Consider the following 57,671-nt stretch of genomic DNA (forward strand, 5'->3'; position numbering starts at 1 on the left):
GTGGTTGGGATGAGTCGCTTTATGATCCGGATCCGGGTGCGCGGGGGAAGAGTTATGCGCGTGAGGGTGGGTTTTTGTATGATGTGGCGGATTTTGATGCGGAGTTGTTTGGGGTTTCGCCGCGTGAGGCGGTGGCGATGGATCCGCAGCAGCGGTTGTTGTTGGAGGCGTCGTGGGAGGCGTTTGAGCGGGCGGGTATTTCGGTGGATGGGGTGCGTGGTTCGCGGACGGGTGTGTTTACGGGGTCGATGTATCACGATTATGCGAGTCGTTTGAGTCGGGTGCCTGAGGATGTTGAGGGGTATGTGGGGACGGGGACTTCGGGGAGTGTGGTGTCTGGGCGGTTGGCTTATACGTTTGGTTTTGAGGGTCCTGCGGTGACGGTGGATACGGCGTGTTCTTCGTCTTTGGTGGCTTTGCATTTGGCAGCGCAGGCGTTGCGTAATGGTGAATGTGAGATGGCGTTGGCTGGTGGTGTAACGGTGATGTCGACGCCGGTGACGTTTATTGATTTTAGTCGGCAGCGTGGGTTGGCGGCGGATGGTCGGTGTAAGTCGTTTGCTTCGGCGGCGGATGGTACGGGGTGGTCTGAGGGTGTGGGTGTGTTGGTGTTGGAGCGGTTGTCTGATGCTCGGCGTAATGGGCATCGGGTGTTGGCGGTGGTGCGGGGTTCGGCGGTGAATCAGGATGGTGCGTCGAATGGGTTGACGGCGCCTAATGGTCCGTCTCAGCAGCGGGTTATTCGGCAGGCGTTGCGGAGTGGTGGGTTGTCGACGGGTGATGTGGATGTGGTGGAGGCGCATGGGACGGGTACGAGGTTGGGTGATCCGATTGAGGCGCAGGCGCTTCTTGCGACGTATGGGCAGGGGCGGGCGGATGATCGGCCGTTGTGGTTGGGGTCGGTGAAGTCGAATATTGGTCATGCGCAGGCGGCTGCTGGTGTGGCGGGTGTGATCAAGATGGTGATGGCGTTGCGGGAGGGGGTGTTGCCGCGGAGTTTGCATATTGATGAGCCCTCGGAGCATGTGGATTGGGATGCTGGGGCTGTTGAGTTGTTGGTGGATGAGCAGTTGTGGCCGGAGACCGGGCGTCCGCGTCGTGCGGGTATCTCGTCCTTTGGCGCCTCGGGAACGAATGCGCATGTGATCGTCGAGCAGGCTCCGGAGGACGCCGAGCCGGCGGCCGTGGTGCTGCCGGGGGCACCGGTTCCGGTGTTGCCGTGGGTGCTTTCCGCGCGGAGCGGGGAGGCGTTGGCGGCGCAGGCGGAGCGGTTGGCTTCGGTGGCGGGCGATCTCGATATCGCCGATGTGGGTTGGTCGTTGGACACCGGCCGGGCGGAGTTGACCACCCGCGCGGTGGTGTGGGGTCGGTCCGCCGGTGAACTGGTTGCCGGGCTGGGGTCGTTGGCCGCTGAGTCGGTGGTCGAGGGCCGGTTGGCGGTGTTGTTCACGGGTCAGGGTGCGCAGCGGGCGCGGATGGGTGCCGAACTGGCGGCCGTCTTCCCGGTGTTCGCCGATGCCTTGGCCGAGGTGTGTGCGGGGTTCGATGGGTTGTTGCCGCGTCCGTTGGCCGAGGTGCTTGCGGACGAGACCAGCGCCGATCTGGATCGGACGGTGTTCACTCAGGCGGGGTTGTTCGCTGTTGAGGTGGCGTTGTGGCGGTTGGTGGAGTCGTTTGGGGTGCGGCCCGACTTTGTGGCCGGGCATTCGATCGGTGAGATCGCGGCGGCTCATGTCGCCGGGGTCTTTGACCTCGCTGATGCCTGCCGACTGGTCGCCGCCCGTGGGTCGTTGATGCAGGCGCTGCCGTCCGGCGGGGCGATGCTCTCCGTCCAGGCATCGGAGGAGACGGTTCGCGAGCGCACGGATCTGGATATCGCCGCCGTCAACGGACCGCAGTCCGTCGTTGTCGCCGGCGGTGAGGCCGCCATCGAGGCACTGCGCGCTCAGTTCGCCGAAGCGGGCGTGAAGACCCGGAAGTTGACCGTCTCGCACGCGTTCCACTCCCGGTTGATGGAGCCGATGCTGGACGAGTTCGAGGAAGTCGCCCAGTCCGTCACCTACCGCGCCCCCGCCCTGCCGGTGATCTCCAATGTCACCGGCGAGGAGGCCGGCATCGAGATCGCCACCGCCGGATACTGGGTGGGGCATGTGCGGGCCACCGTCCGGTTCGCCGATGGGATCACCACGCTGCGTGCGGCCGGGGTGGCGACGTTCCTTGAGTTGGGTCCGGATGCCACGTTGACCGCGATGGGTGCGGAGTGCCTGGCCGAGGACGACGCCACGACCGCGTTCGTTCCCACCACCCGTCGGGAGCATGACGAGGTGGCGATGTTCACCGCCGGCCTCTCCCGGGTGTGGGCGCGCGGAACGTCCGTCGACTGGCGGGCGGCGTTCGCCGGCCGGGCCGTCCGGCAGGTGGAGCTGCCGACCTACGCCTTCCAGCGTCGCCGCTACTGGCTGGAGGGCGACACCAGCGGGGATCTGGTCGGTCTGGGGCAGAGTGCCGCCGGTCACCCGCTGCTGGGTGCGGCCGTCAGCCTGGCCGGCGAGGGCGGCGTCATGCTGACCGGTCGGTTGTCGTTGCGTGGTCAGTCCTGGCTTGGCGATCACGCGGTCGGCGGCACGGTGCTCTTCCCCGGCACCGGCTTTGTCGAACTGGCCGTCCGCGCCGGTGACGAGGTCGGTTGCGGGCAGGTGCGGGAGCTGACGCTCCAGGCGCCGCTCGCGCTCCCCGAGCGTGGTGGCGTTCAGGTCCAGGTCGTGGTCGGTGGTCCAGACGACGCCGGCCAGCGCGAGGTGCGGATCTACTCCCGCCCCGAGCACCCCGAGCGCCCGGAGAACTCCGAGGGCGAACAGCTCTGGGTGATGCATGCGGAAGGCATGCTGGCACCGGAGCAACTGGACGCGGGCGAAACGGAGTTGGCGGCCTGGCCGCCGGCCGGTGCCGAGCGGGTCGATGTCTCGGACTTCTATGCGGAGGCTGCGGCTGCCGGCTACGGCTATGGGCCGGTGTTCCAGGGGTTGCGGGCGGCTTGGCGGCGTGGTGAGGAGATCTTCGCCGAGGTGTCGTTGCCGGACGAGGAGCATTCCGCCGCTGCTCGCTACGGTCTGCACCCCGCGCTGTTGGACGCCGTGCTGCACGCCGGCCGGCTGGCCGTGGCGGATGACGGCGAGCTTCGGTTGCCGTTCGCGTGGTCGGGTGTCTCGTTGGTGGCGTCGGGTGCGGTGTCGGTGCGGGTGCGGTTGGTGCCGGCCGGTGCGGATGCGTTCTCGTTGGTGGTGGCGGATGGTTCGGGCGGGTTGGTGGCCCGGGTGGAGTCGTTGGCGCTGCGGCCGGTGTCGGCCGACCAGTTGACGGCCGCCGTCGCTGGCGCGTCTGAGGCGGATGCCCTCTTCCGCGTCGAGTGGACCCCGGCCGCGACCGGAGTCGGTGGCGGCGGGAGCGCCGCCGTGGACTGGGTGGTGCTGGGCGAGGACGCGTTGGGCGTCGAGGCGGTGCGTTTCGCGGATCTGGCGGAGCTGCTGAGCGAGCTGGGCGATGACGCGGCGCCTTCGACGGTGGTGCTGCCGCTCGCCGGCGCCGCGGACGGCGGAGCGGTCGGAGTCACCGGTGAAGTCCTGCAACTGATACAGGAGTTCGTGGCCGATGAGCGGTTGGCGGGTTCGCGTCTGGTTGTGGTGACGCGTGGCGCGGTGGCTGCGGGGGTTGGTGAGGATGTCACCGATCTGGCCCATGCCCCGGTGTGGGGGCTGGTGCGCTCGGCTCAGTCCGAACTGCCCGGCCGCCTGGTGCTGGTGGACGTGGAGCCCGGCGCCGAGGGGCAGCTGTCGGTTGCCGTCGACACCGCGCTCGCTGGGGTTGAGGGGCAGGTGGTGGTGCGGGGTGGTGTGGTGTTGGTGCCTCGTTTGGTGCGGGTGTCGGGTGTGGGTGGTGGGTTGGTGCCGCCGGTGGGTGAGTTGGCGTGGTCGGTGCAGTCGGTTGGTGGGGGGACGTTGGAGTCGTTGGCGTTGGTGGGGGAGCCGGGTGCGTTGGGTGTGTTGGGTGTGGGTGAGGTGCGGGTTGCGGTGCGGGCTGGTGGGTTGAATTTCCGGGATGTGTTGATGGGGTTGGGGATGTATCCGGGTGAGGCGGTGTTGGGTGGCGAGGCTGCTGGTGTGGTGGTTGAGGTGGGTGCTGGGGTTGAGCATGTGGGGGTGGGGGATCGGGTGTTTGGTTTGATTCAGCGTGGGTTTGGGCCGTTGGCGAGGGTGGATGGTCGGTTGGTGGCGCGGATGCCGGAGGGGTGGTCGTTTGAGGAGGCGGCTTCGGTTCCGGTGGTGTTCTTGACCGCGTATTACGGGTTGGTGGATTTGGCGGGCTTGCGTTCTGGTGAGTCGGTGCTGATTCATGCCGCCGCTGGTGGTGTGGGTATGGCTGCTGTGCAGTTGGCGGAGCATTTCGGGGCGACGGTTTATGCCACGGCCAGCGATGCCAAGCAGTCGGCCGTTCGCGCATTGGGTGTGCCTCAGGAGCGGATCGCTTCGTCGCGTGATCTGGACTTCCGGGATGTGTTCCTGGCGGCGACCGATGGTGCGGGCGTGGATGTTGTTCTTGACTCCCTGGCGCGGGAGTTCGTCGACGCGTCTCTTGAGTTGTTGCCGCGTGGTGGGCGGTTCTTGGAGATGGGGAAGACGGATATTCGTGATCCGGAGCGGGTTGCTCGGGAGCATGCTGGGGTGTGGTATGCGGCCTTTGATATGCAGGATGCGGGTCCTGATCGTATTGGTGAGATGTTGGCTGAGTTGTTGGGTTTGTTTGAGCGGGGTGTGTTGCGTCCGTTGCCGGTGCGGTCGTGGGATGTGCGGCGGGCGCGGGATGCTTTCCGGTTTATGAGTCAGGCCAGGCACATTGGGAAGATTGTGCTGACGGTGCCGGCTGGCTTGGATCCGAATGGCACGGTGTTGATCACCGGTGGTACCGGGACGCTTGGTTCGTTGTTGGCTCGGCATTTGGTGGTCGTGCGTGGTGTTAGGTCTCTTGTGTTGACGAGTCGGGCCGGGTTGGAGGCGCCGGGTGCTGTCGAGTTGGCGGCTGAGCTGGCGGGGTTGGGTGCGCAGGTGGAGATCGCCGCGTGTGATGCGGCTGATCGGGATCAGTTGTCGACGGTGCTTTCGGCGATTCCGGCGGGGCATCCGTTGACGGGTGTGGTGCATGCGGCGGGGGTGGTGGATGACGGGGTGGTGGGGTCGTTGTCGGTTGATCAGGTGCGGCGGGTGATGCGGCCGAAGGTGGAGGCTGCGTGGAATTTGCATGAGCTGACTCGTGATGCCGGGTTGGCGATGTTTGTGTTGTATTCCTCGGCGGCTGGTGTGTTCGGTAATCCGGGGCAGGCCAACTATGCGGCGGCTAATAGCTACTTGGATGCGTTGGCCGCTCATCGCCGGGCCAACGGCCTGCCCGCCACCTCCCTCGCCTGGGGCCTGTGGGACGAGTCCAGCGGTATGACCGGACATCTGACCAGCGTCGAGCTGGGGCGGATGGCCAGCAGTGGCCTTCAGCCGCTGTCCACCTCCGACGGGCTCGCCGCGTTCGACCGGGCGCACCAGATCGACGAGGGCTTGCTGGTCGCGGCGCGGCTGGACGTCGCGGGGCTGCGGGGCCGCGCGGAACGAGGCGCCACCGTGCCGCCGCTGCTGCGCGGCCTGGTGCGGGTCTCCGGCCGGCGGTCCGTGGAGGCCGTCTCCGGTGCGGCCGGCGGTGGCGCGCTCGCCAGTGCGCTCGCCGGACTTGAGACCGCCGGTGAGCGGGAACGTCATGTGGTGGACCTGGTGCGCGGTCATGTGGCGTCCGTGCTGGGGCACGGCTCGGCGCAGGCCGTCGCGGCCGAGCGTTCCTTCAAGGAGCTGGGCTTTGACTCCCTGACGGCCGTGGAGCTGCGCAACCGGCTGAACGCCGCCACTGGCGTCCGACTGCCGGCGGGTGTGGTGTTCGACTACCCGACGCCGACCGCGCTGGGCGCGTTTGTGCTGAGCCAGGTGTGGCAGGGCGCGGACGACTTCGACGCGGCATCGGGTAAGGCGTCGCGTGCGAAGGTCGCGGTCGATGAGCCGATCGCGATCGTGGGGATGGCGTGCCGGTTCCCGGGTGGGGTGTCCTCGCCGGAGGAGCTGTGGCGGCTGGTCGAGGAAGGCGTGGACGCGATCGGTGCGTTCCCGACCGACCGGGGCTGGGACCTCGACAGCCTGTACGACCCGGACCCGGACCACTCCGGCACCACCTACGCCTGCGAGGGCGGATTCCTCTACGACGCTGCGGAGTTCGACCCGCGGCTGTTCGGGATCAGCCCCCGTGAGGCGCTGGCCATGGACCCGCAGCAGCGGCTGCTTCTCGAAGCTTCCTGGGAGGCCCTGGAGCGCGCCGGACTGCCGCCCACCTCACTGCGCGGCAGCCAGACCGGGGTCTTCGCCGGCATGGTGTCCGCCGACTACGCCTCCCGGCTCCCGGAGATCCCGGAGAGCGTCGAGGGTTTCCTCGGCCTGGGCAACGCGGCGAGCGTTGCCTCCGGCCGCCTCGCCTACACCTTCGGCCTTGAGGGGCCGGCCGTCACGGTCGACACCGCGTGCTCGTCGGCGCTGGTCGCGCTGCACCTCGCCACCCAGGCGCTGCGTCAGGACGAATGCGATCTGGCCCTGGTCGGCGGTGTCGCGGTGATGCCGTCGCCGACGATGTTCATCCAGTTCAGCCGGCAGCGCGGGCTTGCCCCCGACAGCCGTTGCAAGACGTTCTCCGCGCAGGCGGACGGCACCGCGTGGGCCGAGGGCGTGGGCGTCCTCGTCGTCGAGCGGCTTTCCGACGCGCGTCGCCGGGGCCACCAGGTGCTGGCCGTGGTGCGTGGCTCCGGGATCAACCAGGACGGCGCCAGCAACGGGCTGACCGCGCCGAACGGCCCCTCGCAGCAGCGCGTCATCCGGCAGGCTCTCAGCAACGCCGGGCTCACCCCCGCCGATGTCGACGCCGTCGAGGCGCATGGCACCGGGACCTCGCTGGGCGACCTCATCGAGGCCCAGGCGCTGCTCGCCACCTACGGCCAGGGCCGGGACGAGCAACAGCCGCTGTGGCTGGGCTCGTTGAAGTCCAACATCGGCCACACCCAGGCGGCCTCCGGTATCGCCGGCGTCATCAAGATGGTGATGGCGATGCGCGAAGGTGTGCTGCCGCGCACCCTGCATGTCGACGAACCGTCCCCGCAGGTCGACTGGGAGGCCAGTGGCGTGGCGCTGCTCGCCGAGGCCCAGCCGTGGCGGGAACAGGGGCATCCGCGTCGGGCCGGCGTCTCCTCGTTCGGCATCAGCGGCACCAACGCGCATGTCATCCTCGAACAGGTGCCGGCGAGCGAGCCGGCCGAGGCCGAGCCGTCGGCGGCGCCCACCACGCCGGCACTGCTGCCGCTGCCGCTGTCCGGCCGCACCGAGCCGGCGCTGCGCGCCCAGGCCGCCCGACTGACGGCCCACACCGCCGACACCGACCGACCGCTGGTCGACATCGGCTACTCGCTGGCATCGACCCGCGCCGCGCTTGAGCACCGCGCGGTGGTCGTCGCCGCCGACCAGGACGCCGCCCGGCGTGCCCTGGAGACGCTGGCCTCCGGCGGCAGCGCGCCGGAGCTGGTGCGGGGCACCACGGACGCCGTCGACGGCTCCGTCGCGTTCCTCTTCACCGGTCAGGGCAGTCAACGCCTCGGCATGGGACGGGCGTTGGCCGACGCCGACCCGACGTTCGCGGCCGATCTGGACGCGATCCTCGCCGGATTCGACGCACACCTCGAACGGCCGTTGCGCGACGTGGTGTTCGCCGCGCCCGGCAGCGCGCAGGCGGAACTGCTCGACCAGACCGCCTACACCCAGCCGGCGCTGTTCGCCATCGAGGTCGCGCTCTTCCGGCTCGTCGAACGCCGGGGCGTGCGCCCCGACTTCGTCGCCGGGCACTCGATCGGCGAGCTGGCCGCCGCGCACGTCGCCGGGGTGCTCTCGCTCGCCGACGCGACCGCGCTGGTCGCCGCCCGTGGCCGGCTGATGCAGGCGCTGCCCACCGGCGGTGCGATGGCCGCGATCCAGGCCACCGAGAACGAGGTCGCCGAGACCCTGACCGGGCGGGAGACGAGCGTCAGCCTGGCCGCGATCAACGGGCCCGACTCCGTGGTCATCGCCGGAGACGCGGACGCGGTGGCCGAGATCGTCGAGGAGTGGCGGACGCGGGGCCGCAGGACCAAGCGGCTGCGGGTCAGCCATGCCTTCCACTCGCCGCATATGGACGGCATGTTGGCGGAGTTCGCCGCCTTCGCGCGGACCCTCACCTTCCACGAGCCGCGCATCCCCGTGGTGTCCAACCTGCATGGCACGGCCGCCTCGGCGGCGGAGCTGACCTCGCCGGACTACTGGGTGCGGCATGTCAGGCAGCCCGTGCGGTTCCTCGACGGCATCCGCTGGCTGCGCGCCCAGGGCGTCGCCGCGTTCCTTGAGCTCGGCCCCGACGGCACGCTCACCGCCATGGTCGACGACTGCCTGTCCGCCGTCGCCGAAACAGCCACGGACGGCACGGACGGCACCGACGGCACCGACGGTGCGGGTGGTGTTGAGCCCGAGGCCGCGCCGCCGCTGCTGACCGCCGCGCTCCGAGGCGACCAGCCGGAGCCCGTCACCTTCCTGCACGCCCTCGCGGAACTCCATGTCCGCGGGGTGACGGTCGACTGGGCCGCCCACTACGCCGGTGCCGCCGCCACCACGGTGCCGCTGCCCACCTACCCGTTCCAGCGCGAGCGGTACTGGCTCCAGCTGCCGGCCGCCACCGCCGGGGACGAGCCCGCCGCCTCGGCGGCCACCGACCAGGTGGACGCCCGCTTCTGGGCGGCCGTGGAGAGCGGCGACCTGGCCGACCTCGCCGGCACCCTCGGCCTTGACCTGCCGCCCGGCACCGACCCGGCCACCGACCCCGGCGCCCTGCTGCCTGCGCTCGCCAACTGGCGCCGCGACCAGCAGGACCGCGCCACCATCAACACCTGGCGCTACCGCGTCAGTTGGCAGCCGGTGACCGAGCTGCCGAGCGCCCCGCTCGCCGGCACCTGGCTGGTCATCGAGCCCGCCGACCCGGACGGGGCGACGGACGCCGCCGACTGGATCACCGCCTCGCTCGGCGCCGTCGAGGCCCGGGGCACCCGCGTCCTGCGGCGCGCCGTCGACCCGGCCACCGTCGACCGGGAGGGCTTCGCCGCCCTCATCGCCGAGACGACCGCCGATGCCCCCGCCGATGCCCCCGTCGCCGGCGTCCTGTCCTATCTGGCGCTCGCCGACCAGCCGCTGCCGGACCACCCGGCGGTGACCGCCGGCCTCGGCGCGACGCTTGCCCTGATGCACGCCACCGTGGACGCCGGACTCGACGCCGCCCTGTGGTGCGTGACCCGACAGGCCGTCACCCCGACCCCCGCCGAACGCGCCGGGCACCCGGCCGCCGCCCAACTCTGGGGCCTGGGACGCACCTTCGCCCTGGAACACCCGCGCGGCTGGGGCGGCCTGGTCGACCTGCCGGCCGCCGTCGACACCGCGACCGCCGACCGGTACGCCGCCGTGCTGGGCAACAGCGCCGGCGAGGACGAATGCGCCGTCCGGGCATCGGGCGTCTTCCTGCGCCGCCTCGCCCACGCGCCGCTCGCCGACGACGCCCGTCCCGCGCGCGACTGGCGTCCGGCCGGCACCGCACTGGTCACCGGCGGCACCGGCGGGCTCGGCGCACAGGTCGCCCGCTGGCTCGCCCGCGGCGGCGCCCAGCACCTGGTGCTGACCAGCCGACGCGGCCCCGACGCCCCCGGCGCGGCCGAACTGGTCGCCGAACTCGCCGAACTGGGCGCCAGGACCACCGTCGTCGGCTGCGATATCGCCGACCGGGACGCCGTCGCCCGCCTGCTGGCCGACATCGACAACACCGCCGGCCGGCCCGCCCTGTCCACCGTCGTACACGCCGCCGGCGTCGGCCAGTTCACCGCCGTCGCCGACATGGACCGCGCCGAACTCGACCAGGTGCTGGCCGCCAAGGTCGCCGGCGCCAACCATCTCGACGAACTGCTAGGCGACCGCGCGCTCGACGCGTTCGTTCTCTTCTCGTCCATCGCCGGCATCTGGGGCAGCGGCAGCCAGGGCGGCTATGCCGCCGCCAACGCCCACCTCGACGCCCTCGCCGAACAGCGGCGGGCCCGTGGCCTGGCCGCCACCGCCGTCTCCTGGGGCGCCTGGGCCGACGGCGGCATGGTCACCGACGACAAGGTCGAGCACATGCTGCGGCTCGGCATCCGCCCGATGCGACCCGAGCTGGCCATCGCCGCCCTCCAACAGGCCCTCGACCACGGCGACTTCACCGTCACCGTCGCCGATGTCGACTGGGCGCGGTTCGTTCCCGCGTTCACCGTGACCCGGCCCAGCGCGCTCCTCGCCGACCTCCCGGCGGCGAGCCGCCACCTCGCGGCCACCGACCCGGAGGACCGGGCGCCCGCCCAGCGCGACTCCGATCTGATGCGGCGCCTGACCGGGGCGCCCGCCGCCGAACAGCGGCAGCTCGTGGCCGATATCGTCCTCACCGAGGCCGCCGCCGTCCTCGGCCACGCGTCCGGCGACCGGATCGAGACCACCCAGACGTTCAAGGACCTGGGCTTCAGCTCGCTCTCCGCCGTCGAACTGCGCAACCGGCTCAACGCCGCGACCGGCCTGTCGCTGCCCGCCACCATGGTCTTCGACTACCCGACGCCGCACGCCCTCGCCGACTTCCTGCGCGCCGAACTCCTCGGCACCGGACAGCAACACACCGTCGAAACCAGGCCGGCCACCGAGATCGGCACCCGCGAGCCGATCGCCATCGTCGGCATGGCCTGCCGCTTCCCCGGCGGCGTCGAATCGCCCGAGGACCTGTGGCGACTGATCGCCGACGGCACCGACGCCATCACCTCCTTCCCGACCGACCGGGGCTGGGACCTCGACACGCTCTATGACGCGCAGGCCGAACGCCCCGGCACCTCCTACGTTCGCGAGGGCGGCTTCCTGCACGACGCGGCCGAGTTCGACGCCGGTTTCTTCGGCATCTCGCCGCGCGAGGCCGTCGCGATGGACCCCCAGCAGCGACTGCTTCTGGAGACGTCCTGGCAGGCCCTGGAGCGCGCCGGCGTCGACCCGCACGCGCTGCGCGGCAGCGCGACCGGCGTCTTTGTCGGCTCCAACCTCCAGGACTACGGCACGCTGCTGAGCGAGGCCGCCGAACTCGTCGAGGGCTACCACGCCACCGGCGCCTCGGCCGCCGTCGTCTCCGGCCGGATCGCCTACGCCCTCGGCCTGGAAGGGCCGACCGTCACCGTCGACACCGCCTGCTCCTCGTCGCTGGTCGCCCTGCACCTCGCCGCCCAGGCGCTGCGCAACGGCGAATGCGAGATGGCACTGACCGGCGGCGTCACCGTGATGTCGACGCCCGGCGCGTTTATCGAGTTCAGCAAGCAGCGTGGCCTCGCCGCCGACGGCCGCTGCCGAGCCTTCGGCGACGGCGCCGAGGGCACCGGCTGGGGCGAGGGCGTCGGCATGCTGCTGCTGGAACGGCTCTCCGACGCCCGCCGCAACGGGCACCAGGTGCTCGCCGTGGTCTCCGGCTCCGCGATCAACCAGGACGGTGCGTCCAACGGCCTGACCGCGCCCAACGGTCCCTCCCAACAGCGGGTCATCCGGGCCGCGTTGGCCAACGCCGGGCTGACCACCGACGAGGTGGACGCCGTCGAGGCACATGGCACCGGAACCCCGCTGGGCGACCCCATCGAGGCCCAGGCGCTGCTCGCCACCTACGGCCAGGACCGGCCCGAGGACCGGCCGCTGTGGCTGGGCTCCGTCAAGTCCAACATCGGCCACACCCAGGCCGCCGGCGGCGTCGCCGGCGTCATCAAGATGGTGCTGGCGCTGCGCGCCGGTGTGCTGCCGCGCACCCTCCATGTGGCGGAGCCGACGCCGCACGTCGACTGGTCGTCCGGCGCCGTCCGGGTCCTGGACCGGGACCGGGAGTGGACGAGCCAGGACCGTCCGCGCCGGGCCGGTGTCTCCGCGTTCGGCATGTCCGGCACCAACGCCCATGTCATCGTCGAGCAGCCGCCGGCCGATATCGAGGCCACGGCCGACAGCCCGCTGCTGGTCTCCGGCGAACCCGCCCTCACCGACACCCCCGCGGTGCCCTGGCTGGTCTCCGCCCGCAGCCCGGAGGCGCTGACCGCGCAGCTGGAGCGGTTGACGGAGGCGACGGATGGGCTCGATCCGGTGGATGTGGGGTGGGCGTTGCTGTCCACCCGGGCGGAGTTGGAGCACCGTGCGGTGCGGTGGGGTGCCGAGCCCGGCGACCTGGTCCGTGGCACGGCGAACGCGAGCGGTGGCCCCGGCACGGTGTTTGTGTTCCCGGGTCAGGGTGCGCAGTGGATCGGCATGGGGCGTGGGTTGTTGGTCTCCTCGCCGGTGTTTGCGGCGCGGTTGGGTGAGTGTGAGGTGGCGTTGGCGCCGTTTGTGGAGTGGTCGTTGGTCGGGGTGTTGGAGGGGGAGGACGAGGGGTGGTTGGAGCAAGTCGATGTGGTGCAGCCGGTGTTGTGGGCGGTGATGGTGTCCCTTGCGGCTGTGTGGGAGTCGATCGGGGTTGCTCCGTCTGCTGTGGTGGGGCATTCGCAGGGTGAGATCGCGGCTGCTGTGGTGGCGGGTGGGTTGTCGTTGGAGGACGGTGCGCGGGTGGTGGCGTTGCGGTCGGCGGCGATCCGTGATCTTGCCGGGTCGGGTGGGATGGTGTCGGTCGCGGCTGGGCCGGAGCGGGTCGCCGAACTTCTCGGTTCTGTTGAGGGTGTGTCGGTCGCCGCGTTCAATGGGCCTTCGGCGACGGTGGTGGCCGGTGAGGTGGCCGGGCTTGAGACGCTGATGGTTGTGGCTGAGGCGGCGGGGGTGCGGGCGCGTCGGGTTCCGGTGGACTATGCGTCGCATTCCGCTCATGTGGCGGCGATCGAGGACCGGATTCTGACGGATCTTGCCCCGATCAGCCCGCGTTCGTCGGATGTCCCGTTGATCTCGGCCGTGACCGGGGAGCCGTTGGACACGTCCGGGATGGACGCGGCGTACTGGTATCGCAACCTTCGCCAGCCCGTCCGCTTCGCGGATGCGATGAACCACGCGGTCGGGCAGGGCTTCCGTCGGATCGTCGAGGTCTCCCCGCATCCGGTGCTCACGGTGCCGGTGCAGGAGATCCTGGAGACGGCCGACGCCGCCGGTGTGGTCGTGGGCACCCTGCGCCGCAACGAGGACGAGGCGGCTCGACTGATCGCCTCGGCCGGCGAGTTGTGGGTCAACGGCACCTCGGTCGACTGGACCGCGTTCTATGCCGGCCGCGCCGTGCGCCGCGTCGATCTGCCGACCTACGCCTTCCAGCGCCAGCGCTACTGGATCGAACGCGTCATCGACCCCGACGCCGACGCGGACGGTGGTGCCCAGCGCACCGACTCCGTCGAGGCGGCGTTCTGGCGGGCCGTGGAGCGTGAGGACCTGGACGCGCTCTCGTCGACCCTCGCGGTCGAGGGTGGCGAACGCGCATCCTGGCAGAGCGTCCTACCCGAGCTGGCCTCCTGGCGCCGTCAGCGCAACTCGCTCTCCACCGTTGACGGTTGGCGCTACCGCGTCGCCTGGACCCCGCTGCCGGACGCCAGCGCCGCGCCGCGACTGACCGGCACCTGGCTCGTCCTCACCCCGGCCGGCGCCGCCGCCGACGGCTGGGCCGAGGCCCTGACCGGCGCGCTCGGCGCCCACGGGGCCACCGTCGAGCAGCTGCCGCTGCCGGACGGCACCGCCGACCGCGAAACGCTCGCCGCATGGCTGGCCGAGGCCGCCGGGGACCGGCCGATCGCCGGCGTTCTCTCCACCCTCGCCCTCGCCGCCCCCGATCCCGCCGAAGGAACCCGGGCGGGCGAACACCAGCCGGCGTTCTCCGCCGCGCTGCCCGTCACCATGGCGCTGATCCAGGCCACGGTCGACGCCGGCGTCGCCGGACGCCTGTGGTGCCTCACCTCCGGCGCCGTCGCCACCGGCGGTGGCGAGGAGCCGCGCGACGAGACCCAGGCGATGGTGTGGGCCCTCGGACGGGTCGCCGCCCTCGAACACCCGGACCGCTGGGGCGGGATGATCGACCTGCCCGCCGCGCCCGAGGACCGCGCCCTCACCCGGCTCTGCGGGGTGCTGGCCGGCCGGGACGACGAGGACCAGGTCGCGGTGCGCGCCACCGGTCTCTTCGCCCGCCGCCTGCGCCGCTACCCGCTGGACGCCGCGCGGGACAGCCGGCCCGAGCCGGCGCGCGGCCCCGCGTTGATCACCGGCGGCACCGGTGCCGTCGGCGCACACCTCGCCCGGCATCTCGCCGCCCAGGGCGTCAACCGCATCGTGCTCACCAGCCGGCGCGGTATCGATGCCCCCGGCGCCGCCGAACTCGTCGCCGAGCTGGCCGAGTTGGGTGCCGAGGCGACCGTGGCCGCCTGTGACGCGGCGGACCGCGAGGCGCTTGCCCAGGTGGTGGCCGAGATGACGGCGGCCGGAACCCCGTTCCGTTCCGTCTTCCACGCCGCCGGCCTGGCCACGACCGTCGCCCTGGACGAGGCCGGGCCGGCCGAGCTGGTCGAGGCCGCGGCGGCGAAGGCCGCCGGCGCCGCGCATCTGGACGAACTCTTCGGCGCGGAAGCCGAGTTGGACGCCTTTGTGCTGTTCTCCTCCGGCGCAGCGATCTGGGGCGGACGCGCCCAGGGCCCCTACGCGGCCGCCAACGCCCGCCTCGACGCGCTCGCCCAGCGACGCCGCGCCCGTGGCCTGCCGGCGACCTCCGTCGCCTGGGGACTGTGGGACGAGGGCGGCATGGGCAGTGGCGAGGGCGGCGCCCAGCTGCGCCGCCGCGGCCTGTCCCCGATGGAGCCACGGCTGGCGCTGAAGGCCCTTGACCTCGCCATCCGCGACCAGCAGCCGGACCTGGTCGTGGCCGATATCGACTGGTCGCGGTTTGTCGTCGGCTTCACCGCCGCCCGGCCGAGTCCGCTGCTCTCCGACATCCCGGAGGCGCGCCGCGCCGCCGCCGAGTCCGAAACGCTCGCCGCCGGCGTGGACAGCGAACTCGCCGAACGCCTCGCCACCGCGACGGCCGTCGAACGCGGCGTGATCCTGCGCGATATCGTCCGCACCCAGGCCGCGTTGGTGCTCGGCCACGCCGGGCCGGAGGCCGTCGAACCCGACCGGGCGTTCCGCGAGTTGGGCTTCGACTCGCTGACCGCCGTGGAGCTGCGCAACAAGCTCGGCGCGGCCACCGGCCTCAAGCTGCCGGCCACCGTCGTCTTCGACCACCCGACACCGGAGGCGCTGGCCGAGTTCCTGCGCACCGCGCTGCTCGGCGACGATCCCGCCGAGCCGGCCGAGACGGAGACGGCGCCCCTCCCCGCCACCACCGAGGACGAGCCGATCGCCATTGTCGCCATGGCCTGCCGCTACCCCGGCGATGTCACAGGACCCGACGACCTGTGGCGCCTGGTCTCCACCGGCACCGACGCCATGACGGACTTCCCGACCGACCGCGACTGGGACCTGGAGGCGCTGTTCGCCACCGAGCCGGGGCGTCTCGGCACCAGCCGCACCCGGCAGGGCGGATTCGTCCATGACGCCGCCGAGTTCGACGCCGCGTTCTTCGGGCTCAGCCCGCGTGAGGCCCTGACCATGGATCCGCAGCAGCGCCTCGTGCTCGAAACCGCGTGGGAGGCGATCGAACGCGCCGGCATCGACCCGGACGCGTTGCGCGGCAGCAAGACCGCCGTCTTTGCCGGTGTGGTCGGCCACGACTACACCCAGCGGCTCCAGCAGGAGACCAAGGAGGTCGAGGGCTTCCGGGTGACCGGCAGTTCGGCGGCGGTCATCTCCGGGCGCGTCGCCTACACCCTCGGCCTTGAGGGTCCGGCCATCACCATCGACACCGCCTGCTCCTCCTCGCTGGTCGCCATCCATCTGGCCGCGCGTTCCCTGAACAACGGCGAGTGCTCCCTAGCCCTGGCCGGCGGCGCGACCGTGATGGCATCGCCCAGCGCGTTCATCGAGTTCTCCCGCCAGGGCGGGCTCTCCGCCAACGGCCGCTGCCACTCCTTCGCGGCCTCCGCCGACGGCACCGGCTGGGGCGAGGGGGCCGGCATGCTGCTGCTGGAACGGCTCTCCGACGCCCGCCGCAACGGACACCCCGTGCTCGCCGTCATCCGGGGCTCGGCCATCAACCAGGACGGTGCCTCCAACGGACTGACCGCGCCCAACGGCCCGTCCCAGGAACGCGTCATCCGCGAGGCCCTGGCCAGCGCCCGACTCACCACCGCCGATGTGGACGCCGTCGAGGCCCATGGCACCGCCACCACCCTTGGCGACCCGATCGAGGCACAGGCGCTGCTCGCCACCTACGGGCAGGGCCGTGACGAGCAACAGCCGCTGTGGCTCGGGTCGTTGAAGTCCAATATCGGTCACACCCAGGGCGCCGCCGGCGTCGGCGGCGTGATCAAGATGGTGCTGGCGCTGCGCGCCGGCGTGCTGCCGCCCACCCTGCATGTGGACGCGCCCACGCCGCACGTGGACTGGTCGGCCGGCGCCGTGCGCCTGCTCACCGAGTCGGTCGCCTGGCCCGAGACGGACCATCCGCGTCGCGCCGGCGTCTCCGCGTTCGGTGTCTCCGGCACCAACGCGCACATCATCCTGGAGCAGTCGCCCGCCGACGCCGAGCCGGGCGCCCTGCTGCTGCCCGGCGAGCCGCTGCCGGTGCTGCCGTGGCCGGTGTCCGCTCGGGACGCCGGGGCGTTGGCGGCGCAGGCGGAGCGGTTGGCTTCGGCGGCCGGTGATCTCGATATCGCCGATGTGGGTTGGTCCTTGGCCACCGGGCGTGCGGAGCTGTCGACGCGGGGTGTGGTGTGGGGTCGGTCCGCCGATGAACTGGTCGCCGGGCTGGGGTCGTTGGCCGCTGAGTCGGTGGTCGAGGGCCGGTTGGCGGTGTTGTTCACGGGTCAGGGTGCGCAGCGGGCTCGGATGGGTGCCGAACTGGCGGCTGCCTTCCCGGTGTTCGCCGAGGCGCTGAACGAGGTCTGTGGGGGGTTCGACGGGTTGTTGCCGCGTCCGTTGGGCGAGGTGCTTGCGGACGAGTCGAGCGCTGATCTTGACCAGACCGTGTTCACCCAGGCGGGGTTGTTCGCTGTTGAGGTGGCGTTGTGGCGGTTGGTGGAGTCGTTCGGGGTGCGGCCCGATTTTGTGGCCGGGCACTCCATTGGTGAGATCGCGGCCGCGCATGTGGCGGGGATCTTTGATCTTGCTGACGCCTGTCGTCTGGTGGCGGCGCGTGGGTCGTTGATGCAGGCGTTGCCGTCGGGTGGGGCGATGCTCTCCGTCCAGGCGTCGGAGGAGACGGTTCGTGAGCGCACGGATCTGGATATCGCCGCCGTCAACGGTCCCCAGTCCGTCGTTGTCGCCGGCGGTGAGGCCGAGGTTGAGGCGTTGCGCGCCGAGTTCGCCGAAGCGGGCGTGAAGACCCGGAAGTTGACGGTCTCGCATGCGTTCCACTCGCGGTTGATGGAGCCGATGCTGGGCGAGTTCGAGGAGGTCGCCGAATCGTTGACCTACCGCGCCCCCGCCGTCCCCGTGATCTCCAATGTCACCGGCGAGGAGGCCGGCATCGAGATCGCCACCGCCGGCTACTGGGTGCGGCATGTGCGGGCCACCGTCCGGTTCGCCGACGGCATCACCACGCTGCGGGCCGCCGGGGTGGCGACGTTCCTCGAACTGGGTCCGGATGCCACGTTGACCGCGATGGGTGCGGAGTGCCTGGCCGAGGACGACACGACGGCCGCGTTCGTTCCCACCACCCGCCGGCAGCGCGACGAGGTGGCCACGTTCACCGCCGCGCTCTCCCGGGTCTGGGCGCGCGGCGCCCGGCTGGACTGGCGGGCCGCGTTCGCCGGCCGTTCCGTGCGCCGGGCCGAGCTGCCGACCTACGCCTTCCAGCGGCAGCGCTACTGGCTGCGTCCCGTCACCACCAGCGGCGACCCGGCCGGACTCGGCCAACGCGCCGCCGGACACCCGCTGCTCGGCGCCGCCCTGCGGCTGGCCGCCGACGACGGCGCGATGCTGACCGGCCGGCTCTCGCTGCGGACCCACCCCTGGCTGGCCGACCACACCATCGGCGGCACGGTCCTCTTCCCCGGCACCGGCTTTGTCGAGCTGGCCGTCCGCGCCGGCGACGAGGTCGGCTGCGCCCACCTGCGGGAACTCACCCTCCAGGCGCCCCTCGCGCTCCCCGAACACGGCGGCGTCGCCCTCCAGGTGAGCGTCGGCGCCCCCGACGCGAGCGGCCAGCGGGAACTCCGCATCCACTCCCGGCCGGACAACGCCACCGACGCGCCGTGGACCTGCCACGCCGAGGGGCTGCTCGCCCCCGACGCGCCGGCACCCATCGGACCTGACCTGTTCGTCTGGCCCCCCACCGGCGCCGAGGAGATCGACGTCACCGACCTCTACCCACTCGCCGCCACCACCGGCTACGGCTACGGCCCCGTCTTCCAGGGGCTGCGCGCCGCCTGGCGGCGCGGCGACGAGATCTTCGCCGAAGTCGCCCTGCCCGAGGCGGAAGAGGGACAAGCCGGCCGCTACGGCATCCACCCCGGACTTCTCGACGCCGTGCTGCACGCCGGCCGCTATATCGAGACCGGCGGCAACGCCCTGCGGCTGCCGTTCGCCTGGAACGACGTCACCCTGCACGCCAGCGGCGCCAGCCGGGTGCGCGTCGCCCTCAGCGCGGCCGCCGCCGGAGCCGACGCGATGGCCGTCACCGTCACCGACCCCGTCGGCCAGCCGGTGCTGACCGCCTCCTCGCTGGCGTTCCGGGTCATCTCGCCCGAACAGCTCACCTCGCCCGCCCAGTCCGACCACCTGTACCGCCTCGACTGGACGCCGCTGCCGGCGCGGGAGAGCGAAGAGCAGCTGCCCTGGAACACCTGGGCCACGCTCGGCGCCGACCCGCTGGCCACCGGCGCCGCCCTCCAGTACGCCGACATGATGGTCAGCACCTACGACGATCTGGCGCATCTGGCCGCCACCCTCGACGCGGGCATCCCCGCACCCGAGATGATGCTGTTCACGCCCAGCTCGCCCAAGCACACCCCCGACGACCAGGTGTCCGCCGCGCACGCCGCCACCCAGGCCACGCTGGCCGTCGTCCACACCTGGCTCGCCGACCCCAGGCTCGCCGACACCCGACTGGTCGTCGTCACCGGCGGCGCCGTCGCCACCCACGCCGGCGAGGACGTCACCGATCTCGCCGGCGCCCCGAGCTGGGGCCTGCTGCGCAGCGCCCAGACGGAGAACCCCGGACGGTTCCTCCTCGTCGACATCGACCAGACGGGGGGCGCGGCCGACGAGTCCATCGTCGACGCCGTCGCCCGCGCCATCGCCCACGACGAGACCCAGATCGCGATCCGGGGCACCGAGATCCGCACCCCGCGCATCACCCCGCAGCCGGCGCCGGCACCTCGAACGAACACGGGCACGGACACGGGCACGGGCACGGGCACCGAGGCCGACGGCCGGCTCGCCGAAGGCACCGTTCTGGTCACCGGCGGCACCGGCGCGCTGGGCGCGCTGCTCGCCCACCACCTGGTGACCGAACACGGCGTGCGCCATCTGCTGCTCACCAGCCGACGCGGCCCGGCGGCGCCCGGAGCCGACGAACTCGTCGCGCGGCTGGGCGAGTTGGGTGCCCAGGCCGAGGTGGTCGCCTGCGATACGGCGGACCGTGACGCGCTCTCCGCACTGCTGGCCGGCCTGCCGGACGACCGTCCCCTCACCGGTGTCTTCCACACCGCCGGCGTGGTGGACGACGGCTTGGCCGCCACCCTCACCCCGGAGCAACTGGCCACCGTGCTGCGCCCGAAGGTGGACGCCGCCCTGCACCTCGACGAACTCACCTCGGACACCGACCTGGCGGCGTTTGTCCTCTTCTCCTCCATCGCCGGCGTCCTCGGCGGCGCGGGACAGGGCAACTACGCGGCGGCCAACGCGTTCCTCGACGCGCTCGCCCACCGCCGCAGGGCCAACGGCCGGACCGCCACGTCCGTGGCCTGGGGTCTGTGGCAGCACACCGGCGGCATGACCGGCGCCCTCACCCGGGCCGAACTGGACAGGATCACCCAGTCCGGCATCCAGCCGCTGACCGCCGACACCGGCCTCGGCCTCTTGGACGCGGCGCGGCGCAGCGACCAACCGCTGCTGGTGGCCGCCGCCATCGCCACCGCCGCGCTGCGCGACAGGGCCCAGGCCGGACTCCTGCCCGCCGTGCTCCGCGACATCCTGCCGGCCGCCACCGCCACCACCGGCAGGACCGCGACCGCACGGACCGCCGGCGCCGCCGACCCCGCCGGCCCGTCCATGGCGCAGCGGCTCGCCGGCCTCACCGGCGAACAACGCGGCACGTTCCTCACCGACCTGGTCACCCACCATGTCGCCGCCGCCCTCGGCTACGGCGCCAACCAAACGGTCGACGCCCAGCGGGAGTTCGTCGATCTCGGCTTCGACTCGCTGACCGCCGTGGAACTCCGCAACGGACTCAGCGGCGCCACCGGCCTACGGCTGCCCGCCACCCTGGTCTTCGACTACCCCAGCCCGGCGGCGCTCGCCGCGCACCTCGACGAGCAGTTCCCGGCCGGGGACGGGGCCGAGGACCAGGACCAGCCGTCGGCCTTCGCCGAGTTCGAACGACTCCAGTCGACGCTCACCTCGGCGCCGCTCGACGACGCCCACCGCGCGCGCATGGTCAAGCAACTCCAGTCGCTGCTCTGGAAGCTCGACGGCGAGACGGCGCCCGACGCGGACGTCGAGGACGCGGACAGCGGCCCCGCATCCCTCGATGTCGCCACCGACGACGAGATGTTCGACCTGATCAACAAAGAACTCGGCCTCGGCTGAGTCGCCTTCTACTCCGTCACTCCCGTAGCACCACCACGACCGTCCCTGGAGACGAGGCACAATGTCCAGCAACGAAGCGAAGCTCCGCGAATACCTCAAGTTGGTGACGGCGGACCTGCGGGAGACCCGCCAGCGCCTGCAGCTCACCGAGGCGAGGAGCAACGAGCCGATCGCGATCGTCGGCATGGCCTGCCGCTTCCCCGGCGGGGTGAACACCCCCGAGGACCTGTGGCGACTCGTCGTCGAAGGCACCGACGCCATCGGTGACTTCCCGACCGACCGTGGCTGGAATCTGGACGAACTGTTCCACCCCGACCCGGACCACCCCCGCACCAGCTACGCCGACCAGGGCGGATTCCTTTACGACGCGGCCGAGTTCGACGCCGACTTCTTCGGCATCTCACCCCGCGAGGCGCTGGCCATGGACCCCCAGCAGCGTTTGCTGCTGGAAACTGCCTGGGAGGCGTTCGAACGGGCCGGTATCGCGCCCACCTCGCTCAAGGGCCACGGCACCGGCGTCTTCGTCGGCGGCGCGCACTTCGGCTATATCGACACCCTTCATGTGCCGGAGGCCGCCGAGGGCTTCTCCATGACGGGTGTCGCCACCAGCATCCTCTCCGGCCGCGTCGCCTACACCCTTGGCCTTGAGGGCCCGGCCGTCACGATCGACACGGCCTGCTCCTCGTCGCTTGTGGCGCTGCACCTGGCGGCTCAGGCGCTGCGCAACGGCGAATGCGAGATGGCGCTCGCCGGCGGCGTCACGGTGCTGCCCAGCCCCGGGGTCTTCGTCGAGTTCAGCCGGCAACGGGGCCTCGCCGCCGATGGCCGTTGCAAACCGTTCGCCTCGTCGGCGGACGGCACCGGCTGGGCCGAGGGCATCGGCCTGCTCCTGGTCGAACGCCTCTCCGACGCCCGTCGCAAGGGCCACCCCGTGCTCGCCGTGCTGCGCGGCTCGGCCGTCAACCAGGACGGTGCCTCCAACGGACTGACGGCGCCCAACGGCCCCTCCCAACAGCGCGTCATCCGCCAGGCGTTGGAGAGCGCCCGGCTCACCGCCGCCGATGTGGACGCCGTCGAGGCCCATGGCACCGGCACCTCGCTCGGGGACCCGATCGAGGCGCAGGCGCTGCTCGCCACCTACGGTCAGGAGCGGGACGGCGACCAGCCGCTGTGGCTGGGATCGGTCAAGTCCAACATCGGCCACACCCAGGCCGCGGCGGGCGCGGCCGGCGTGATCAAGATGGTCATGGCCCTGCGGGCGGGCGTGCTGCCCCCGACCCTCCATGTCGACACGCCATCGGAACATGTGGACTGGTCCGCCGGCGCCGTCGAGCTGCTGACCGAACGCCGCGACTGGCCCGAGACGGACCACCCACGCCGCGCCGGAGTCTCCGCGTTCGGTGTCTCCGGCACCAACGCGCACCTCATCCTGGAGCAGGCACCCGAGAACGCCTCGGCGGAGCCGGTGGTGGTGGCGGGTGATGCGTTGCCGGTGGTGCCGTGGGTGCTTTCGGCGCGGGGTGTGGATGCGGTGGTGGCGCAGGGGGCGCGGCTTGCGGGTGTGGTGGGTGAGTTGGATGCGGTGGATGTGGGTTGGTCGTTGGTTTCGGGGCGTGCTGAGTTGTCGTCGCGTGCGGTGGTGTGGGGTCGGGATGGTGGTGAACTGGCGGCTGGTTTGGGGTCGTTGGCGGTTGAGTCGCTGGTTGATGGTCGGTTGGCGGTGTTGTTCACGGGTCAGGGTGCGCAGCGGGCGCGGATGGGTGCCGAACTGGCGGCTGCCTTCCCGGTGTTCGCATCAGCATTGGCCGAGGTGTGTGCGGGGTTCGATGGGTTGTTGCCGCGTCCGTTGGGCGAGGTGCTTGCGGACGAGTCGAGTGCCGATCTGGATCGGACGGTGTTCACTCAGGCGGGGTTGTTCGCTGTTGAGGTGGCGTTGTGGCGGTTGGTGGAGTCGTTCGGGGTGCGGCCTGATTTTGTGGCCGGGCATTCGATCGGTGAGATCGCGGCCGCCCATGTCGCGGGGGTCTTTGATCTTGCTGATGCCTGCCGACTGGTCGCCGCCCGTGGGTCGTTGATGCAGGCGTTGCCGTCGGGTGGCGCGATGCTTTCCGTCCAGGCGTCGGAGGAGGCGGTTCGTGAGCGCACCGGTCTGGATATCGCCGCCGTCAACGGTCCACAGTCCGTGGTTGTCGCCGGTGACGAGGCCGCTATCGAGGCGTTGCGGGCCGAGTTCGCCGAAGCGGGCGTGAAGACCCGGCGGTTGACCGTTTCGCATGCGTTCCACTCGCGGTTGATGGAGCCGATGCTGGGCGAGTTCGAGGAGGTTGCCCAGTCCGTCACCTACCGCGCCCCCGCTCTGCCGGTGATCTCCAATGTCACCGGCGAGGAGGCGGGCGAGGAGATCGCCACCGCCGACTACTGGGTGGCGCATGTGCGGGCCACGGTGCGGTTCGCCGATGGGATCACCGCGTTGCGTGCCGCCGGGGTGGCGACGTTCCTTGAGTTGGGTCCGGATGCCACGTTGACCGCGATGGGTGCGGAGTGCCTGGCCGAGGACGACACGACGGCCGCGTTCGTTCCCACCACCCGCCGCGAGCATGACGAGGTGGCGACGTTCACCGCCGGCCTCTCCCGGGTGTGGGCGCGCGGAACGTCCGTCGACTGGCGGGCGGCGTTCGCCGGCCGGGCCGTCCGGCAGGTGGACCTGCCGACCTACGCCTTCCAGCGGGAACGCTACTGGCTGGAGCACGAGACCGGCGGCGACCCGGCCGGCGTTGGTCAACGCGCCGCCGGGCACCCGCTGTTGGGCGCCACCGTCTCCCTCGCCGCCGAGGGCGGAGTGATGCTGACCGGCAGGCTCGCCGTCAGCACCCACCCCTGGCTCGCCGACCACGCCATCGGCGGCAGCATCCTCTTCCCGGGCACCGGCTTTGTCGAACTCGCCGTCCGCGCCGGCGACGAGGCGGGCTGCCCACACCTGCACGAGCTGGCCCTTCAAGCGCCGCTGGTGCTGCCCGAGCGCGGCGCCGTCCAGGTGCAGGTGCTTGTGTCCGCACCGGACGGCGAGGGACGTCGTCCCGTGCGGATCTACTCCCGCCCGGAGAACGCCGAGGCCGACGAGGCGTGGACCTGCCACGCCGACGGCGTCCTCGACCAGGACGAACCAGCCACGAACGCGGGCGAGTTCGAGCTGTCAGCCTGGCCGCCCGCCGGGGCGAGGCCGGTGGACCTCGCCGACTTCTACTCGGCCGCCGCCGAGGCCGGCTACGGCTATGGCCCGGTGTTCCAGGGCCTGCGCGCCGCCTGGCGGCGCGGCGACGAGGTCTACGCCGAGGTCGCCCTCCCCGAGGACGCGCGCGCCCAGGCCGGCCGCTACGGCATCCACCCCGCGCTGCTCGACGCCGTACTGCATGCGGGCAGGCTGGCCGGTGGCGACGACAACGCGCTGCGGCTGCCGTTCGCCTGGTCCGGCGTCGCGCTGCGCGCCGTCGGCGCCGACGCGGTGCGCGTCCGCCTGGGACGCACCGGCACCGAGGGCATGTTCCTGCAGATCGCCGACGGCGAGGGACGCCCCGTCCTGGACGTCGCCTCGTTGGTGACGCGCCCCGTGTCGGCCGACCAGCTGGCCGTCGCCTCCGCCGCCACCCGCGACGCACTGTTCCGGCTGGACTGGCGGCCCGTCACCGCGAGCCGGCCCGTGGCGCCGGCGACCGAATGGGCCGTGCTCGGCGCCGACACCTTCGCTCTCGGCCTTCCCGCCCACCCCGATGTCGCCGCGCTGCTGGCCGCCGACGCCGCCCCGCCGTCCGTGGTCATCCACCCGGTGCAGGCCACCGGCGGCGACGGAATGGCGCGCTCCGCCGAGGAGTTGGTGCTGCGGACGCTCGACACCGTCCAGACCTGGCTGGCCGCCCCCGGCCTCGCCGGCTCGACGCTGGCCGTCGTCACCCAGGGCGCGGTCGCCACCGACCCCGCCGACCAGATCTCCGACCCGGCCGCCGCCGCCGTCTGGGGACTGGTGCGCAGCGCCCAGACGGAGAACCCGGGCCGCGTCGTGCTGGTCGATCTCGACCTCGACCCCACCGCCGACGCCGCCGCCGGCATCGCCGCCGCCCTCGGTTGCGCCGAACCGGGGACCGCGATCCGCGAGGACCAGCCCTACGGCTCCCGACTCGCCCGCGTCGACGCCACGGCCGCCGACACCAACCCCCCGACCGCCCACCGCCCCGACGGAACGGTGCTGATCACCGGCGGCACCGGCACCCTGGGCGCGCTGCTGGCGCGCCATCTGGTGGTGCGGCACGGCGTCCGTTCGCTGCTGCTGACCAGCCGGCGCGGCGCCGACGCCCCGGGAGTCGACGAACTCACCGCCGAGCTGGTCGAGTTGGGCGCCCGGGTGGAGATCGTCGCCTGTGACGCGGCCGACCGCGCGCAGCTCGCGGACGCGCTCAGCGCGGTGCCGGTGGAGTTCCCCCTGACGGGCGTGGTGCACGCGGCCGGCGTGTTGGACGACGGGCTGGTCGGCTCGTTGACGCCGGAACAGGTGCGGCGGGTGCTGCGGCCCAAGGTGGACGCGGCGGTCAACCTGCACGAGCTGACCCGTGGCGCCGACCTGTCCCTGTTTGTCCTCTACTCCTCGGCCGCCGGCGTCTTCGGCGGCCCTGGCCAGGCCAACTACGCGGCGGCCAACGCCTTCCTGGACGCGCTGGCCGCCCACCGTCGTGGGCTCGGCCTGCCCGGCACCTCGCTGGCCTGGGGCCTGTGGGAGCAGGACGGCGGCATGTCCGGGCAGCTCGACGAGCAGAGCCGGTCCCGGATGGCCCAGAGCGGACTGTTGCCGCTCACCGCCGACCAGGGGCTCGAACTCCTCGACGCCGCCCTGGGCACCGACGACGCGCTGCTGGTCCCCGTCCGCCTCGATCTGCCCGCGCTGCGCGCCCGCGCCGCCGCCGACGGCGTGCCTCCGCTGCTGTCGGGGCTCGTCACCCGCGCCCCCGGCCGCCGCACCGCCACCGGAGGGGCCGGCGCCGACTCCCCGCTCGCCGAGCAGCTGCGTGGCCTCGACGTGCCCGACCGCGCTCGGCTCGTGCTCGACCTGGTGCGCTCGCATATCGCGGCGGTCCTCGGCCACGCCGACGCACACGCGGTGGACGCCGAACGCCCCTTCAACGAACTGGGCTTCGACTCGCTGACCGCCGTCGAACTGCGGAACCGCCTGACCATGGCCACCGGTCTGCGGCTGCCCGCCACCCTGATCTTCGACCACCCCACACCGGCCGCCCTGGCCGCCTTCGTCCACGACGAGGTCGGCGGTCACGAGACCGGCGCCCCCGCCACCCTGCCGCTGGCCGCCGTGCACGACGAGCCGATCGCGATCGTCGGGATGGCCTGCCGCTACCCGGGCGGGGTCAACTCCCCGGAGGACCTTTGGAGGTTGGTCGGTTCCGGCGGTGACGCCATCGGTACCTTCCCCACCGACCGTGGGTGGGACCTCGACGCGCTCTATGACCCGGAGCCCGGCCGGCATGGCACCAGCTACACCCGCGAGGGCGGATTCCTCTATGACGCGGCGGAGTTCGACGCGTCGTTCTTCGGCGTCTCGCCGCGCGAGGCGCTGGCGATGGATCCGCAGCAGCGGCTGCTGCTGGAGGCGTCCTGGGAGGCGTTCGAGCGGGCGGGGGTGCCGGCGGAGTCCGTGCGCGGCAGCCGCACCGGCGTCTTCGCCGGCGTCATGTACCACGAGTACGCCAGCCGCCTGCGCGAAGTCCCGGACGATGTCGAGGGATTCCTCGGCACCGGCAATTCCGGCAGTGTCCTCTCCGGCCGCGTCGCCTATACGTTTGGTCTTGAGGGTCCCGCGGTGACGATTGATACGGCGTGTTCGTCGTCGCTTGTGGCTCTGCATTGGGCGGCGCAGGCGTTGCGTAGTGGTGAGTGTGATTTGGCGTTGGCCGGTGGTGTGACGGTGATGCCGACGGCGGGGACGTTTGTTGAGTTTTCGCGGCAGCGTGGGTTGTCGGTTGATGGTCGGTGTAAGTCGTTTGCTTCGGGTGCGGATGGTACGGGGTGGGGTGAGGGTGTGGGTGTGTTGTTGGTGGAGCGGTTGTCCGATGCTCGGCGGAATGGGCATCGGGTGTTGGGTGTGGTGCGGGGTTCGGCGATTAATCAGGATGGTGCGTCGAATGGTTTGACGGCGCCTAATGGTCCGTCTCAGCAGCGGGTTATTCGGGCGGCGTTGGCGAATGCGGGGCTTTCGGCTGGTGATGTGGATGCGGTGGAGGCGCATGGCACGGGTACGACGTTGGGTGATCCGATTGAGGCTCAGGCGCTTCTTGCTACCTATGGGCAGGAGCGGGTTGATGGTGGTGAGCCGTTGTGGTTGGGGTCGATCAAGTCGAATATCGGTCATACGCAGGCGGCGGCCGGTGTGGCGGGTGTGATCAAGATGGTGATGGCGATGCGGGCGGGGGTGTTGCCGCGCAGTCTGCATATCGACGAGCCCTCGGAGCATGTGGACTGGTCGGCCGGCGCGGTGTCGCTGTTGACGGAGGAACGCGAGTGGACGACGGACGAGGGCCGTCCGCGCCGCGCCGGAGTGTCCTCCTTCGGCATCAGTGGGACCAACGCGCATGTGATCGTCGAGCAGGCCCCGCAGGACGCCGAACCGAGCGCGGTGGTGCTACCGGGTGATGCGCTGCCCCTGGTGCCCTGGCCCGTGTCCGCGCGGAGCACGGACGCCCTGGCGGCCCAGGCCGAGCGACTTGGCGCGCTGGCGGGGGAGTCGGACCCGGCGGATGTGGGTTGGTCGCTGGTCTCCGGCCGTGCTGAGCTGTCGACCCGGGGCGTGGTGTGGGGTCGGGACGCCGGTGAACTGGCGGCTGGTTTGGGGTCGTTGGCGGTCGAGTCGGTGGTCGAGGGCCGGTTGGCGGTGTTGTTCACGGGTCAGGGTGCGCAGCGGGCGCGGATGGGTGCCGAACTGGCGGCTGCCTTCCCGGTGTTCGCGGAGGCGCTGAACGAGGTGTGTGCGAGGTTCGACGGGTTGTTGCCGCGTCCGTTGGCCGAGGTGCTTGCGGACGAGTCGAGCGCTGATCTGGATCAGACGGTGTTCACTCAGGCGGGGTTGTTCGCGGTTGAGGTGGCGCTGTGGCGGTTGGTGAAGTCGTTTGGGGTGCGGCCCGACTTTGTGGCCGGGCATTCGATTGGTGAGATCGCGGCCGCGCATGTGGCGGGGGTCTTTGATCTGGCTGATGCCTGTCGTCTGGTGGCGGCGCGTGGGTCGTTGATGCAGGCGTTGCCGTCGGGTGGCGCGATGCTCTCCGTCCAGGCGTCGGAGGAGGCCGTCCGCGATCTCACCGAGCTGGATATCGCCGCCGTCAACGGACCGCAGTCCGTCGTTGTCGCCGGTGACGAGGCCGCCATCGAGCGGCTGGCCACCCTGTGCGCCGAAAAGGACCTCAAGACCCGGAAGTTGACGGTCTCGCACGCGTTCCACTCGCGGTTGATGGAGCCGATGCTGGCGGAGTTCCAGGACGTCGCCGAATCGTTGACCTACCGCGCCCCCGCCGTCCCCGTGATCTCCAATGTCACCGGCGAGGAGGCCGGCATCGAGATCGCCACCGCCGACTACTGGGTGGCGCATGTCCGCGCCACCGTCCGGTTCGCCGATGGCATCCCCACGCTGCGGGCCGCCGGGGTGGCGACGTTCCTCGAACTGGGCCCGGACGCCACGCTCACCGCGATGGGTGCGGAGTGCCTGGCCGAGGACGACACGACGGCCGCGTTCGTTCCCACCACCCGCCGGGAGCGCGACGAGGTGGCCACGTTCACCGCCGCGCTCTCCCGGGTGTGGGCGCGTGGCGCGCGGCTGGACTGGCGGGCGGCGTTCGCCGGCCGGGCCGTCCGGCAGGTGGACCTGCCGACCTATGCCTTCCAGCGCCGCCGCTACTGGCTGCGCGAAGAGGGCGGCGCGGCGAATGTGGGCTCCGCCGGCCTGGTCGCGGCCGGCCACCCGCTGCTCGGCGCCGCCGTCACGCTGGCCGCCGAGGGCGGCGCGATGCTGACCGGCCGCCTCTCCCTCAGCAGCCACCCCTGGCTGGCCGACCACGCCATGGGCGGCAGCATCCTCTTTCCCGGCACCGGATTTGTCGAGCTGGCCGTCCGCGCCGGCGACGAAGTCGGCGCCACCCGGCTGCACGAGCTGACCCTTCAGGCGCCCCTCGTCATCCCCGAGCGCGGCGGCATCGCCGTCCAGGTGCTGGTGGGCGCGGCCACCAGGACCGGGGAGCGCGAGATCCATGTCTGGTCCCGGCCGGAGAACGCCTCGCCCGACGAGGCATGGACCTGCCACGCCGATGGCGTGCTGGTGTCGGAGGATGACGACGAGGCGCCGCCGGTCGCGGCCGCTGAGCTGACGGTCTGGCCGCCCGCCGACGCCGAGGAGCTGGACGTTTCCGACCTCTACCCGTCCGCCGCCGAGGCCGGCTACGGGTATGGGCCGGTGTTCCAGGGTCTGCGGGCCGCCTGGCGGCGCGGCGACGAGATCTTCGCCGAGGTCGCGCTCCCGGACGAGGAGCAGTCAGCGGCCGCCCGCTTCGGCATCCACCCCGCGCTGCTTGACGCCGTGCTGCACGCCGGCCGGCTGGCCGGCGCCGACGACGGCTCGCTGCGGCTGCCGTTCGCCTGGTCCGGGGTGACGCTCGCCGCGTCGGGCGCCGCCGCCGTCCGGGCGCGACTGCTGCCGGCCGGGGACAGCGCCCTCGCGATCCAGGTGGCCGATGCGGCGGGTCAACTCGTCGCGAATATCGAGTCGTTGATCGTCCGACCGGTGTCGCCCGAGCAGTTGGCCGACGCCGGCACCGGCGCCTCGTTGTTCCGGCTGGAATGGACGGCCGCCGAGGCCGGTGACGGCGCCGCCGAGGCGCCGCCCACCGTGGTGCGGCATCTCGCGGACGAGGAGACGTCCGCGGATCCGACCGTCACCGGCACGGCGGAACGTGTGGCCGCCGCGACCGTGCGGGCCTGGGAGACCGTCAGGGACTGGCTCGCCGACGAGAGCCTGCTGGACTCGCGTCTGGCCGTGGTCACCAGGGGCGCCGTCGCCGTGCACCCGGGCGAGGACATGTCCGGCCTCGACCACGCCGGCGTCTGGGGGCTGCTGCGTTCGGCGCAGTCGGAGAACCCGGGCCGGCTGGTTCTCGTCGACCTCGACCCCCTGGCCGTCCCGGACCGGGACTCCGATGTAGCCGCCGCGCTCGCCACCGGCGAACCGCAGGTCGCGGTGCGCCGTGGCACGGTGCTGGTGCCCAGGCTGGCCCGTGTCAGCGATGAGGCGGCGAGCGCCCCCATGCCATGGGCGAACCTGGACACCGACGGCACCGTTCTGATCACCGGCGGCACCGGCACCCTGGGCGCGGTGCTCGCCCGGCATCTGGTGGCCCGCTACAGCGTCCGCTCGCTGCTGCTGACCAGCCGCAGGGGCGCGGAAGCGCCCGGCGCCGCCGACCTCATCGCCGAACTGGCCGAGGCCGGCGCCACCGTCGAGATCGTTGCCTGCGACGCGGCCGACCGCGACGCGCTGACCGAGGCGCTGGAACGGGTGCCCGCCGAGCACCCGTTGACCGGTGTGGTGCACGCGGCCGGCGTGCTGGACGACGGGCTGTTCGCCTCGCTGAGCGCGGAACGTCTCCTGCGGGTGCTGCGGCCCAAGGTGGACGCGGCGGTCAACCTGCACGAGCTGACCCGCGATATCGATCTGTCGATGTTTGTGCTGTACTCCTCGGCGGCCGGCGTCTTCGGCAACGCCGGCCAGGCCAACTACGCGGCGGCCAATGCCTTCCTGGACGCGCTGGCTGCCCACCGTCGTGGGCTCGGCCTGCCCGGCACCTCCCTGGCCTGGGGACTGTGGGACGAGACCAGCGGCATGACCGGACAGCTCGACGGGCAGAGCCGGTCCCGGATGGCGCAGGGCGGGATGGTCCCGCTGACCACCGAGCAGGGGCTTGCCCTCTTCGACTCGGCCGGCGCCGTCGACGACGCCCTGCTCGTGGCCAACCCGCTCGACCTGCCGGCGCTCAACGCGTTGGCGCTCCGTGGCCCGGTCCCCGAACTGCTACGCGGACTGGTGCGCGTGCGGCGCGCGCGGCGCACGGCCGCCGGCCTCGGCGGCGCCCGGCTGGAGGAGTCGGCGCTGCGGCGCCAGCTGGCCGGCCTGGAGCCGGTGGAACGGGACAGGTTTGTCCTCGATCTGGTCCGCACGGAGGTCGCGGCCGTCCTCGGACACGGCGGTGCGCACGAGGTCGATGGCGCGCGGCAGTTCAAGGATCTGGGCTTTGACTCGCTCACCGCGCTCGAACTCCGCAACCGGCTGGGCGCCGCCACCGGCCTGCGGCTGCCGGCCACCCTCGTCTTCGACCACCCGACTCCCGTGCTGCTCGCCGCGTTTGTGCGGAGCGAGGTGCTCGGCCTGGACGCGGGCGCTGGCACCGTTGTCAGCAGAGACGTCTCGGACGAGCCGATAGCGATCGTCGGGATGGCCTGCCGCTACCCGGGCGGGGTCAACTCCCCCGAGGACCTGTGGGAGTTGGTGAGCAGCGGCGCGGACGCCATCGGCGCCTTCCCGACCGACCGTGGTTGGGACCTCGACGCGCTCTATGACCCGGACCCCAGCCGGCATGGCACCAGCTACACCCGGCAGGGCGGATTCCTCTACGACGCGGCGGAGTTCGACCCGCAACTGTTCGGGATCAGCCCGCGCGAGGCAGTGGCCATGGATCCGCAGCAGCGGCTCTTGCTGGAAGCCTCCTGGGAGGCGTTCGAGCGGGCGGGGGTGCCGGCGGAGTCGGTGCGGGGCAGCCGCACCGGCGTCTTCACCGGCGCGATGTACTTCGACTACGCCACCCGGCTGAGCCGGATACCCGAGGAGATCGAGGGCTTCGTCGGCACCGGCTCCTCGGGCAGTGTGGTCTCCGGAAGGCTGGCCTATACGTTTGGTCTTGAGGGTCCCGCGGTGACGATTGATACGGCGTGTTCGTCGTCGCTTGTGGCTCTGCATCTGGCGGCGCAGGCGTTGCGTAGTGGTGAGTGTGATTTGGCGTTGGCCGGTGGTGTGACGGTGATGCCGACGGCGGGGACGTTTGTTGAGTTTTCGCGGCAGCGTGGGTTGTCGGTTGATGGTCGGTGTAAGTCGTTTGCTTCGGGTGCGGATGGTACGGGGTGGGGTGAGGGTGTGGGTGTGTTGTTGGTGGAGCGGTTGTCGGATGCTCGGCGGAATGGGCATCGGGTGTTGGGTGTGGTGCGGGGTTCGGCGATTAATCAGGATGGTGCGTCGAATGGTTTGACGGCGCCTAATGGTCCGTCTCAGCAGCGGGTTATTCGGGCGGCGTTGGCGAATGCGGGGCTTTCGGCTGGTGATGTGGATGCGGTGGAGGCGCATGGCACGGGTACGACGTTGGGTGATCCGATTGAGGCTCAGGCGCTTCTTGCTACGTATGGGCAGGAGCGGGTTGATGGTGGTGAGCCGTTGTGGTTGGGGTCGATCAAGTCGAATATCGGTCATACGCAGGCGGCGGCTGGTGTGGCGGGTGTGATCAAGATGGTGATGGCGATGCGGGCGGGGGTGTTGCCGCGCAGTCTGCATATCGACGAGCCCTCGGAGCATGTGGACTGGTCGGCCGGCGCGGTGTCGCTGTTGACGGAGGAACGCGAGTGGACGACGGACGAGGGCCGTCCGCGCCGCGCCGGAGTGTCCTCCTTCGGCATCAGTGGGACCAACGCGCATGTGATCGTCGAGCAGGCCCCGCAGGACGCCGAACCGGGCGCGGTGGTGCTGCCGGGTGACCGTCTCCCCGTCCTGCCCTGGCCGATATCCGCCCACACCGACGAGGCATTGGCCGCCCAGGCGGAGCGATTGGCTTCGGCCACTGGTGAGCTGGATCCGGTGGACGTGGGTTGGTCGCTGGCCACCGGGCGTGCGGAGTTGACCTCCCGCGCGGTGGTGTGGGGTCGGGACGCTGGTGAACTGGTCGCCGGGCTGAGGTCGTTGGCCGCTGAGTCGGTGGTCGAGGGCCGGTTGGCGGTGTTGTTCACGGGCCAGGGCGCGCAGCGGGCGCGGATGGGTGCCGAACTTGCGGTTGCCTTCCCGGTGTTCGCGGATGCGTTGAACGAGGTGTGTGCCGGGTTCGAGGGTCTGTTGCCGCGTCCGTTGGGCGAGGTGCTTGCGGACGAGTCGAGCGCCGATCTGGATCGGACGGTGTTCACTCAGGCGGGGTTGTTCGCGGTTGAGGTGGCGTTGTGGCGGTTGGTGGAGTCGTTTGGGGTGCGGCCCGATTTTGTGGCCGGGCATTCGATCGGTGAGATCGCGGCCGCGCATGTGGCGGGGGTCTTTGATCTCGCTGATGCCTGCCGACTGGTCGCCGCCCGTGGGTCGTTGATGCAGGCGCTGCCGTCCGGTGGGGCGATGCTCTCGGTTCAGGCGTCGGAGGAGACCGTTCGCGCGGCAGACCTCAAGGGTCTCGACATCGCCGCCGTCAACGGGCCGCGGTCCCTGGTGGTCGCCGGCGAGGAGACCGCCATCGACGCGCTGCGGGAGACCTTCACCGAAGCGGGTGTGAAGACTCGCCGGCTCACCGTCTCGCACGCGTTCCACTCCTGGTTGATGGAGCCGATGCTGGCGGAGTTCGGGCAGGTCGCGCGGTCGTTGACCTATCGTGCGCCGGCGCTGCCGGTGATCTCCAATGTGACCGGTGAGTTGGCCGGGGTGGAGATCGGCAGCGCCGACTACTGGGTGGCCCATGTCCGCGCCACGGTGCGGTTCGCCGACGGGATCACCACGTTGCGTGCGGCCGGGGTGACGACGTTCGTCGAGCTGGGCCCGGACGCCACGCTCACCGCCATGGGCACGGAATGCCTGGACGATGACGACACCGCCGCCGCCTTTGTCTCCACCACCCGTCGTGAGCACGATGAGGTGGCGACGTTCACCACCGCGCTGTCCCGCGTCTGGGCCAGGGGCGCCTCGGTGGACTGGCGGGCCGCGTTCGCCGGCCGGGCCGTGCGCCACGTCGACCTGCCGACCTACGCCTTCCAGCGCCAGCGTTTCTGGCTGGAGGCGCCCGCATCCGCCGCCGATGTCGGTGGTGCGGGGTTGGTCGCGCCCGAACATCCGCTGCTGGGCGCCACGGTGCATCTGGCGGCCGAGTCCGGTGCGATGCTGACCGGGCGGCTTTCGCTGCGGACCCACCCGTGGCTCGCCGACCATGCCGTCGGCGGAACCGTGCTGCTGCCAGGCACCGGCTTCGTCGAGCTGGCGGTCCGCGCCGGCGACGAGGTCGGCTGCGGGCAGCTGAATGAACTGATGCTCCAAGCGCCGCTGGTCCTGCCCGAGCGGGGAGCGGTTCAGGTGCAGGTCGTCGTCGGGGCCCCCGACGGTTCCGGGCAGCGCGAGGTGCGGGTGTGGTCGCGTCCGGAAAGCGTCGACGCCGGCGAGTCGTGGACCTGCCACGCCGAAGGGCTGCTCGCCCCCGAGGCTCCCGAAGCTGCCGTCCGCGAACGGGTCGCCGACCTGGCGGCGTGGCCGCCGGCCGACGCCGAACCGGTGGAGGTGTCGGGCTTCTACTCGGCCATGGCCGAGGCGGGTTACGGATACGGGCCCGCGTTCCAGGGGCTGCGCGCGGCCTGGCGGCGCGGCGACGAGGTCTTCGCCGAGGTCGCGCTGCCGGAGGAGGTCCTGCCCGAGGCCGTGCGCTTCGGCCTCCACCCGGCGCTGCTCGATGCGGCGCTGCAGGCCAACGGGTTCGGTCCGCTGGCCGCCGAGGGCGGCGCGCGGCTCCCGTTCGCCTGGACGGGTGTCTCGCTGCTCGCCGCGGGCGCCACCGCCCTGCGGGTGCGGATCGTCCCCGCGGGCCCCGACGCCGTGTCCATCGACGCGGCCGACTCCGCGGGCCAGCCCGTGGCGCGCGTTGAGTCGCTGGTGCTGCGCGCCATGGCTGCGGCGGAGCTGGCGGCGGACGCCGGTCCCGAGCGGAACGCGCTCTTCGGCGTCGACTGGGTGCCGCTGCGCACCGACAACGCCAACGACGGTGCGACGTCGGCAGGTTGGGCGCTCCTCGGCGAGGACAGGTACGGCCTCGGCGACGGGCCCCCGCTGCGGGCCGCCGCCACCCTCGCCGACCTGGCCGGCATGGACGACGAGGTCCCCTCGGTCGTCCTGTGGTCCCCGGCCGCCGATGCCGGCGAACCGGCTGCGGCGGCGGAGGCGGAGGCCGTGACGCTGGAGGCGCTGGACGTCGTGCAGGAGTGGCTGGCGCGGGAAGAACTCGCCGATGCGCGGCTGGTCGTCGTCACCCGTGGGGCCGTCGCCACCGGGCCGGGAGAGGATGTGCGGCGTCTCGACCTCGCCCCGGTGTGGGGTCTGATCCGTTCCGCGCAGTCCGAGAACCCGGACCGGCTGCTGCTCCTCGACCTCGATCCCGATCCTGATCCCTACCTCGACTCCGCCCCTGAGGCCCCGGAGAACACCGATGTGGTCGCGGCCGTCAACGCGGCGCTGGCTGCCGGGGAGACGCAACTCGCGCTGCGCGCCGGCCAGTCGCGGGTGCCGCGCCTGGCACGCGCCGGCGCCGGCGGACCGCTGCTGCCCCCCACGAACGAGCCCGCATGGCGCCTGGAGTCCACCGGCGCCGGCACCCTGGAGAGCCTGGCGCTGCTGCCCGGCGCCGAGGTCACCGCTCCGCTGGAGTCCGGGCAGGTGCGCGTCGCCGTCCGGGCGGCCGGCCTCAACTTCCGCGATGTGCTGATCGGCCTCGGCATGTACCCGGGGGCGGCCAACCTCGGTGGCGAGGCCGCCGGCGTGATCGTCGACGTCGGTGCGGACGTCACGGAACTCGCCCCGGGGGACCGGGTGTTCGGCATCATCCCCGGCTCGTTCGGGCCGCTGGCCGTCACCGACCACCGGACGGTGGTGCGGATGCCGGACAGCTGGACGTTCGAGCAGGGCGCGGCCGTCCCGATCGTCTATCTCACGGCCTACTACGGGCTGGTCGACCTGGCCGAGCTGCGCGCCGGGGAGTCGGTGCTGATCCATGCCGCCGCCGGCGGTGTGGGCATGGCCGCCGTCCAACTCGCCCAGCACCTCGGCGCCGAGGTCTTCACCACGGCGAGCCGACCCAAATGGGACGTGGTGCGCGGCCTCGGCGTCGATGACCGGCATCTGGCCTCTTCCCGGGACCTGGACTTCCGCGACGCGTTCCTCGCCGCGACCGACGGTGCCGGCGTGGATGTCGTCCTTGACTCGCTGGCGCGGGAGTTCGTCGACGCGTCCCTCGAACTGCTGCCGCGCGGCGGCCGGTTCGTGGAGATGGGCAAGACCGATATCCGCGACCCCGAGCAGGTCGCCCAAGACCATCCTGGCGTCGCCTACCAGGCGTTCGACGTGCTCGACGCCGGCCCCGTCCGGCTCGGCGAGATGCTCACCGCGCTCGTCGAACTCTTCGAGCAGGGTGCGTTGCGCCCATTGCCGCTCACCACCTGGGATGTGCGGCGCGCCCCCGAGGCGCTGCGCTTCATGAGCCAGGCAAAGCACACCGGCAAGATCGTGCTCACCGTGCCCCGCGCGCTCGACGCGGACGGGACGGTGCTGATCACCGGCGGTACGGGGACCTTGGGTGCGCTGTTGGCGCGGCATCTGGTGACAGGACATGGGGTGCGGTCGCTGGTGTTGACCAGCCGTGCCGGCCTTGACGCTTCGGGCGCCGCCGAACTCGTCGCCGAGCTGCGTGAGTTGGGTGCCCGGGTGGAGGTCATCGCCTGTGACGCGGCGGACCGAGGGCAGTTGGCGGGTGCGCTGACCGCGGTGCCCGCAGAGTTCCCGCTGACGGGTGTGGTGCACGCGGCCGGTGTGTTGGACGATGGCCTGTTCGGCTCGTTGACGGCGGAGCAGGTGCGGCGGGTGCTGCGGCCGAAGGTGGACGCGGCCGTCAACCTGCACCAGTTGACCCGCGATATCGACCTGTCGATGTTTGTGCTGTACTCGTCGGCCGCCGGAGTGTTCGGCAACGCGGGGCAGGCCAACTACGCGGCGGCCAACACCTTCCTTGACGCCCTGGCCGCGCACCGCAGGGCCCACGGCCTGCCCGGTACCTCCCTGGCCTGGGGTCTGTGGGACGAGGCCAGCGGCATGACCGCCGATCTGGCCGTGCGGGACCGGGCCCGGATGGCCCAGAACGGCGTGCCGACCCTGGCATCCGATCACGGATTGGCGCTGTTCGACGCGGCCAGCGGGGCATACGACGCGCTGCTGGTGGCGACCCCGCTCGACCAGGCGGCCCTCCAGGCACAGGCCGACCAGGGCACGGTGCCCGGTCTGCTGCGCGGACTGGTCCGCCCCTCGCGCACCCGCCGTTCGGCGGTGGCCGCCGGGACGGGGGCGGAGGCGTCCACGCTGCGCCGGCAGCTTGCCGCGCTGGGTGAGAACGAATGCCTCCAGACGGTGCTTGAGCTGGTGCGCACCCATGTGGCGGCGGTGCTCGGCCACGCCGATCCGCTCGCCGTGGATCCCGAACGCCGGTTCAAGGACCTGGGATTCGACTCCCTGACCGCCGTCGAGCTGCGCAACCGCCTCACCACGGCCACCGGCCTGCGACTGCCGGCGACCCTGGTCTTCGACCATCCGACGCCCGGGGCCCTCGCCGCCTTCGTCTTCCGGGAGGTCTGGGGCGAGGTGGCCGACCAGGCCGGCGCCGTGGTGGCTACCCCCCACGCGGTCGACGAGCCGATCGCGATCGTCGGCATGGCCTGCCGGTTCCCGGGCGGCGTCGAATCGCCCGAGGACCTGTGGCGGCTGGTCGTCGAGGGCACGGACGCGGTCGGCGACTTCCCGACCGACCGTGGCTGGGACGTCGAACGCCTCTACGACCCGGAGATGGAGCGGCACGGCACCAGCTACACGCAGAAGGGCGCGTTCCTCTACGATGCGACGGAGTTCGACGCGGACTTCTTCGGCGTCTCGCCGCGCGAGGCGCTGGCCATGGATCCGCAGCAGCGGCTGCTCCTCGAAGCGTCCTGGCAGGTCTTCGAACAGGCAGGCATCGCCGCCGAGTCGGTGCGCGGCAGCCGAACGGGAGTCTTCGCCGGCGTGCTGGGGACCGGCTACGCCACCGGCCTGACCAGCATCCCCGAGCAGGTCGAGGGCTTTATCGGCACCGGCACCATGGTCAGCCTCGCCTCCGGCCGGGTGGCCTACACCCTTGGGCTTGAGGGCCCGGCGGTCACCGTGGACACCGCCTGCTCGTCGTCGCTGGTCGCGCTGCACCTGGCGGCGCAGGCGCTGCGCAACGGCGAATGCGATCTGGCGCTCGCCGGCGGCGCCACCGTGATGCCCACCCCCAACACCTTTGTCGAGTTCAGCCGGCAGCGCGGGCTGGCGACGAACGGTCGCTGCAAGCCGTTCGCCTCGGCGGCCGACGGCACCGGCTGGGGCGAGGGCGTCGGCATGCTCCTCGTCGAGCGCCTTTCGGACGCCCGCCGCAACGGGCACCGGGTGCTGGCCGTCGTCAAGGGCTCGGCGGTCAACCAGGACGGTGCGTCCAACGGACTGACCGCGCCGAACGGTCCTTCTCAACAGCGGGTGATCCGGGCCGCGTTGGCCAATGCCGGTCTCTCGGCCGGGGATGTCGACGTGGTGGAGGCGCATGGCACGGGCACCCGGCTCGGCGACCCGATCGAGGCGCAGGCGCTGCTCGCCACCTACGGCCAGGAGCGGGACGAGGACCGGCCGCTGTGGTTGGGGTCCATCAAGTCCAATATCGGCCACACCCAAGCTGCCGCCGGCGTCGCGGGCATCATCAAGATGGTCATGGCCATGCGCGAGGGCGTCCTCCCCTCGACCCTCCATGTGGACGAGCCGACCTCGCATGTGGACTGGTCGGCGGGTGCGGTGGCGCTGCTGTCGGAGTCCAGGGAGTGGACGGAGCAGGGCGGGCCGCGTCGGGCGGGCGTCTCCTCGTTCGGCATCAGCGGCACCAACGCGCATGTGATCGTCGAGCAGGCTCCGGAGGATGCCGAGCCGGCGGCCGTGGTGCTGCCGGGGGCGCCGGCTTCGGTGCTGCCGTGGGTGCTTTCCGCGCGGAGCGGGGAGGCGTTGGGGGCGCAGGCGGAGCGGTTGGCTTCGGTGGCGGGCGATCTTGATATCGCCGATGTGGGTTGGTCGTTGGCCACCGGGCGTGCGGAGCTGTCGACGCGGGGCGTGGTGTGGGGTCGGGACGCTGGTGAACTGCTAGCCGGGTTGGGGTCGTTGGCCGCTGAGTCGGTGGTCGAGGGCCGGTTGGCGGTGTTGTTCACGGGTCAGGGTGCGCAGCGGGCGCGGATGGGTGCCGAACTGGCGGCCGTCTTCCCGGTGTTCGCCGATGCCTTGGCCGAGGTGTGTGCGGGGTTCGACGGGTTGTTGCCGCGTCCGTTGGGCGAGGTGCTTGCGGACGAGTTGAGCGCTGATCTGGATCGGACGGTGTTCACTCAGGCCGGGTTGTTCGCTGTTGAGGTGGCGCTGTGGCGGTTGGTGGAGTCGTTTGGGGTGCGACCCGACTTTGTGGCGGGGCACTCCATTGGTGAGATCGCGGCCGCTCATGTCGCCGGGGTCTTTGACCTCGCTGATGCCTGCCGACTGGTCGCCGCCCGTGGGTCGTTGATGCAGGCGCTGCCGTCCGGTGGCGCGATGCTTTCGGTTCAGGCGTCGGAGGAGGCGGTTCGTGAGCGCACGGATCTGGATATCGCCGCCGTCAACGGTCCCCAGTCCGTGGTGGTCGCCGGCAGTGAGGCCGCCATCGAGGCACTGCGCGCTCAGTTCGCCGAAGCGGGTGTCAAGACACGGAAGTTGACCGTCTCGCACGCGTTCCACTCCCGGTTGATGGAGCCGATGCTGGGCGAGTTCGAGGAAGTCGCCCAGTCCGTCACCTACCGCGCCCCCGCCCTGCCGGTGATTTCCAATGTGACGGGTGCGGCGGCCGGGGTGGAGATCGGCAGCGCCGAGTACTGGGTGGGGCATGTGCGGGCCACCGTTCGGTTCGCCGATGGGATCACCGCGTTGCGTGCCGCCGGGGTGGCGACGTTCCTTGAGTTGGGTCCGGATGCCACGTTGACCGCGATGGGTGCGGAGTGCCTGGCCGAGGACGACACGACGGCCGCGTTCGTTCCCACCACCCGTCGGGAGCATGACGAGGTGGCGACGTTCACCGCCGGCCTCTCCCGGGTGTGGGCGCGCGGAACGTCCGTCGACTGGCGGGCGGCGTTCGCCGGCCGGGCCGTCCGGCAGGTGGAGCTGCCGACCTACGCCTTCCAGCGCCGCCGCTACTGGCTGGAGGGCGACACCAACGGCGACCCGACCGGCCTCGGTCAAAGCGCCGCCGGACACCCGCTGTTGGGCGCCAGCGTCAACCTGGCCGCCGAGGGCGGAGTGATGCTGACGGGCCGTCTCTCCCTGAGCACCCACCCGTGGCTGGCCGACCACGCCATCGGTGGCACGGTGCTCTTCCCCGGCACCGGCTTTGTCGAACTGGCCATCCGCGCCGGCGACGAGGTCGGCAGCACCCTGCTGCACGAACTCACTCTCCAGGCGCCGCTGGTCCTCCCCGAGCGCGGTGCCGTTCAGGTGCAGGTCGTGGTCGGTGGTGCCGACGAGGCGGGCCGGCGCGAGGTGCGGATCTACTCCCGCCCGGAGAGCGCCCAGACCGAAGAGACCTGGACCTGCCACGCCGACGGCGTGCTCGACCCGGAACGGGTCGCGCCGGCCGAGGAGACCGCCCCCGGCCAGTGGCCCCCGGCCGACGCCGAGACGGTCGATGTCTCCGGCTTCTATGCCGCGATCGGCGAGGCAGGCTACGGCTATGGCCCCATGTTCCAGGGGCTGCGGGCCGCCTGGCGGCGCGGCGACGAGATCTTCGCCGAGGTCGCCCTGCCCGAGTCCGCTGGGGCCGACGCGGGCCGCTTCGGCATCCACCCCGCGCTGCTCGACGCCGTACTGCACGCGCACGGGCTGGGCGCCTCCGCCGACGGAGACGCCGAGGACGACGGGCGGATTCGGCTGCCGTTCGCCTGGTCGGGAGTGTCCCTGCAGGCCACCGGCGCCACGGCGGTGCGGGTCCACTGCACGGTCAGAAGCCGGGAGAACGCGTCGATCGCGCTGGCCGACGCGACCGGCCGGCCGGTCGCTCGGATCGACTCCCTCACCCTGCGCGCGGTGAGCACAGGCCAACTCGCCTCGAAGGACTCGGACGCCCTGGACTCGCTCTACCGGCTCGACTGGCTACCGGCCGAGGCCGGCGAGGCCAACACCCAGATCGACCAGGGCACTTGGGCACTGCTCGTCGACGACGACCCCCTGGGGCTCGGCCTGCCCAACCGTGAGCAGCCGATCGGGGACGGCACCGCCGCACCCGGCGTTCTGGTGCTGACGCACGGCGATGGCGCGGCCGCCGGCGAACTGGCGGACGCCGCCCGCGAGAAGACGCTGGAGACATGGCGCGCCGTGCGCGACTGGCTGGCGGACGAGCGGCTGGCCGACTCCCGACTGCTGGTGGTCACCTCGGGCGCGGTCCCCGTCGGACCCGGCCAGGACATCGCCGATCTCCCCGCCGCCCCGATCTGGGGCCTGGCGCGGACGGCCCAGGCGGAGAACCCGGGCCGCATCGTCCTGCTGGACCTGGAACCCGGCACGGCGGGGCCCGCCGCCGCTTCCGTTCTGGCCGCCGCGCTTTCCGGTTCGGAGTCACAACTGGCGGTGCGGGGTGGGGTGTTGTTGGCGCCTCGGTTGGTGCGGGTGTCGGCTGTGGGTGGTGGGTTGGTGCCGCCGGTGGGTGAGTCCGGGTGGCGGTTGGATGTGACGGGTGGCGGCACGTTGGAGTCGTTGGCGTTGGTGCCGGCTCCCGAGGCCGCGCGGGGTCTGGCCGCTGGTGAGGTGCGGGTGGCGGTTCGTGCCGCCGGGCTGAACTTCCGTGATGTGTTGATGGGCCTGGGGATGTATCCGGGTGAGGTGCTGCTCGGCAGCGAGGCCGCCGGCGTGGTCGTCGAGGTCGGTGCGGATGTCACCGAACTGGCCGTCGGCGACCGGGTGATGGGCCTGATCCACCAGGGCTTCGGCTCGTCGGCGATGGTCGACGCCCGGCTGGTCGTGCCGATGCCGGAAGGCTGGTCGTTCGAGCAGGCAGCCTCCGTGCCCGTGGTCTATCTGACCGCCTACTACGGGCTGGTCGACCTGGCCGGTCTGCGGTCCGGGGAGTCGGTGCTGATCCATGCCGCCGCCGGTGGCGTGGGCATGGCCGCCGTGCAACTCGCCCAGCACCTGGGCGCGACGGTGTTCGCCACCGCCAGCGAGGCCAAGCAGCCGGCGGTGCGGGAGTTGGGGGTCGCGGGGGAGCGGATCGCGTCCTCGCGTGATCTGGACTTCCGCGAGGCGTTCCTGGCGGCGACCGACGGCGCGGGCGTCGATGTCGTCCTTGACTCGCTGGCGCGGGAGTTCGTCGACGCGTCCCTCGAACTGCTGCCGCGCGGCGGCCGGTTCCTGGAGATGGGCAAGACCGATATCCGCGACCCCCAGCAGATCGCCCAGGACCACCCCGGCGTCACCTACCGCGCCTTCGACATGCTGGAGGCCGGCCATGACCGGATCGGCGAGATGCTGCGGCATATCGTCGAACTGCTCGGCCGGGGCCGGGTGCGGCCACTGCCGGTGACCACCTGGGATGTGCGGCGGGCGCCGGAGGCGTTCCGGTTTATGAGTCAGGCCCGGCACATCGGGAAGATCGTGCTGACCGTACCGGCCGGTCTGGAACCGAACGGCACGGTGCTGATCACCGGCGGCACCGGCACCCTCGGTTCGCTGCTGGCCCGCCATCTGGTCACCGAGCATCGGGTGACCTCGCTGGTGCTGACCAGCCGCGCCGGGCTCGACGCCCCCGGCGCCGCCGAACTCACCTCCGAACTAAGCGAGTTGGGCGCCCAGGTGCGGATCGCCGCCTGTGACGCGGCCGACCGCGAGCAGCTGGCCGCCGTCCTCGCAGCCATCCCCACCGAGCACCCCCTGACCGGTGTCGTCCACGCCGCCGGCATCGCGGACGACGGAATGCTCGGCTCGCTCAGCGAGGAGCGGATCGAGCGGGTGCTGCGACCGAAGATCGACGCCGCCGTCAACCTGCACGAGCTGACCCGGGACGCCGATCTGCGGCTCTTCGCGCTCTACTCCTCCTCGGCCGGCATCCTCGGCAACGCCGGACAGGCCAACTACGCGGCCGCCAACACCTTCCTCGACGCGCTGGCCGCCCACCGCCGAGCCCATGGTCTGCCCGCGACCTCCCTCGCCTGGGGGCTCTGGGAGCAGGCGAGCGCGGTCAGCGGCAACCTGTCGCAGGCCGATCTCAGCCGCCTGGCGCGCGGCGGCCTGGCTCCTCTCGACTCGGCCCAGGGACTGGCGCTCTTCGACCTCGCCCGAGGGCTCGACGAGGCCGTAACCGTCCCGATCAGGCTCGACCTCGCCGCGATGCGCAGCCGCGCCCAGGCCAGCGGCGCCCAGGCCGTGCCGCCGCTGTTCCGCACCCTGATCCGGGTCACCGGGCGGCGTACCGCGGCCGGCGGGACGGGCAGCCCGTCCTCGCTCACCGCCCAGCTCGGGCGGCTGGCCGCCGCCGACCGGGTGACGCTGGTATCCGAACTGGTCCGCACCCATGTGGCGGCCGTGCTCGGCCACGCCGACGCCCAAGCGGTCAACGCCGAACGGCAGTTCAAGGACCTGGGCTTCGACTCCCTCACCGCCGTCGAACTCCGCAACCGGCTCAACGGGGCCACCGGTCTCCGGCTGCCGGCCACGCTGATCTTCGACTACCCGACGCCGGCCGCGCTCGCCGCGTTCCTGCTCGGCGAACTCGGCGGCGACACCGAGGAGTCGGACCAGCCGACGACGTCCGCCGACATCGCGACCGACGAACCGCTCGCCATCGTCGGAATGGCCTGCCGGTTCCCCGGCGGCATGGACTCACCGGAGGAGCTGTGGCGTCAACTCGTCAACGGCGTCGACGCGATGGGGCCGTTCCCCGCCGACCGGGGCTGGGATCTGGAACGCCTCTACGACCCGGACCCCGAGACCCTTGGGGCCTCCTATGTGCGGGAGGGCGGCTTTATCCACGAGGCGTCCGAGTTCGACGCCGACTTCTTCGGTATCTCGCCGCGCGAGGCGCTGGCCATGGATCCGCAGCAGCGGCTGCTCCTCGAAGTCGCCTGGGAATCCCTGGAGCGGTCCGGCATCGATCCGACGTCGCTGCGCGGCCGAGCCGTCGGCACCTTTATCGGCGGCGTCCAGTCCGCCTATGGCAGCAGCACGCAGGGCATGTCCGACAGTGCCGAGGGCTATGCGCTCACCGGCACCACGACCAGCGTGATCTCGGGCCGGGTCGCCTATGTGCTGGGTCTTGAGGGCCCGGCGGTGACGGTGGACACGGCCTGCTCGTCGTCGCTGGTCGCGCTGCATCTGGCGGCGCAGGCGCTGCGCAACGGCGAATGCGAGATGGCGCTGGCCGGCGGTATCACCGTCATGGCCACGCCGGGTGCCTTTGTCGAGTTCAGCCGGCAGCGCGGGTTGGCGGCCGACGGTCGCTGCAAGCCGTTCGCCTCGGCGGCCGACGGCACCGGCTGGGGCGAGGGCGTCGGCGTCCTGGTGGTCGAGCGGCTTTCGGACGCCCGCCGCAACGGGCACCAGATCCTCGCGGTGGTCAAGGGCTCGGCGGTCAACCAGGACGGCGCGTCCAACGGACTGACCGCGCCGAACGGTCCTTCTCAACAGCGGGTGATCCGGGCCGCGTTGGCCAACGCCGGGCTGACGACCGCGGACATCGACGCGGTGGAGGCGCATGGCACGGGCACCCGCCTGGGTGACCCGATCGAGGCCCAGGCGTTGATCGCGACCTATGGCCAGGAGCGGGACGAGGACCGGCCGCTGTGGTTGGGGTCCATCAAGTCCAATATCGGCCACACCCAGGCGGCGGCCGGTGCCGCCGGCCTGATCAAGATGGTGATGGCGATGCGGCATGGGCAGTTGCCCCAAACGCTGCACGTGGACGAGCCGACCAGTCAGGTCGACTGGTCGGGTACCGTCGCGCTGCTGCGGGAGACCCAACAGTGGAAGTCCAACGGCCAGCCGCGTCGTGCCGGCGTCTCCTCGTTCGGCATTAGCGGCACCAATGCCCATGTGATCCTGGAGCAGGCTCCGGAGGATGCCGAGCCGGCGGCCGTGGTGTTGCCGGGGGCACCGGCTTCGGCGTTGCCGTGGGTGCTTTCCGCGCGGAGCGGGGAGGCGTTGGCGGCGCAGGCGGAGCGGTTGGCTTCGGTGGCGGGCGATCTCGATATCGCCGATGTGGGGTGGTCGTTGGCCACCGGGCGTGCGGAGCTGTCGACGCGGGGCGTGGTGTGGGGTCGGGACGCCGGTGAACTGGTCGCGGGGCTGGGGTCGTTGGCCGCTGAGTCGGTGGTCGAGGGCCGGTTGGCGGTGTTGTTCACGGGTCAGGGTGCGCAGCGGGCGCGGATGGGTGCCGAACTGGCGGCTGCCTTCCCGGTGTTCGCGGATGCTTTGGCCGAGGTGTGTGCGGGCTTCGATGGGTTGTTGCCGCGTCCGTTGGGCGAGGTGCTTGCGGACGAGTCGAGCGCTGATCTGGATCGGACGGTGTTCACTCAGGCGGGGTTGTTCGCGGTTGAGGTGGCGTTGTGGCGGTTGGTGGAGTCGTTTGGGGTGCGGCCCGATTTTGTGGCGGGGCATTCGATCGGTGAGATCGCGGCGGCTCATGTCGCCGGGGTCTTTGATCTGGCTGATGCCTGTCGTTTGGTGGCGGCGCGTGGGTCGTTGATGCAGGCGTTGCCGTCCGGTGGGGCGATGCTCTCCGTTCAGGCGTCGGAGGAGACGGTTCGTGAGCGCACGGATCTGGATATCGCCGCCGTCAACGGTCCCCAGTCCGTGGTGGTCGCCGGTGCTGAGGCCGACGTCGAGGCACTGCGGGCCGAGTTCGCCGAAGCGGGTGTCAAGACCCGGCGGTTGACGGTCTCGCATGCGTTCCACTCCCGGTTGATGGAGCCGATGCTGGGCGAGTTCGAGGAAGTCGCCCAGTCCGTCACCTACCGCGCCCCCGCCCTGCCGGTGATTTCCAATGTGACGGGTGCGGCGGCCGGGGTGGAGATCGGCAGTGCCGAGTACTGGGTGGGGCATGTCCGCGCCACCGTCCGGTTCGCCGACGGGATCACCGCGTTGCGTGCGGCCGGGGTGGCGACGTTCCTTGAGTTGGGTCCGGATGCCACGTTGACCGCGATGGGCGCTGAGTGCCTGGCCGAGGACGACACGACGGCCGCGTTCGTTCCCACCACCCGTCGGGAGCATGACGAGGTGGCGACGTTCACCGCCGGCCTCTCCCGGGTGTGGGCGCGCGGCGCGCGGCTGGACTGGCGGGCCGCTTTCGCCGGGCGGGCCGTCCGGCAGGTGGAGCTGCCGACCTACGCCTTCCAGCGCCGCCGCTACTGGCTGGAGGGCGACACCAACGGCGACCCGACCGGCCTCGGCCTTGGCGCCGCCGGGCATCCGCTGCTCGGCGCGGCGGTCAGCCTGGCCGCCGAGGACGGGGTGGTTCTCACCGGCCGGATCTCCGCGCGGCTGCAGCCCTGGCTGGCCGATCACACCATCGGCGGCACGGTGCTCTTCCCGGGCACCGGCTTTGTCGAGCTGGCCGTCCGCGCCGGCGACGAGGTCGGCTACGGGCAGGTGCGGGAGCTGACGCTCCAGGCGCCGCTCGCGCTGCCCGAGCGGGGCGCCGTCCAGGTGCAGGTCGTGGTCGGTGGGCCGGATCCGACGGGCGGTCGTGAGGTGCGGATCTACTCCCGCCCGGAGAACGCCGACGCCGGCGACGCGTGGCTCCACCACGCCGATGGCGTACTCGATCGGGAGGCCGAACCGCTGCCGGACGCACAGGACTTGGCCGTCTGGCCGCCGGCGGGTGCGGAGGCCGTCGAGGTGTCCGGGATCTACCCGACGCTCGCCGACTCGGGCTATGGATACGGGCCCGTGTTTCAGGGGTTGCGTGCCGCCTGGCGGTATGGCAGCGAGATCTTCGCCGAGGTCGCGCTGCCCGACGAGGAGGCCGGCCGTGCCTCGCGCTACGGCCTGCACCCGGCGCTGCTGGACGCCGCACTGCATGCGCAGGGCCTGGCCGCCGCCGACGCCGGGACCGACCCGAAGGAGTCCGAGGGCGGCAACGGCGTGCGGCTGCCGTTCGCCTGGTCCGGAGTGTCGCTGCTGGCCTCCGGCGCGACCGCCCTGCGGGTGCGCATCATCCCGGTCTCCGACAACGAAATCGCACTTCAGATCGCCGATGCCGCCGGGCGTCCGGTGGCCGCCGTCGGCTCCCTGCTGCTGCGCGCGGTGACCGGGGAACAGCTGGCCGCGGCGGCCGCCGCCACATCCGACGCGCTGCTCCGGGTCGAGTGGACACCGCTGGCCGACGGCGGGGACATTTCCGCCGCCGACTGCGCTGTGCTGGGCTCCGCGCCGCTCGACGGGGCCGGGCTCGCCACCCGGCACCGGGACCTCTCCGCCCTCGTCAGCGCGCTGGACGCGGGTGCGGAACCGCCGGCCGTGCTGCTGCTGCCCTGCCTGCCGTCGGCCGACGACCGGCCGCTGAACGTAGGGGGTGGGGAGGCCATCACTGGGGTGTTGGCCGTCTTGCGGGCGTGCTTGGTTGATGAGCGGTTGGCCGTGTCGCGTCTGGCGGTGGTCACTCAGGGGGCGATAGCCGGACACGGCAACGATGTGAGGGATCTGATGCACACGCCGGTGTGGGGGCTGGTGCGGTCCGCGCAGACGGAGAACCCCGGCCGGTTCCTGCTGGTCGACCTCGACCCCGATGCCGCGGTCGAGGAGAGCGCGGTAACCGATGCGGTCGCGCGGGCCATCGCGGCCGACGAGCCGCAGATCGCGGTCAGGGAAGGGCAGTTGCGCGTGCCCAGGCTGACCAGGGTCGTCGAGACCGGCGGCGGGAAGCCGGCCGCGTCGGCCACGTTCCCCGGCACCGTGCTGGTCACCGGCGGAACCGGCGCCCTGGGCGGGCTGCTGGCCCGCCATCTGGTCACCGAACACGGTGTGACCTCCCTGCTGCTGACCAGCCGGGCCGGTATCAACGCCGCCGGCGCCCGCCAACTCGCCGCTGAGCTGGGCGAGTTGGGTGCGGAAGTGGAGATCGCCGCCTGCAATGTGGCGGACCGCGACCAGCTCGCCAAGGTCCTCGACAGCATCCCGGCCGAGCGTCCGCTCACCGGAGTGGTGCACGCGGCCGGGGTGCTGGACGACGGGCTGATCGCCACGCTGACGGATGATCAGTTGCGACGGGTGCTGCGGCCGAAGATGGAAGCGGCCGTCAATCTGCACGAGTTGACGAGGGACGCCGACCTGTCGCTGTTTGTGCTCTACTCCTCGGTGGCGGGCATCCTCGGCGGCCCTGGCCAGGGCAACTACGCGGCGGCCAACACCTTCCTCGACGGACTGGCCGCCCACCGGCGCGCACTCGGCCTGCCCGGCGTCTCCCTGGCCTGGGGCCCCTGGGCCGAAGCCGGCGGCATGGCCGGGGAGTTGGGCGCCGCCGACCGGGAACGGATGGCCGGCAGCGGCCTGGTGCCGCTGTCGCGAGCCCAGGGGCTCGCGCTCTTCGACGAGGCGCTGCTCCTCGGCGACGAACCCCTGCTGGTGGCCGCCCCGTTGGACGCCTCGGCGCTGCGGCGGCAGGCGGAGCGCGGGCCGCTGCCCGGGATGCTCCGTGGCCTGGTCCGCACTCGGCCGAGGCGTGCCTCGGCGGCCGGCGCCTCCGGCGCCGACGACCCGGCGGCCCTGCGGCGGCGGCTGGCCGGCCTGAGCGAGGCGGAGCGGGTGCGCGTCGTCACCGACCTGGTACGCGGCGAGGTCGCCCAGGTTCTCGGGCATCAGAACGCCGTCGCCGTCGATGTGGACCGGCAATTCCAGGAGTTGGGGTTCGACTCGCTGACGGCGGTCGACCTGAGGAACCGGCTCGGCTTCGCCACCGGGCTGCGGCTGGCCGCCAGCCTCGTCTTCGACCACCCGACGCCGGCCGGGCTGGCCCAGGCGCTTGTCGGGCAGCTCGTGCCCGAGGACGCCGGCCCGCCGGAGGACGCACGGGACGCGGAGCTCCGCGACCTGCTGGCGTCCATCCCGCTCGCCCAACTCCGGGCGTCGGGGCTGATGGAAGCGCTGCTCCAGCTGGCCCAGCCGGCGGACGACGAGGAGAAGTCGTCGTCCGAGGACGATCCGGATCTCGGCCTGGCCGACATGGAGGTCGACGACCTCGTGCGGATGGCACTCGGCGACTCCGACTCCTGACCGAATCCACGAGAAAGCTGAACGCTCATGGCGGCATCCATTGGCAACGAGAAGATCGTCGAGGCCCTGCGGGCTTCGCTGGCCGAGACCAAGCAACTCCGCAAGCAGAACCGGCAGCTCCTCGCCGCGCACCGCGAGCCGATCGCGATCGTCGGAATGGCCTGCCGCTACCCGGGTGGGGTCAACTCGCCCGAAGACCTGTGGGAGTTGGTGAGCACCGGCGCGGACGTGATCGGCACCTTCCCCGTCGACCGTGGCTGGGATGTCGAGGGCATCTACGATCCTGAGCCGGGGGTGCCGGGGCGCACCTACAGTCGTGAGGGCGGATTCCTCTACGAGGCGGCGGACTTCGACGGCGAACCGTTCGCCATCGCGCCGCGTGAGGCGCTGGCCATGGACCCGCAGCAGCGGCTGCTGCTGGAGACGACCTGGGAGGCGTTCGAACGGGCCGGTATTCCGGCGGACTCGGTGCGCGGCAGCCGCACCGGCGTCTTCGCCGGGCTGATGTACCACGACTACGGCAGCCGGCTGACCCGGCTGCCGGACGAGGTCGGCGGCTATATCGGCACCGGCACGGCCGGCAGTGTGCTCTCCGGGCGGCTGGCCTACTCGTTCGGCCTTGAGGGCCCGGCGGTCACCGTGGACACCGCCTGCTCCTCGTCGCTGGTCGCGCTGCATCTGGCGGCGCAGGCGCTGCGCAACGGCGAGTGCGATCTGGCGCTCGCGGGCGGCGTCACCGTGATGTCGACGCCGGCGACCTTTGTGGAGTTCGGGCGCCAGCGCGGACTGGCCGCCGACGGCCGCTGCAAGTCCTTCGCCTCGGCGGCCGACGGCACCGGTTGGGGCGAGGGCGCGGGGATGCTGCTCGTCGAGCGGCTTTCGGACGCCCGCCGCAACGGGCACCGGGTGCTGGCCGTGGTGCGGGGCTCCGCCATCAACCAGGACGGCGCGTCGAACGGGTTGACGGCGCCCAACGGTCCCTCCCAACAGCGCGTGATCCGGCAGGCGTTGGAGAACTCGCTGCTGACGGCCGCCGATGTGGACACGGTGGAGGGGCATGGCACCGGCACCTCGCTGGGCGACCCGATCGAGGCGCAGGCGCTGCTGGCCACCTATGGGCAGGAGCGGCCGGGGGACCGGCCGCTGTGGTTGGGCTCCATCAAGTCCAATATGGGCCACACCCAGGCGGCGGCCGGTGTCGCCGGCATCATCAAGATGGTCATGGCCATGCGGGCGGGCGTGCTGCCGCCCACCCTGCATGTGGACGAGCCCTCGGAGTTCGTGGACTGGTCCGCCGGCGCGGTGGCGCTGTTGACGGAGGCGCGGGAATGGACGGTGGACGAGGGCCGTCCGCGTCGGGCCGGGGTGTCCTCCTTCGGCATCAGCGGCACCAACGCGCATGTGATTCTGGAGCAGGCGCCGGACGACGCCGAGCCGTCCGCCACCGTCCTCCCAGGGAACGCGCTCCCCGCGCTGCCCTGGACGCTGTCCGCCCATACCGACGAGGCGCTGACCGCTCAGGCGGGGCGACTGGCCGCTGCAGTCGGCGAGTTGGACCCGGTGGACGTCGGCTGGTCGCTGGCGGACACGCGGACCCAACTGGCTTCGCGCGCGGTGGTGTGGGGTCGGGACGCCGATGAACTGGTCGCCGGGCTGCGGGCGTTGGCCGTCGAGGGCGCGGTGGACGGCCGGTTGGCGGTGTTGTTCACGGGTCAGGGCGCGCAGCGGGCGCGGATGGGTGCCGAACTGGCCGCTGCCTTCCCGGTGTTCGCCGAGGCGCTGAACGAGGTCTGTGCCGGGTTCGACGGGTTGTTGCCGCGTCCGTTGGGCGAGGTGCTTGCGGACGAGTCGAGCGCCGATCTTGACCAGACCGTGTTCGCCCAGGCGGGGTTGTTCGCTGTTGAGGTGGCGTTGTGGCGGTTGGTGGAGTCGTTCGGGGTGCGGCCTGATTTTGTGGCCGGGCATTCGATTGGTGAGATCGTGGCGGCTCATGTGGCCGGGGTCTTTGATCTTGCTGATGCCTGTCGTCTGGTGGCGGCGCGTGGGTCGTTGATGCAGGCGTTGCCGTCCGGTGGGGCGATGCTGTCCGTCCAGGCGTCGGAGGAGACCGTCCGCGAGCGCACGGATCTCGATATCGCGGCCGTCAACGGTCCGCTCTCCGTGGTCGTCGCCGGTGCTGAGGCCGAGGTTGAGGCGCTGCGCGCCGAGTTCGCCGAAGCGGGCGTGAAGACCCGGCGGTTGACCGTTTCGCATGCGTTCCACTCGCGGTTGATGGAGCCGATGCTGGGCGAGTTCCAGCGGGTCGCCGAATCGCTGACCTACCACGCCCCCACCGTCCCCGTGATCTCCCATGTCACCGGCGAGGAGGCGGGCGAGGAGATCGTCACCGCCGACTACTGGGTACGGCATGTGCGGGCCACGGTGCGGTTCGCCGACGGGATCAGCACGCTGCGCGCCGCCGGAACGGCCACCTTCCTCGAATTGGGCCCGGACGCCACGCTCACCGCGATGGGCGCCGAATGCGTCCCCGACGGCGACACCGGCGCCGCGTTTGTCGCCGCCACCCGCCGCGAACGCGACGAGGTGGCGACGTTCACCGCCGCGCTCTCCCGGGTCTGGGTACGCGGCGCCTCCGTCGACTGGCGGGCCGCTTTCGCCGGCCGGACCGTCCGGCAGGTGGACCTGCCGACCTATGCCTTCCAGCATCAGCGGTACTGGCTCCAGAACGCGCCGCTCACCGACGAGTTGGCCGCCGTCGACCCCGAGGAGGCACGGTTCTGGGACGCCGTCGAGCAGCAGAACCTCGCGGTGCTCGCCGAGGCGCTGCAGGTGGACGGCGACGACTCGCTCCGCGATGTGCTGCCGCAGCTCTCCTCCTGGCGGCGCGAGCGGCGCGAACGAGGTCTGGCCGGCGACCACCGCTACCGGGTGGAGTGGAAGCCGGTCGAGCCGCCGGCGCCCGCGTTGCGCGGCGGCAGCTGGCTGCTCGTCGTTCCCTCGGCAGCGACCGATCCGGCGCTGATCGAGTCCTGTCACGCCGCGCTGACCGCGCACGGCGCGCGGGTGGAGCCCGTCACCATCGAGGCCGATGGCGCCCACCGGATGGAACTCGCCGACCACCTCACCGAGTTGGTGCTCGACCTGGCGGCCGGCGCGCCCTCGGAGGATGACCAGCCCCCGTTCACCGGGGTGCTGTCACTGCTCGCGCTGGCCGAGACGCCGACGCTCGTCGACGACGAACTGCCCCACGGCCTGGCCGCCACCGTCACCCTGGTGCAGGCGCTCGCCGACGCCGGCATCGGCGCCCCGCTGTGGTGCGCCACACGCGGCGCCATCGCCGGCGCCCCGGCCGAGCCGGCACCGGACGCCACGCAGGCGATGCTCTGGGGCCTGGGCCGGGTCATCGGCCTGGAGACACCCGAGCGGTGGGGCGGCCTGGTGGACCTCCCCGAAGAGCTGGACGAGCGCGGCGCCCGGCTGCTGGCCGGGCTGCTGTCCGGCGGCGGCGAGGACCAGGTGGCGGTGCGCCGCTCCGGCGCGTTGGCCCGCCGGCTGGCGCAGGCGCCCCTGCCGCCGGAGTCCGCCGACGCGGCCTGGCCGCCTTCCGGCACCGTGCTGATCACCGGCGGCACCGGCGGCATCGGCGCCGAACTGGCGCGCTGGCTCGCCGAGAACGGCGCCCAGCATCTGCTGCTGCTCAGCCGACGCGGCGCCGAGGCGCCCGGCGCACCCGAACTGGCCGACGAACTCCGCGCCGCGGGCGCCGAGGTGACGCTCGCGGCCTGCGACGCCGCCGACCGCGAGCGGCTGGCCCGGGTGCTGGCCGATGTGCCGGATGACCGGCCGCTGACCTCCGTGGTGCATGCCGCCGGCGTGCTGGACGACGGCCTGCTGGACACCCTCACCGCCGAGCCGATGCGCCGGGTGCTGCGGCCCAAGGTGACCGCGGCGCTCAACCTGCACGTGCTGACGCTCCATCATCAACTCTCCAGCTTCATCCTGTTCTCCTCCTTCGCCGGCACCTTCGGATCGCCGGGGCAGGCCGCCTACGCGGCCGGCAACGCCTTTCTCGACGCGCTCGCCGAACGCCGTCGGGACGCGGGTCTGCCGGCCGTCTCCGTCGCCTGGGGGCCATGGGCCGGCGCCGGCATGGCCACCGGAACGGAGGCCGTCGAACGCGGCATGCGCCGCTCCGGGCTGACGCCGCTGGTGCCCGGCCGGGCCCTCACCGCGCTGCGGCAGGCGGTGCGCGGCGGCGACCGCACGGTCAGCGTCTTCGACGTGGACTGGGAACAGTTCGCCGGCGTCTTCGCCGCGCTTCGGCCCAGCCCGCTGATCGGCGACCTGCCGCAGGTGCGGCAACTGGCCGAGCGCGCCGGACCCGGGCAGCAACAGGCCGAGCAGGGCGGCGAGTTGGTGGGCCGGCTGCTGGGCCTCGCGCCGCAGGAGCGGGAGAAGGCCCTGGTGGAGCTGGTGCGCGACCAGGTCGCGACCGTGCTCGGACACCGTGGCGGGCAGGCGGTCGCCCGCGACAAGCCGTTCAAGGAACTCGGCTTCGACTCGCTGGCCGCCGTCGAACTGCGGAACCGGCTGATCGCCGCGACCGGCCTGGCGCTGCCCGCCACCCTGGTCTTCGACCACCCCACCTCGCTCGCCGTCGCCCGCTTTCTGCGCGGCGAACTGCTCCCCGACGAGGGCGCCCAGGGCCCGTCCGGCGCCATGGCGCGCGCCGGACGAGGCGACGACCCGGCGGACGACCCGATCGTGATCATCGGCATGTCCTGCCGCTACCCCGGCGGCGTCGAATCGCCAGACGACCTGTGGCGGCTGGTGGCCGACGGCACCGACGCCATCGGCCGCTACCCCGACGACCGGGGCTGGAACATCGACGACTACTACGACCCGGACCCCGACCGGCTGGGCGCGACATACACCCGCGAAGGCGGATTCCTCACCGGCGCCGGGGACTTCGACGCCGCGTTCTTCGGCATCTCGCCGCGCGAGGCGCTGGCCATGGACCCGCAGCAGCGGCTGCTGCTCGAAGCGTCCTGGGACGCCATCGAACGGGCCGGCATCGACCCGACGACGCTGCACGGCAGCCAGACCGCCGTCTACACCGGCATCGTCGCCCTCACCAACAGCCTCTCCTCCTCGCCGACCCATGTCCCCGACGAACTGCAGGGCGTGGTCGGCACCGGCACGGCGGCCAGCGTCGCCTCCGGCCGGATCTCCTACGCCCTCGGCCTGGAGGGCCCCGCCGTCACCGTGGACACGGCCTGCTCGGCGTCACTGGTCGCGCTGCACCTCGCGGCCCAGTCACTCAGCCGAGGCGAGAGCGATCTGGCGCTTGCCGGCGGCGTCACCGTGCTCAGCACACCCGGCATCTTTGTCGAGTTCAGCCGCCAGCGCGGGCTGGCCACCGACGGCCGTTGCAAGGCGTTCGGCGCCGGCGCCGACGGCTTCGGGCCGGCCGAGGGCGTCGGCATGCTGCTCCTCGAACGGCTCTCCGACGCGCGCCGCAACGGACACCGGGTGCTGGCCGTCGTCAAGGGCTCGGCCGTCAACCAGGACGGTGCCTCCAACGGTCTCACCGCGCCCAACGGCCCTTCCCAACAGCGGGTCATCCGCGCCGCGTTGGCCAACGCCGGACTCCGGCCTGGCGACGTGGACGCCGTCGAGGCGCATGGCACCGGAACCTCGCTTGGCGACCCCATCGAGGCCCAGGCGCTGCTGGCCACCTATGGCCGGGACCGGGCCGACGACCGGCCGCTGTGGCTGGGCTCCGTCAAGTCCAACATCGGGCATGCGCAGGCCGCCGCGGGTGTCGCCGGCGTCATCAAGATGGTGATGGCCATGCAGGCCCAGGAACTGCCCAGGACATTGCACGTCGAGGAACCGTCCCCGCTGATCGACTGGACCGCGGGGCCGGTCGCGCTGCTGTCCGCCGCCCGCCCCTGGAAGGCCGGCGCGGGACCGCGCCGCGCCGCCGTCTCCTCCTTCGGGATCAGCGGCACCAACGCCCATGTCATCCTGGAGGAGCCCGCCGCCGAACCGGCCGTCGAGCCGGCCGGCGGCGTCACCAGGGAGGGGCCGGTCCCGTTCGAGCCGGCCGTGCTGCCCTGGGCGCTGTCCGCGCGGGCCGCCGGCGCCCTGCGCGCGCAGGGCGAACTGCTCGCCCGGCATGTCGCCGATCTGGACGCCCATCCGGCGGATGTGGCGGACGCGCTGCTGACCCGTCGGGCCACCTTCGAGCACCGCGCCCTGGTGTGGGGCCGGGACCTGGCCACCCTCACCGCCGGCGCCACCACCCTCTCCGCCGACAACGCCGACAACGCCGACAACGGCCGTGGCGGTGGCGGGGGAACGGAGGAAGCGGGCGGCCGACGGGGTGAGCCGGCCGGCCATCTCGTCGTCGGTCACGCGGACCTCAGCGGCGGCGTCGCCTTCGTCTTCCCGGGACAGGGCTCCCAGTGGATCGGCATGGGCCGCGACCTGCTCGCCACCTCGCCCGTCTTCGCCGCCCGCCTCGCGGAGTGCGAGGCGGCGCTCGCGCCGTTTGTCGACTGGTCCGTCACCGAGGTCCTGACCGGCGCCGCCGAGCCGGACTGGCTGGAGGACGTCGAGGTGCTGCAGCCGCTGCTCTGGGCGGTGATGGTCTCCCTGGCGGCCGTCTGGGAGGCGCTTGGCGTGGTGCCGACCGCCGTGATCGGCCACTCCCAGGGTGAGCTCGCCGCCGCCGCCGTCGCCGGCGCGCTCACCCTGGAGGACGCCGCCCGCGTCATCGTCGCCCGCTCCGCCCTGGTGGCGCCCACCCGCGACAGCGGCACCCTGCTGACCGTGGCCGCCACCCGCGAACAGGTCGACGGCTGGCTGACCCGCTGGCCCGACCGACTCTCCGTCGCCGCCGTCAACGGCCCCACCGGCATTGTGGTTTCGGGCGAGTTCGCCGCGCTCGACGAACTCGCCGAACTGCTCGCCGCCGAGGAGGTCTGGTGCCGACGCGTCCCCGGCACCCACCCGGCGCACTCGCCCCGGATGGACGCGCTGCGCGACGAACTGCTCGCCGCCACCGCTCCCGTCCAACCCCGCGCCACCCGGGTGCCCCTGGTCTCCACGGTCACCGGCGAGGTCCAGGACGGCGAGACCATGGACGCCGCCTACTGGTACGCCAACCTCCGCGAAACCGTCGAGTTCGAACGGGCCGTGCGCACCGCCCTCGACCTGGGCTGCGCCGCGCTGGTCGAGGTCTCCCCGCATCCGGTGCTCAACGTCCCCATGCTGGAGATCATCGACGCCGCCGGCGCCCAGGCCACCGCCGTCGGCACGCTCCGCCGCGCCGAGGACGGACCCGAACGGCTGATCGCCAACGCCGGCGAACTGTGGGTGCGCGGCGTGGACGTGGACCTGGGGGCGCTGCTCGGCGAACACCGGCCCAGGCGCGTCGAGTTGCCGCCCTACCCGTTCCAGCGCCGCCGCTACTGGCTCAACGCCGCCGGCGCCACCGCCGCCGACCCCGCCGGCCTCGGCCTCGGCGACGCCGGGCACCCGCTGCTGGGCGCCACCGTGCCGCTGGCCGCCGGCGACGGGCTGCTGCTCACCGGCAGGATCAGCGCCCGCAACCAGCCCTGGCTCGCCCAACACACCGTCGCCGGGCTCGCGTTGCTCCCCGGCTCGGTGTTCACCGAGTTCGCCACCCGCGCCGGCGACGAGGTGGGCTGCGGCCGGCTGCGGGAACTGCTGCTGCTCGCCCCACTGGCGCTCCCCGCCGAGGGACAGGTGCGGATCCAGCTGGTCGTGGGACCGGCCACCGAGGACGGCAGCCGCGAACTCGGCGTCTACGCACGGCCCGACGAAGCGCCCGCCGACCAGCCGTGGACCTGCCACGCCGAGGGCGTCCTCGCCCCCGCCGGGCCGCCGGCACCGGCCGACGACCTGGCGGCCTGGCCGCCCGCAGGCGCCGAACCCGTCGACATCGCCGACTTCTACCGGGTCGCCGAAGCCGCCGGCTACGGCTACGGGCCCGCGTTCCAGGGGCTGAGCGCCGTCTGGCGACGCGGCGAGGAGATCTATGCCGAGGCCAGGCTGCCCGAGCCCCAGCAGGCCGACGCCGCCCGCTACGGCCTGCACCCCGCGCTGCTCGACGCCGCGCTCCAGGCCGCCGGCGTCGGCGCGCCCGCCCAACCCGGCACGATCCGCCAGCCCATGGCCTGGAACGGGCTGACGCTGCTCGCCGGTGGCGCGACCGA

3 protein-coding genes (1 of these 3 running past the window's edge) are annotated in these 57,671 nt (G+C 72.2%); all 3 read left to right on the forward strand.

The features are described from left to right. The coding region (locus tag AOM46_RS17570; RefSeq protein ID WP_107080114.1) for a type I polyketide synthase at nucleotides 1–21,029 on the forward strand (21,029 nt) is incomplete at its 5' end. 61 nt (nucleotides 21,030–21,090) lie between these two features. Next, entirely contained in the window at nucleotides 21,091–49,425 is a 28,335-nt protein-coding gene (locus AOM46_RS35410; protein WP_062212858.1) for a type I polyketide synthase, read from the forward strand. Between the two features lie 78 nt (nucleotides 49,426–49,503). After that, on the forward strand, nucleotides 49,504–57,671 hold the 5' portion of the coding sequence (locus tag AOM46_RS17580) for a type I polyketide synthase (protein WP_370592742.1). The gene runs 1,909 nt beyond the window's last position; the window shows 8,168 of its 10,077 coding nt (coding positions 1–8,168); the start codon lies at nucleotides 49,504–49,506; its stop codon lies off the right edge, out of view.

The sequence above is a fragment of the Streptomyces sp. NBRC 109706 genome (assembly GCF_000974485.1).
GTDB lineage: Bacteria > Actinomycetota > Actinomycetes > Streptomycetales > Streptomycetaceae > Streptomyces.

What these genes read in the sequence shown, in the direction of transcription:
- AOM46_RS35410 (WP_062212858.1), top strand. Translation starts at nt 21,091, where the DNA reads ATGTCCAGCAACGAAGCGAAGCTCCGCGAATACCTCAAGTTGGTGACG.